This is a genomic window from Aureimonas glaciei, assembly GCF_014643375.1.
In the GTDB taxonomy this organism is placed as follows: Bacteria; Pseudomonadota; Alphaproteobacteria; order Rhizobiales; family Rhizobiaceae; genus Plantimonas; species Plantimonas glaciei.
Genome location: NZ_BMJJ01000009.1, coordinates 223,164 through 269,529 on the forward strand (window position 1 = coordinate 223,164; position 46,366 = coordinate 269,529).

Annotated in this window: 65 protein-coding genes and 1 tRNA gene (1 of these 66 running past the window's edge); 12 read left to right on the top strand and 54 right to left on the bottom strand. The window is 63.3% G+C overall.

The window, feature by feature from the left end; genetic code table 11:
* On the bottom strand, positions 1-1,123 hold the 5' end (the start) of the coding sequence (gene gltB / locus IEX88_RS18400; RefSeq protein WP_244640333.1) for a glutamate synthase large subunit. The gene continues 3,701 nt to the left of window position 1, outside the view; the window shows 1,123 of its 4,824 coding nt (coding positions 1-1,123); it begins with the start codon at positions 1,121-1,123; the stop codon falls past the left edge of the window.
* A gap of 418 nt (positions 1,124-1,541) precedes the next feature.
* On the opposite strand from gltB, the gene IEX88_RS18405 reads away from it, so the two are divergent.
* Positions 1,542-2,591: a threonine aldolase family protein gene (locus tag IEX88_RS18405; protein ID WP_188853475.1), complete on the top strand. Its 1,050-nt coding sequence runs from the start codon at positions 1,542-1,544 to the stop codon at positions 2,589-2,591.
* A gap of 65 nt (positions 2,592-2,656) precedes the next feature.
* On the opposite strand, the gene IEX88_RS18410 is transcribed toward IEX88_RS18405, so the two are convergent.
* A complete protein-coding gene (locus IEX88_RS18410) occupies positions 2,657-3,547 on the bottom strand; it encodes a DMT family transporter (RefSeq protein ID WP_244640335.1) in 891 nt (296 codons plus the stop codon).
* A 125-nt stretch (positions 3,548-3,672) separates the two neighbouring features.
* Here IEX88_RS18410 and IEX88_RS18415 point away from each other — a divergent pair, with 125 nt between their 5' ends.
* Entirely contained in the window at positions 3,673-4,326 is a 654-nt protein-coding gene (locus IEX88_RS18415; RefSeq protein WP_188853478.1) for a glutathione S-transferase family protein, read from the top strand.
* A gap of 156 nt (positions 4,327-4,482) precedes the next feature.
* Here IEX88_RS18415 and IEX88_RS18420 read toward each other — a convergent pair whose 3' ends face one another.
* On the bottom strand, positions 4,483-4,947 hold the full coding sequence (locus IEX88_RS18420) for an Hsp20 family protein (protein WP_188853480.1): 465 nt from the start codon (positions 4,945-4,947) through the stop codon (positions 4,483-4,485).
* Positions 4,948-5,278: 331 nt separating this feature from the next.
* On the opposite strand from IEX88_RS18420, the gene IEX88_RS18425 reads away from it, so the two are divergent.
* A complete protein-coding gene (locus IEX88_RS18425; protein WP_188853482.1) occupies positions 5,279-5,728 on the top strand; it encodes a hypothetical protein in 450 nt (149 codons plus the stop codon).
* 291 nt (positions 5,729-6,019) lie between these two features.
* Entirely contained in the window at positions 6,020-6,979 is a 960-nt protein-coding gene (locus IEX88_RS18430) for an alpha/beta fold hydrolase (RefSeq protein ID WP_188853484.1), read from the top strand.
* Positions 6,980-7,010: 31 nt separating this feature from the next.
* Here the strand turns inward: IEX88_RS18430 and hisN are convergent, their stop codons facing one another.
* Positions 7,011-7,790 (bottom strand): histidinol-phosphatase, encoded by a 780-nt coding sequence (hisN, locus tag IEX88_RS18435; protein WP_188853486.1) that lies wholly within the window; start codon positions 7,788-7,790, stop codon positions 7,011-7,013.
* 267 nt (positions 7,791-8,057) lie between these two features.
* Complete coding sequence (locus IEX88_RS18440; RefSeq protein ID WP_188853488.1) at positions 8,058-8,969, bottom strand: N-formylglutamate amidohydrolase; 912 nt, start codon at positions 8,967-8,969, stop codon at positions 8,058-8,060.
* A 154-nt stretch (positions 8,970-9,123) separates the two neighbouring features.
* On the opposite strand from IEX88_RS18440, the gene cpdR reads away from it, so the two are divergent.
* The 6 genes from cpdR (at position 9,124) to IEX88_RS18470 (ending at position 11,113) form a co-directional block, all read left to right on the top strand.
* Positions 9,124-9,489 carry a cell cycle two-component system response regulator CpdR gene (cpdR, locus tag IEX88_RS18445; RefSeq protein ID WP_188853491.1) on the top strand — a complete coding sequence of 122 codons (366 nt, stop codon included), beginning with the start codon at positions 9,124-9,126 and terminating at the stop codon, positions 9,487-9,489.
* Between the two features lie 96 nt (positions 9,490-9,585).
* Positions 9,586-9,660, top strand: a tRNA-Val gene (locus IEX88_RS18450).
* Positions 9,661-9,686: 26 nt separating this feature from the next.
* The gene (locus tag IEX88_RS27310; RefSeq protein ID WP_188853630.1) at positions 9,687-10,091 is read left to right on the top strand and encodes a DUF2493 domain-containing protein; all 405 of its coding nucleotides are present in this window, start codon (positions 9,687-9,689) and stop codon (positions 10,089-10,091) included.
* Positions 10,092-10,152: 61 nt separating this feature from the next.
* A complete protein-coding gene (locus IEX88_RS18460) occupies positions 10,153-10,326 on the top strand; it encodes a hypothetical protein (RefSeq protein WP_188853493.1) in 174 nt (57 codons plus the stop codon).
* A 392-nt stretch (positions 10,327-10,718) separates the two neighbouring features.
* Positions 10,719-10,889, top strand: coding sequence for a hypothetical protein (locus IEX88_RS18465; RefSeq protein WP_188853495.1), 171 nt, complete (start codon positions 10,719-10,721; stop codon positions 10,887-10,889).
* On the top strand, positions 10,886-11,113 hold the full coding sequence (locus IEX88_RS18470) for a hypothetical protein (protein WP_188853497.1): 228 nt from the start codon (positions 10,886-10,888) through the stop codon (positions 11,111-11,113). Before IEX88_RS18465 ends, IEX88_RS18470 begins: the two co-directional genes overlap by 4 nt.
* 47 nt (positions 11,114-11,160) lie before the next feature.
* Here IEX88_RS18470 and IEX88_RS18475 read toward each other — a convergent pair whose 3' ends face one another.
* From IEX88_RS18475 to IEX88_RS18710, 48 genes are all read right to left on the bottom strand, one after another.
* A complete protein-coding gene (locus tag IEX88_RS18475; protein ID WP_188853499.1) occupies positions 11,161-11,511 on the bottom strand; it encodes a DUF4406 domain-containing protein in 351 nt (116 codons plus the stop codon).
* A gap of 1 nt (position 11,512) precedes the next feature.
* On the bottom strand, positions 11,513-11,953 hold the full coding sequence (locus IEX88_RS18480; RefSeq protein ID WP_188853501.1) for a hypothetical protein: 441 nt from the start codon (positions 11,951-11,953) through the stop codon (positions 11,513-11,515).
* 280 nt (positions 11,954-12,233) lie between these two features.
* Positions 12,234-12,479 carry a hypothetical protein gene (locus IEX88_RS18485; RefSeq protein ID WP_188853504.1) on the bottom strand — a complete coding sequence of 82 codons (246 nt, stop codon included), beginning with the start codon at positions 12,477-12,479 and terminating at the stop codon, positions 12,234-12,236.
* Positions 12,479-13,297: a glycoside hydrolase family 108 protein gene (locus tag IEX88_RS18490; RefSeq protein ID WP_188853506.1), complete on the bottom strand. Its 819-nt coding sequence runs from the start codon at positions 13,295-13,297 to the stop codon at positions 12,479-12,481. Before IEX88_RS18490 ends, IEX88_RS18485 begins: the two co-directional genes overlap by 1 nt.
* A gap of 425 nt (positions 13,298-13,722) precedes the next feature.
* Positions 13,723-16,200: a hypothetical protein gene (locus IEX88_RS18495; protein ID WP_188853508.1), complete on the bottom strand. Its 2,478-nt coding sequence runs from the start codon at positions 16,198-16,200 to the stop codon at positions 13,723-13,725.
* Between the two features lie 75 nt (positions 16,201-16,275).
* On the bottom strand, positions 16,276-17,781 hold the full coding sequence (locus IEX88_RS18500) for a hypothetical protein (RefSeq protein ID WP_188853510.1): 1,506 nt from the start codon (positions 17,779-17,781) through the stop codon (positions 16,276-16,278).
* Positions 17,774-18,430 (bottom strand): hypothetical protein, encoded by a 657-nt coding sequence (locus tag IEX88_RS18505; RefSeq protein WP_188853513.1) that lies wholly within the window; start codon positions 18,428-18,430, stop codon positions 17,774-17,776. Before IEX88_RS18505 ends, IEX88_RS18500 begins: the two co-directional genes overlap by 8 nt.
* On the bottom strand, positions 18,430-18,813 hold the full coding sequence (locus IEX88_RS18510; protein ID WP_188853515.1) for a DUF6950 family protein: 384 nt from the start codon (positions 18,811-18,813) through the stop codon (positions 18,430-18,432). Before IEX88_RS18510 ends, IEX88_RS18505 begins: the two co-directional genes overlap by 1 nt.
* On the bottom strand, positions 18,813-19,400 hold the full coding sequence (locus tag IEX88_RS18515; protein ID WP_188853517.1) for a hypothetical protein: 588 nt from the start codon (positions 19,398-19,400) through the stop codon (positions 18,813-18,815). The genes IEX88_RS18510 and IEX88_RS18515 overlap by 1 nt, the downstream gene beginning before the upstream one ends.
* Positions 19,400-20,074 carry a hypothetical protein gene (locus tag IEX88_RS18520; RefSeq protein ID WP_188853519.1) on the bottom strand — a complete coding sequence of 225 codons (675 nt, stop codon included), beginning with the start codon at positions 20,072-20,074 and terminating at the stop codon, positions 19,400-19,402. The genes IEX88_RS18515 and IEX88_RS18520 overlap by 1 nt, the downstream gene beginning before the upstream one ends.
* Entirely contained in the window at positions 20,071-22,704 is a 2,634-nt protein-coding gene (locus IEX88_RS18525; RefSeq protein ID WP_188853521.1) for a tape measure protein, read from the bottom strand. The genes IEX88_RS18520 and IEX88_RS18525 overlap by 4 nt, the downstream gene beginning before the upstream one ends.
* Before the next feature lie 2 nt (positions 22,705-22,706).
* Positions 22,707-22,856, bottom strand: coding sequence for a hypothetical protein (locus tag IEX88_RS18530; RefSeq protein ID WP_188853523.1), 150 nt, complete (start codon positions 22,854-22,856; stop codon positions 22,707-22,709).
* A gap of 50 nt (positions 22,857-22,906) precedes the next feature.
* Positions 22,907-23,266, bottom strand: a complete 360-nt coding sequence (locus IEX88_RS18535) for a gene transfer agent family protein (protein WP_188853525.1) — start codon at positions 23,264-23,266, stop codon at positions 22,907-22,909.
* Positions 23,266-23,706, bottom strand: coding sequence for a phage tail tube protein (locus IEX88_RS18540; protein ID WP_188853527.1), 441 nt, complete (start codon positions 23,704-23,706; stop codon positions 23,266-23,268). Before IEX88_RS18540 ends, IEX88_RS18535 begins: the two co-directional genes overlap by 1 nt.
* A gap of 72 nt (positions 23,707-23,778) precedes the next feature.
* Positions 23,779-24,171 (bottom strand): DUF3168 domain-containing protein, encoded by a 393-nt coding sequence (locus tag IEX88_RS18545; RefSeq protein ID WP_188853529.1) that lies wholly within the window; start codon positions 24,169-24,171, stop codon positions 23,779-23,781.
* Entirely contained in the window at positions 24,168-24,554 is a 387-nt protein-coding gene (locus IEX88_RS18550) for an HK97-gp10 family putative phage morphogenesis protein (RefSeq protein WP_188853531.1), read from the bottom strand. Before IEX88_RS18550 ends, IEX88_RS18545 begins: the two co-directional genes overlap by 4 nt.
* 32 nt (positions 24,555-24,586) lie before the next feature.
* Positions 24,587-24,928, bottom strand: coding sequence for a head-tail adaptor protein (locus tag IEX88_RS18555; RefSeq protein ID WP_188853533.1), 342 nt, complete (start codon positions 24,926-24,928; stop codon positions 24,587-24,589).
* Positions 24,900-25,112 carry a hypothetical protein gene (locus IEX88_RS18560; RefSeq protein ID WP_188853535.1) on the bottom strand — a complete coding sequence of 71 codons (213 nt, stop codon included), beginning with the start codon at positions 25,110-25,112 and terminating at the stop codon, positions 24,900-24,902. The genes IEX88_RS18555 and IEX88_RS18560 overlap by 29 nt, the downstream gene beginning before the upstream one ends.
* A 21-nt stretch (positions 25,113-25,133) precedes the next feature.
* Positions 25,134-25,703 carry a head-tail connector protein gene (locus IEX88_RS18565; RefSeq protein ID WP_188853536.1) on the bottom strand — a complete coding sequence of 190 codons (570 nt, stop codon included), beginning with the start codon at positions 25,701-25,703 and terminating at the stop codon, positions 25,134-25,136.
* Positions 25,700-26,632 (bottom strand): collagen-like protein, encoded by a 933-nt coding sequence (locus tag IEX88_RS18570; RefSeq protein WP_188853538.1) that lies wholly within the window; start codon positions 26,630-26,632, stop codon positions 25,700-25,702. Before IEX88_RS18570 ends, IEX88_RS18565 begins: the two co-directional genes overlap by 4 nt.
* Complete coding sequence (locus IEX88_RS18575) at positions 26,616-27,986, bottom strand: phage portal protein (RefSeq protein ID WP_188853540.1); 1,371 nt, start codon at positions 27,984-27,986, stop codon at positions 26,616-26,618. Before IEX88_RS18575 ends, IEX88_RS18570 begins: the two co-directional genes overlap by 17 nt.
* Before the next feature lie 2 nt (positions 27,987-27,988).
* Positions 27,989-28,207 (bottom strand): hypothetical protein, encoded by a 219-nt coding sequence (locus tag IEX88_RS18580; RefSeq protein ID WP_188853542.1) that lies wholly within the window; start codon positions 28,205-28,207, stop codon positions 27,989-27,991.
* Between the two features lie 66 nt (positions 28,208-28,273).
* Positions 28,274-30,178, bottom strand: coding sequence for a phage major capsid protein (locus tag IEX88_RS18585; protein WP_188853544.1), 1,905 nt, complete (start codon positions 30,176-30,178; stop codon positions 28,274-28,276).
* A gap of 12 nt (positions 30,179-30,190) precedes the next feature.
* Positions 30,191-31,864, bottom strand: a complete 1,674-nt coding sequence (locus IEX88_RS18590; RefSeq protein WP_188853546.1) for a terminase large subunit — start codon at positions 31,862-31,864, stop codon at positions 30,191-30,193.
* Positions 31,864-32,460 (bottom strand): terminase small subunit, encoded by a 597-nt coding sequence (locus tag IEX88_RS18595; protein WP_188853548.1) that lies wholly within the window; start codon positions 32,458-32,460, stop codon positions 31,864-31,866. Before IEX88_RS18595 ends, IEX88_RS18590 begins: the two co-directional genes overlap by 1 nt.
* Before the next feature lie 325 nt (positions 32,461-32,785).
* Positions 32,786-33,049 (bottom strand): HNH endonuclease signature motif containing protein, encoded by a 264-nt coding sequence (locus IEX88_RS27315; protein WP_188853631.1) that lies wholly within the window; start codon positions 33,047-33,049, stop codon positions 32,786-32,788.
* Positions 33,050-33,664: 615 nt separating this feature from the next.
* Positions 33,665-33,856 carry a hypothetical protein gene (locus IEX88_RS18605; RefSeq protein ID WP_188853550.1) on the bottom strand — a complete coding sequence of 64 codons (192 nt, stop codon included), beginning with the start codon at positions 33,854-33,856 and terminating at the stop codon, positions 33,665-33,667.
* A 141-nt stretch (positions 33,857-33,997) separates the two neighbouring features.
* Positions 33,998-34,159 (bottom strand): hypothetical protein, encoded by a 162-nt coding sequence (locus tag IEX88_RS18610; RefSeq protein ID WP_188853552.1) that lies wholly within the window; start codon positions 34,157-34,159, stop codon positions 33,998-34,000.
* A 562-nt stretch (positions 34,160-34,721) separates the two neighbouring features.
* Positions 34,722-35,243: a transcription termination/antitermination protein NusG gene (gene nusG / locus IEX88_RS18615; protein ID WP_188853554.1), complete on the bottom strand. Its 522-nt coding sequence runs from the start codon at positions 35,241-35,243 to the stop codon at positions 34,722-34,724.
* Positions 35,240-35,785, bottom strand: a complete 546-nt coding sequence (locus tag IEX88_RS18620; protein WP_188853555.1) for a hypothetical protein — start codon at positions 35,783-35,785, stop codon at positions 35,240-35,242. The genes nusG and IEX88_RS18620 overlap by 4 nt, the downstream gene beginning before the upstream one ends.
* A gap of 208 nt (positions 35,786-35,993) precedes the next feature.
* Positions 35,994-36,215, bottom strand: coding sequence for a hypothetical protein (locus tag IEX88_RS18625; protein WP_188853557.1), 222 nt, complete (start codon positions 36,213-36,215; stop codon positions 35,994-35,996).
* Positions 36,216-36,504: 289 nt separating this feature from the next.
* Positions 36,505-36,909: a helix-turn-helix domain-containing protein gene (locus tag IEX88_RS18630; RefSeq protein ID WP_188853558.1), complete on the bottom strand. Its 405-nt coding sequence runs from the start codon at positions 36,907-36,909 to the stop codon at positions 36,505-36,507.
* Complete coding sequence (gene ssb, locus IEX88_RS18635; protein ID WP_188853560.1) at positions 36,909-37,382, bottom strand: single-stranded DNA-binding protein; 474 nt, start codon at positions 37,380-37,382, stop codon at positions 36,909-36,911. Before ssb ends, IEX88_RS18630 begins: the two co-directional genes overlap by 1 nt.
* Positions 37,382-37,630 carry a hypothetical protein gene (locus IEX88_RS18640; protein ID WP_188853562.1) on the bottom strand — a complete coding sequence of 83 codons (249 nt, stop codon included), beginning with the start codon at positions 37,628-37,630 and terminating at the stop codon, positions 37,382-37,384. The genes ssb and IEX88_RS18640 overlap by 1 nt, the downstream gene beginning before the upstream one ends.
* A complete protein-coding gene (locus tag IEX88_RS18645; protein WP_188853635.1) occupies positions 37,627-38,040 on the bottom strand; it encodes a hypothetical protein in 414 nt (137 codons plus the stop codon). Before IEX88_RS18645 ends, IEX88_RS18640 begins: the two co-directional genes overlap by 4 nt.
* The gene (locus IEX88_RS18650) at positions 38,037-38,276 is read right to left on the bottom strand and encodes a hypothetical protein (RefSeq protein ID WP_188853565.1); all 240 of its coding nucleotides are present in this window, start codon (positions 38,274-38,276) and stop codon (positions 38,037-38,039) included. Before IEX88_RS18650 ends, IEX88_RS18645 begins: the two co-directional genes overlap by 4 nt.
* On the bottom strand, positions 38,273-38,551 hold the full coding sequence (locus IEX88_RS18655) for a GapR family DNA-binding domain-containing protein (RefSeq protein ID WP_188853567.1): 279 nt from the start codon (positions 38,549-38,551) through the stop codon (positions 38,273-38,275). The genes IEX88_RS18650 and IEX88_RS18655 overlap by 4 nt, the downstream gene beginning before the upstream one ends.
* Positions 38,544-38,858, bottom strand: a complete 315-nt coding sequence (locus IEX88_RS18660; RefSeq protein ID WP_188853569.1) for a hypothetical protein — start codon at positions 38,856-38,858, stop codon at positions 38,544-38,546. The genes IEX88_RS18655 and IEX88_RS18660 overlap by 8 nt, the downstream gene beginning before the upstream one ends.
* Before the next feature lie 11 nt (positions 38,859-38,869).
* Positions 38,870-39,277, bottom strand: coding sequence for a VRR-NUC domain-containing protein (locus IEX88_RS18665; protein WP_188853571.1), 408 nt, complete (start codon positions 39,275-39,277; stop codon positions 38,870-38,872).
* 139 nt (positions 39,278-39,416) lie between these two features.
* The gene (locus IEX88_RS27320; RefSeq protein ID WP_188853572.1) at positions 39,417-39,671 is read right to left on the bottom strand and encodes a DUF551 domain-containing protein; all 255 of its coding nucleotides are present in this window, start codon (positions 39,669-39,671) and stop codon (positions 39,417-39,419) included.
* On the bottom strand, positions 39,668-40,054 hold the full coding sequence (locus IEX88_RS18675; RefSeq protein WP_188853574.1) for a hypothetical protein: 387 nt from the start codon (positions 40,052-40,054) through the stop codon (positions 39,668-39,670). Before IEX88_RS18675 ends, IEX88_RS27320 begins: the two co-directional genes overlap by 4 nt.
* Entirely contained in the window at positions 40,051-40,422 is a 372-nt protein-coding gene (locus tag IEX88_RS18680) for a helix-turn-helix domain-containing protein (RefSeq protein WP_188853576.1), read from the bottom strand. Before IEX88_RS18680 ends, IEX88_RS18675 begins: the two co-directional genes overlap by 4 nt.
* Positions 40,419-40,682, bottom strand: a complete 264-nt coding sequence (locus IEX88_RS18685) for a hypothetical protein (RefSeq protein WP_188853578.1) — start codon at positions 40,680-40,682, stop codon at positions 40,419-40,421. The genes IEX88_RS18680 and IEX88_RS18685 overlap by 4 nt, the downstream gene beginning before the upstream one ends.
* Positions 40,683-40,753: 71 nt before the next feature.
* Positions 40,754-41,140: a hypothetical protein gene (locus IEX88_RS18690; RefSeq protein ID WP_188853579.1), complete on the bottom strand. Its 387-nt coding sequence runs from the start codon at positions 41,138-41,140 to the stop codon at positions 40,754-40,756.
* 593 nt (positions 41,141-41,733) lie between these two features.
* Entirely contained in the window at positions 41,734-42,240 is a 507-nt protein-coding gene (locus IEX88_RS18695; RefSeq protein ID WP_188853581.1) for a hypothetical protein, read from the bottom strand.
* Positions 42,237-42,455 (bottom strand): hypothetical protein, encoded by a 219-nt coding sequence (locus IEX88_RS18700; protein WP_188853583.1) that lies wholly within the window; start codon positions 42,453-42,455, stop codon positions 42,237-42,239. Before IEX88_RS18700 ends, IEX88_RS18695 begins: the two co-directional genes overlap by 4 nt.
* A gap of 103 nt (positions 42,456-42,558) precedes the next feature.
* A complete protein-coding gene (locus IEX88_RS18705; RefSeq protein WP_188853585.1) occupies positions 42,559-43,239 on the bottom strand; it encodes a hypothetical protein in 681 nt (226 codons plus the stop codon).
* Positions 43,172-43,963: a YdaU family protein gene (locus IEX88_RS18710; protein WP_188853588.1), complete on the bottom strand. Its 792-nt coding sequence runs from the start codon at positions 43,961-43,963 to the stop codon at positions 43,172-43,174. The genes IEX88_RS18705 and IEX88_RS18710 overlap by 68 nt, the downstream gene beginning before the upstream one ends.
* A 309-nt stretch (positions 43,964-44,272) precedes the next feature.
* Between IEX88_RS18710 and IEX88_RS18715 the strand changes: the two genes are divergently transcribed.
* Positions 44,273-44,935, top strand: coding sequence for a LexA family transcriptional regulator (locus IEX88_RS18715; protein ID WP_244640337.1), 663 nt, complete (start codon positions 44,273-44,275; stop codon positions 44,933-44,935).
* 7 nt (positions 44,936-44,942) lie between these two features.
* Here the strand turns inward: IEX88_RS18715 and IEX88_RS18720 are convergent, their stop codons facing one another.
* Positions 44,943-45,185 carry a hypothetical protein gene (locus IEX88_RS18720; protein ID WP_188853590.1) on the bottom strand — a complete coding sequence of 81 codons (243 nt, stop codon included), beginning with the start codon at positions 45,183-45,185 and terminating at the stop codon, positions 44,943-44,945.
* A 387-nt stretch (positions 45,186-45,572) separates the two neighbouring features.
* Between IEX88_RS18720 and IEX88_RS18725 the strand changes: the two genes are divergently transcribed.
* On the top strand, positions 45,573-46,366 hold a 794-nt coding region (locus IEX88_RS18725), incomplete at its 3' end, for a DUF7666 domain-containing protein (protein WP_188853592.1).

The following is a 46,366-nucleotide window of genomic DNA, read 5'->3' on the forward strand; positions in this document are numbered from 1 at the left end:
GATAGCCGCCCTCGGTCAGGAATTCGAGCGCGTTGTCGAAGCAGGCGGTGTCGGACTGGCCCTCGTAGGAGATCGGCCAGAGCTTGGAAATGTCGTTGCCGAACAGCTCGGAATCGACAGAGGCCTGGCGCGCCGCCATCCAGTTGACGTTGCCGCGCAGCGTGTTGATCTCGCCGTTGTGGGCGACCATGCGGTAGGGATGGGCCAGCCGCCATGACGGAAACGTGTTCGTCGAAAAGCGCTGGTGGACGAGGGCCAGCGCGCTCTCGAAGCGCGGATCGGTCAGGTCCTTGTAGTAGGCGCCGAGCTGGTAGGCGAGGAACATGCCCTTGTAGACGACAGTGCGCGCCGACAGCGACACGACGTAGAAGCCGAAATCCTTGCCGTGGCCTTCCGCATAGGCGCGGTTGGAGACGACCTTGCGGATGATGAAGAGCTTGCGCTCGAACTCGTCGTCGCTGGCGAGCGCGGCGGCGCGGCCGATGAAGATCTGCCGGTGCACCGGCTCGGTCGCGGCGATCTCGGGCGCCTTCGACAGCGAATCGTTGTCGACCGGCACGTCGCGCCAGCCGAGGACGGTCTGCCCCTCCTCGACGACGATCGCTTCGAACATCGCCTCCAGATGCGCCCGCAGCTCCGGATCGCGGGGAAAGAAGACATGGCCGACGCCGTAGTGGCCCGCCTCGGGCAGAGTGATCCCGGCAGTGGCGAGCTCGGCGGCGAAGAAGGCGTGCGGGATCTGCACCAGCATGCCGGCGCCGTCGCCCATCAGCGGATCGGCGCCGACGGCGCCGCGATGGGTGAGGTTCGCCAGGATCTGCAGGCCCTTCTCGACGATCGAGTGGGACTTGTGGTTCTTCATATGCGCGATGAAGCCGACGCCGCAGGCATCGTGCTCGTTCCGGGGATCGTAGAGGCCGATCTTTTCGGGCGCGGTGCGCGGTTTGACGGCGGTGGCAACCGTGGACAGCGCTTGGATACGCTGGCCAATGGCCGAGAAAGGCGTTTCGGTCGTCATCGCGTCTTCTCCCTTCAGGACCCTCGCTGCGTCGGCTGAACGCCGACCGGGGTCGCTTCGCTCATGCGACGGCCTGCGGTTGACCCGCGCAGCCGGCTGCATCATGCGTCATTTAGACTTCATCGCCCGCGTTTCTGGCATGGCGAGACTCGGAGCGATAGGTCCGCGCCCCCAGGGGCCCGGCACACACTTACGGCCGCCCATCCTGATCCCTTCGAGAAGGGCGGATATGGCAGCAATACTGTCCTATCCGGTCGAACATGCCAGAAGATGCCGCCCGCTGCAAGATGGCGGCGCCGATCAATTTGCCGCGCCCCGAGGCCCGGCACCGCAGAGGGCGACGCCGCGGCAGATTCGCCCCTGCCGGCGCCGCCCTGCCCCGGCGACGCCGCCGCTATCGCAGGCGGTCCGCGGGGCCGAAAGTTGCGTGCGCCGCATGATCGCGGGTAAGGAAGCCGCTCCTGCCCGAGCGCGCCAACGCCGCGCCTCGTGACAAATGACCATCAACCGACCAAGGCCGATCATGATCTTCGCATCCGACAACTGGTCCGGCGCCCACCCGGCCGTCAACGCCGCTCTGGCCGAGCATGGCACCGGCATGGCCGCCGCCTACGGCTCGAGCGATCTCGACAAGGCCGTGGAGCAGCGCTTCAACGAGATCTTCGAGCGCGAGGTCGCGGTGTTCTTCGTCGGCACCGGCACGGCCGCCAATTCGCTCGCCTTTGCCGCGGTCAACCGGCCGGGCGGCGTCGTCATGTGCCACCGCGAGGCGCATGTGGTCGAGGACGAGTGCGGCGCGCCGGAATTCTTCACCCATGGCGCGCGCATGGCGCCGATCGACGGCGAAGGCGGGCTGATCAACCCGGTCAACCTGAAGCGCGAGCTTATGCGCTTCAACCCCGACTTCGTGCATGCCGGCCAGCCGATGGCCGTCACCGTCAGCCAGCCGGGCGAGGCCGGCACGATCTATCCGGTGGAGACGCTCGACCGGATCGCCGCCATCGCGCACGAGCACAATCTGTCGCTGCACATGGACGGCGCGCGCTTCGCCAATGCGCTGGTGGCGACGGGCATGTCGCCGGCCGAGATGACGTGGAAGCGCGGCGTCGACATCCTCTCCTTCGGCGCGACCAAGAACGGCTGCTGGTGCGCCGAGGCGGTGATCTTCTTCGATCCGGAAAAGGCCAAGCAGTTCCCCTACATCCGCAAGCGCGGGGCGCAGCTGTTTTCCAAGACGCGCTTCGTCGCCGCCCAGTTCCTGGCCTATTTCGAGGGTGACCTCTGGCTCGAGAACGCCGCCCAGGCCAATGCCATGGCCGATCGCCTGCGCGCGGCGCTGGAGACCAGCCCGCACGCCCGCCAGGCCTGGCCGACGCACAGCAACGAGGTGTTCGCCATCTTCGAAAAGGCCACGGCCGCCGCCCTGCGCGACAAGGGCGCGGTGTTCTACGACTGGAACCCGCCGCATTCCTCGCACGATCTCCTCGGCGAGGACGAGATGCTGGCGCGGCTGGTCACCAGCTGGTCGACGACGGAGGAAGATGTCGCCGAGTTCGCCCGCCTGATCGCCTGACACGCCTTTCCGGTGGCGCCACCGCGCCGCCGGAGCGGCCGGCCTGACCGCCGCGGCACGGCCGATCAGGCCGGCACGACGACGGCGCGGTCGCGAAAACTGCTCCACAGGTACCAGCCGACCGAGGCGAGGATCAGCCCGCCGCCGAAAAGCGTCGCCGTTCCCGGATCCTCCCCGAAGGCGAGCCACACCCAGAGCGGGCCGAGCACCACGTCGAGCAAAGCGATGAGGCCGGCCTCGCCCGAGGGAATGTAGCGCCCGCCGACGAGGAAGAGCAGATAGGCGAGCGCCGTGCTGGTGACGCCGAAACCGGCGAGGATCACCAGCTCGACGCCGCTCGGAATTTCCGTCGACATCAGCGGCCAGCAGATCGCCACGCAGGCGAGCGAGGCATAGGCGCTGATTTCCGCCATGCCCATGCCGGGATGCCGGCGCGACATCACGACGAGCGCCGCGAAGCAGACGGTCATCAGAAAGGCCAGGGCGTTGCCGGCGACGTCGTCGGGCGTCAGCGCAAACCCCGCGACGACGAGGACGCCGACGAAGGCGACGGCGCTGGCCGTCAGCACCCGCCGTCCGACCCGCTCGCCGAGCCAGACCAGCGCCAGTCCCGCGGCGACGAAGGGCACGGTGGCATAGATCGCCAGGACATTGGCGACGGTCGTCAGTTTCAGCGCGGCGATGTAGGCGACCATCGACAGCGCCGAGAGGAACACCGCGGCGAACCACATCCTGCCGAAGCGCTTCGGCGTGCCGGTGGAAGGCGTTCGCTGCCGCGCTGAAACGCCGGCCATCGCGATCAAAGCGAGGGCGACGCCGCCGAACACCGAGCGCCAGCCGAGAATGGTCCAGACGTCGAGATCGAGCAGCCGGATGAACAGTCCGGCGGTGCTCCACAGAACGGCGGCAAGGGTTACCAGCGCGATGCCGTAGCCGCGGTCACTCAAGGTCTTCACGGGGTAGGCATCCTCCTTGCCGGAGAAGGAAGGCTATCGCGCCCATTCGGACAAAACAAGAACATTTCGGTGGGATTTCGGGGCAATTCCGGGCATGCTCGCGGCGCGATCAAAGGAGGATGTCGATGTCGCTGCTGCTCTATGCCCACCCGTTCTCGTCCTATTGCCAGAAGGTGCTGATCGCCTTGTGGGAAAACGATACCGGGTTCGACTATCGGCATCTGGAAGTGACGGGGGTGGCCGAGGAGCGCGCAGCGCTCTGGCCTTTCGGACGGTTTCCCGTGCTGGTCGACGACGGCCGGACGGTGGTGGAATCCAGCATCATCATCGAGCATCTCGACCAGCAGCATCGCGGCCCGACGCGTTTCATCCCCGACGACCGCGAGACGGCCCTGGAAGTCCGCTTCATGGACCGGTTCTTCGACCATTATGTCATGACGCCGATGCAGCAGCCGGTGGCCGAGGCGCTCCGCCGGGAGGGCGGCCGGAGGGACATGGCGATGGCCGAAGCCGCACGGGCGCTGCAGACCGCCTATGCCTGGCTCGAACAGCGGCTGAAGGGCCGGACCTTCGCCGCCGGCGAGAGCTTTACCATGGCCGATTGCGCGGCGGCGCCGTCGCTCTTCTACGCGGACTGGGTCCACCCGATCGGGGCCGGCTTCGCACGGGTGCGCGCCTATCGGTCGCGCCTGCTGCGGCGGCCGTCGTTCTCACGGGCCGTAGAAGAGGCCCGTCCCTACCGCTCCTATTTTCCGCTGGGCGCGCCGGATCGCGACTGACGCGCCCGGAGGCGGCCCGCCTCTCCCCCGAGGCGGCGACCACGTTCGGCGGCCTGAACGAAGCGGGCCAGCCCGTCCCCGCCTCGGGCGGACAGGCCCGGAACGCAAACGGCGCCCCGAAGGGCGCCGCCGCTTTGTCTCTCGAGAAGCCGCCGATCAGGCCGCGGTGGCCTCGATCTGCTTGTTCTCGTTGCCGACCACCGCGATGTCGATCTTGCGGGGCTTCAGCGCCTCCGGGATGATGCGGGCGAGATCGACGTGGAGGAGACCGTTCTTGAGGCTCGCGCCCTGCACCTCGACATGGTCGGCGAGCTGGAAGCGGCGCTCGAAGGAGCGGCCGGCAATGCCGCGGTAGAGCACTTCACTCTTCCCGGCATCGGCGTCTTCGGCCTTCTCGCCCTTGACCGTCAGCACGCCCTCGCGCAGCTCGATCTGCAGCTCGCTGTCACTAAAACCCGCGACAGCCAGCGTCACCCGGTAGGCGTTCTCGCCGGTGCGCTCGATGTTGTAGGGAGGATAGGTCTCGGCGGCGCCTGGCTGGGCCAGCGTGTCGAGCTTGGCGAACAGGCGATCGAAGCCGACGGTAGAGCGGTAGAGCGGTGCGAAATCAATGGTACGCATGGGTGAGTTCTCCATAGGAAGCAACTGGTTTGCGATCTGGCGGGAATGGCGGTCCCCTCGCGGCGAACCTTCCGGCCAATGGCCCCTTGCGGCGGCCATGACGAGGAAATGGTACGTCGATTTTGGGCGATCAAGCACCCGCCTGCAGATTTTTTGTCGGGGCATTCGCCAGACTGCGAGCATTGCCGACCGTCGCCTCTCCGGGCATTTCGGCGCCTTGCCAGCAAGGCTGACGAATGAACCACCGATGAACATGCCCTTCCGTGTCCGTTCACACGTCCCAGGGCATTGTGCTCTCACGGTCCTCAACACGGGCCGCCCGGAGAAAGAGATGAAGACCACACTCGCAGCTCTCGCCGTCATGCTGCTCATGGGTACGGCAACCACACAGGCGCAGGAACGCTGGCCCGAGCGCGGCGGCTGGTCCGAGGTTCAGGGCCGCGACCACGGCCGCGACCATCGCCGCTACGACGGCGACCGGCGCGACGATCGCCGCGGCGGCTATGACGATGTGCTGCCGGAGCGCCGGATCATCCGCATGCTGTCGCGCCAGGGATTCGTCTCGGTCGACGACATCAGGCTGCGGCGCGGTCGCTACATCGTCGAGGCCGTGCGCCCCAACGGCGCGCTCGTTCGGCTCGTCGTCGACGCCTATGACGGCGACATCCTGTCTCGCGAGAGAGTCGGCTGGTCGCGCGACCGCGGCTCGCGCCGGCACGGCCGCGGCGACGGCGTGGAATTCGACCTCGGCGGCGCCGCGCTCGGCATCTACCGCCGCTAGTTTAGGGCGGACCGAGGGTCCGCCCACAAAGTTAAGCCCGTTGGACCTGGCCCGTCGAGGCCGCGTCGAGCGGAAGTGTTTCCGGTTCGCCGGAACCAGAAGCGGCTGCAACGTCCCGTCCCTTCCGTTGTGGCCGTGCGGGGCCGGGAGTCTTCCGAAAGGAGGCTCCCGGTCCCTTCCCTTTTCCACTGGCCTTTTCCACTGGCACGCTCAGCGCAGCGCGGTTGACTTCACCCTGCTCCGGCGTGCTTTAGAGAACAAAGGCGCCGACGGTCGCGCCGGGGAAGGCCCATGCAGGACGTCACCACGCCCGCCAGTCTGGTCGAGATCGACGGCAACCCGCTGCCGCCCGGGATCGCCTGCGGCACCCTGTCGACCCCCGACCGGGTGCGCCTGCGCTTTGCCGTGGCCCCGAGCGCGACGGGCAGGACGCGGGGCACGATCCTCTTGCTGCAGGGGCGCAACGAGACGATCGAAAAGTATTTCGAGACGATCACCGACCTGACGCGGCTCGGCTACATGGTGGCGACGTTCGACTGGCGGGGCCAGGGCGCCTCGCAGCGCCAGCGCGGCAGCCGGATGACCGGCCATGTCACCGGCTTCCAGGCCTATCAGATCGATCTCGAGACGATCTTCCGGGACGTGGTGCTGCCGGACTGCCATGGCCCCTACGCCATCCTCGCCCATTCCATGGGCGGCGCGATCGCCATCGCGGCAGCCCCGCGTCTGGTCAACCGGGTCGAGCGCATCGTCGCCAGCACGCCGATGATCGCTTTGCCCGGCGGCCATGGCAGCAGCCTGCACTGGTCGATGACCGCGATCCGGATGATCGGGCTCGGCCGCCTGCCCATGCGCAGCGCCGACCGCAGCCGCTCGTGGACGGCCGAGCGCAATCCCCTGACCAGCGATGCCGGCCGCTTCCAGCGCAACCGCGACCTCAGGGAGGCGGCGCCGCAGCTCTTCGTCGGCGGGCCGACGGCGTCCTGGGTGGCGGCGGCCTCGGCCGCCATGCGCCAGCTCGACGATTCCGATGTCGTCGCCAAACTGCATGTGCCGACCCTCATCGTCACCGCCGGCGCCGATCAGGTGGTCTCCAGCGCCGCCGCCGAGCGCCTGGCCTGGCGCATGCGCTCCGGCCATGCGCTGTCCATCCCCGGCGCCCGGCACGAGCTGCTGCAGGAGGCCGACCGCTACCGCGCGCCCTTCCTGGCCGCCGCAGACAGTTTTATTGGCGGCGCCCTGACGCTCTGACGCCGGTGGCGGCAGCGACGCCGGCCCATGGTCATGCGCGGTTGAGGATCTCCAGCGCCGCCGCGTGCAGCTCCGGTGTCGCCGCCGCGACGATGTCGCCGCCCGATTCGGCGCGCCCCCCGTCATAGGTCGTGATCATGCCGCCGGCCTGCTCGATGATCGGAATCAGCGCGACGATGTCGTAGGGCTTCAGGCCCGCTTCGACGACGATATCGGCGTGGCCGGCGGCCAGCATGGCGAAGGCGTAGCAGTCGGTGCCGAAGCGCGTCAGCCGCGCTCTGGCCTCCAGCGCCTCGAATCCGGCACGACGGTCGCCGGTGAACAGTCGCGGCGATGTCGTGAACAGCGTCGCGCTGTCGATGTCGCGGGTGGGGCGCACGGCCAGCCGGCTCGGGCCGCCCGGCCCGTCATAGAAGGCCGCGTCGCCGTCGGCCCAAAAACGCTCGGTGGTGAAGGGCTGGTGCATGATGCCGATGCGGGCCGTACCGTCGATGGTGAGCCCGATCAGCGTGCCCCAGACCGGCACGCCGGAAATGAAGGCGCGCGTCCCGTCGATCGGATCGATGACCCAGAGATGCCGGCCGCCGCCCGATGTGCCGTATTCCTCGCCGAGCACGCCGTGGTCGGGATAGGACGCCTCGATGAGGCTGCGGATCGCCCGCTCGGCGGCACGGTCGGCCTCGGTGACCGGGTCGAAGGCATCTTGCAGCTTGTTGTCGATCGCTCCCCCCTGGCGAAAGCGCGGCAGGCTCTCGCGGGCGGCGGCCTCGACGAGGGAGAACAGGAAGTCGGGGCTGGGCAGGATGGTCATGAAATTCCGGACTCACGAGGAAGGCGACGCGCGGCTGGCGGCGCGATGGCAGAGATAACTTTCGCGGGCGACGCTTTCATTTCGTTGCAAATGAAATTTTGGTCAGTAACGTTGACTTATTCGATCAGGATTCCTAGCTTCATCCTTGCAGCCTTCGGGCTGCGGCTCAGAAATGGGCGTTTCCTCCCTAGACTCAGACCGCGCTGCTTTCGGGCAGTGCGGTTTTTTTTTGCCGCGGCCGGCCGCCGCCGCGCAGGGAGGGGCTGGCTATTCCGCAGCAGCCGACTGGCTGGTGCCCAGATCGATCTCGGCCGCCAGATCGGTCACAAAGGCGACGAGATCGCCCCGCAGGCGATCGAAATTGGCGTTCGGCACGAAGCGCCGCTCGTCGGCATAGAGACCGCGGTTGATCTCGATCTGCAAGGCATGGATGCCGGTGCCTGGCCGGCCGTAGCGTTCGGTGATGAAGCCGCCGGCATAGGGCTTGTTGCGCATCACGTCGTAGCCGAGGGCGGACAGGCCGTTCGAGACCAGCGCGACGATGCGGTGCGAGGCGCTGGTGCCGAAGCGATCGCCGACGACGATCTCGGGCTGGCGCCCGCCGGGCATGGTGCGCACCGTCGAGGGCATCGAATGGCAATCGATCAGGATGGCGATGCCGAAACGCTCGCGCGTCTCCTGCAGCACGGCCTCGAGACTGGCATGGAAGGGTCGGTAGATGGTCTCGATGCGGTCGAACCCTTCGGCCAGCGACAGCTTGTGGCGATAGATCTCCTCGCGCTCGGCGACGATTCGCGGGATGGTGCCGAGCCCCCCGGCGACGCGGATCGACGCGGCGTTGACGAAGCTCGGCAGGGCCGCATCGAACATCTGCGGGTCGAGCTCGTAGGGCTCGCGGTTCACGTCGAGAAAGGCACGGGGAAAGCGGGCGATGAGAAGCGGCGCGCCGAGCGACGGCACGAAATCGAAGAGCTGGTCGACGAACAGATCCTCCGACCGCCGGATCGCCTCGCTCGACAGCTTCGACGATTCGACGAAGGCCGAGGGGTAGACCCGCCCACTGTGCGGCGAGCAGAACACCAGCGGGGTGCGCTGCGTTGGCGGAAGCAGGAGTTCGAAGGCCGGGCATGGCCCCGCGGCAGTCTGAAGGGTCGGGGGCTGCTGGTCTGACACTGCCATTTGATCCGGTTAATCCTCGTCCCAGAAATATGCCTCTGAAGCGGGATTGCCATCCATTCCATTTGGGGATTCATTCGGCAATCTGTTAAAAGATGCTGGAAATGACAACGAGGCAGTGCGGCGCCATGCTCCGCCGCGGATATGGACAAGCTGAATGGTCAAGATCCTTCTTGCCGAAGACGACAACGACATGCGCCGTTTCCTCGCCAAGGCCTTGGAAAAGGCCGGTTATGAGGTCACGGCCTACGACAATGGCGGCAGCGCCTACGAGCGGCTGCGCGAGGAGCCGTTTTCACTTCTGCTCACCGACATCGTGATGCCGGAGATGGACGGAATCGAACTCGCCCGCCGCGCCACCGAGCTGGATCCTGATCTCAAGGTCATGTTCATCACCGGATTTGCCGCCGTGGCGCTCAATCCGGATTCGAAGGCGCCGAAAAACGCCAAGATCCTGTCGAAGCCTTTTCACCTGCGCGAACTCGTCGACGAGGTCGGCAAGATGCTCCAGGACGCGGCCTGAAAGAGGACGAACGGGCGCTCACAGGGAAAGTCGGGCGGGCTGAAAAGACTCGCTTGACGGCCTGAAGCGCCTGTGGTCTATGCCGCTCTGTCGGATGGGCGTGTAGCTCAGTGGGAGAGCACTTCGTTGACATCGAAGGGGTCACAGGTTCAATCCCTGTCACGCCCACCATCCGACCCCCTGCAAAGCAAGACTTCCTGAGCTCAGCAACGAAGCGCCCTACAGGTTCACCAGAACCTGCCAGCGCTTCAAGCCTTCGCGTACTTGTCTGCGGCGGACGCGACTTTCGCGACCGTGATGCGGTCGCCCGCGAGCTCGACCCTCTCCGAAACAAGATGGCGGCGCTGCTCAGCGGTGGAGCTCCGGGTGCTGATACGCTTGCGTGGGATTGGGGATGGGATCGAAACTTCCACTGCGAGCGCATGTTCGCGGATTGGAAGAAGCACGGCCGCGCGGCAGGACCCATCCGAAACCAACGCATGATTGACGAGTGGAAGCCGACCCTCGTCATCGCCTTCCCCGGCGGTCGCGGCACGGCTGATATGATCCGGCGCGCGGAAGCCGCTGGCATCCCCGTGCGACACGCCTCCGCATCTGCATGAAAGCCAAGGGCGACCGATACGCGGATTGGCCGTGGATCGAGAGAGCTATAGGAGAGACGGGATGAGTGAGAAACAATGGGCGGTGACATTCACCATCACAGGCCGCGCCATCGGCTACGTTACAGCGGCAACTGAAGATGAGGCTATGGACAAGGCCAAGGAGATGGACGTGGAGGAAGGGGACCTGCTGGAATGGGAATTTGACCGCCCGCTGCAAGCGCAGGAAAATCGGTAAGCGCCTACGCCAGACATGACTTCGCCGCCCGCATCCCTCTAAGGACACGGGCGGCTCGGTGTGATAGGATGAACGCTTAGGAGGATGGAATGAGCGCGGATCTGTCCAAGATGGCCCCAGCCGAATTGAAGGCCGCAATGACTGGCGGCACTGACGGCTGGGGAAGCTACGCATCCGCTGCCGAGCATGTTCCGTATTCAAGGCCCGTGGTATCCCGGCGGCGTTGCTTATGCGGCTGCAAGAGCCGAGAGACGCACGCCGGGATGGCGAACGGGATCGCCCTGACGAACGGGTGTGAGCTGTACGTCGCCCGATGGGTTCGGGCGCACCGCTAGACGCCACCTCCCCGCCTATGCTTCATTCCCACCATGACAGACCAAGCAATCGCCCGGATGCAGGCCACGCTCGACTGGCTTCGGGAGCGGGCTCATGCTGCGGGCCTCAGCGACAACTACATCGAGGCACTGAGCGAGCAGGCGCGTGACGAAGCCCTGACGGCCACAGAGAGCGCGTTCGCGATTTACCAGCGCCTCCTTCATGCGGCAATTGAGGATCGCAGATGAGCATCCAACCGCCGCGACTTCCCGAAGGCCATCCCGATCGATCCATCGAATGCCAGTTTCAGATCGAGCCGTTATTCCAAGCCATCGTGCATAAAGCCCTTGCCGCAGGATGGACCGAAGACGACGTCTCGGCCGCCTTGCTCGACCTTGCGCGGAACCACATCAGGGGCATCATCGCAGATCGGAAGACGCAGGCAGACATTGGCGAGGCGCAAGGGGCCTGAAACGACGAAAACCGAGCCACCCGGTGAAGGGCGACGCGGCTCGGCAGTCATAGCGATGTCGGTATACCGATATCGCAGCAAATCCAGCTATTTACATCCTCATACTCCACCACTTCCAGCCTGCATATCTTCGCCAGCGACAGCTCCGCATTGGCTCCCGGTGATTTCTCCCACCCTGGCAGAAGAACGATCGTATCCGCTTCCGTGCAGATGAAGACGGCATAGGATGCGAAGGCTTGGCGGATGGGGAATTCCTCCATGGCGCCGTCGTGCGGAAACTCCGCCGGATTGAAAGCGCGATGTCCGGCAGCCCGGAGCTTTGCGGCTGCAGCGTGGAAGGCCGGGTAGTTCCAGTCTTCGATCCCCCGCATTGGCCCGGAGAGATACACCACCCCCATGCTAGAGCGACATCGACTTGGCGGCGAGTTCCTTGCGGAGCTGGGCGACCTCATCCTGCAAATGGTCCACCTTCCGCGTTAGCTCGATGATGGTCTGCTGAAGGCGCATCTCCCGCTGAGCAGCTTCGGCAAGAGCGGTGCGGAGAGAGATCCCCCGGTCTAGCTCAGCTTCATACAGCTCCCGCATTCGCGAGGCCTCGCGCAGGATGTCGGCATAAAAGACCTCGCGCGACGTCCGCATGTCGGCCATCTCGCGTTCGCGGCGCTCGTCGCGGTCCTTCTCGTCATCCTCGCGCCGTTTCTCGGCCGCCTCCTGCAAAGCCTGCGATTTCCGGTCGCTGCGATCGAGCAGGTATTTGAACGCCCCCCCTACGGCGATGAAGAACGGGATGAGGATCACCAGGAGATTGGCGATACGGTTCCAGTCCAGTACCCAATCCATCAGGCGCCGCAATCGTGGGAGTTCATGTGCATGTCATTAACCGCCGTGCCTCATTGTGGAAGCAGCCGACGCCCTCTCTCTAGGGTGAAGGTCAGGGCCATCAGGAGCCGGCAAGCTCCGGGTGGTCCGCTATCGCTCGACTGCGTTGTGCCGCGCACATTCCTGGGGCTTCCACAGGCCGATCTTGCAGCCTCCGGCGATCGTATCGTCGAGATTGTCCTGATCGCGCTGTGTGGCGCCCCTGGTGCCCGGCAGGGCCGTCCCGAGCGCGCGTCGAAGGTCAGGGATTGCGCTGACACCTGCCGGTGACGAAGTCCCAACGCAGCCCGCCACCGACACAAGTGCGGCGCTCAATGCGAGCGTTTTCGCCAGCGTTGCCGGCCTTGGCGTTCTCAGTCCGAACCGTGTCGATCGCATCCTGTGCGCCCTTGTCCTTGATGTTGGTGTAGAGGAAGGCGAGCACCGCGATGGCGCCTGCAGCCATTGCGGCGTAGATCGCTAGGCGGATTGTCGAGAGCCCGAACATCAGGTCACGCTACCGACAGCCGCCTTCGCCTTGGCAGCCTTCGCCTTTGCATAGAGCCCGTAGACCACGCCGCCGACCGCGATAGCCGTGGCCAGGATGGTCAGCCCGACAAGGATCATGTTCACGGTGCTGGTCCCGGCATAGGGTTCGATCTGCTGCCGCGCGGTCTCAAGCGCCACGGCAACCGCGCCAGAGGCCGCGCCGGCAGTTGGCCCGCCGATCGGGGCCGCAGGCGCTGCAACATCGGATGCGCTGGCCTTCGCGCCACTCTCGGTCGAGACAGAAGGAACGGGGGACGTGCCGCCGATCATCCGCTTGGCCCCCGACCGCACCTCAGAAACGCGAGCGGACCAGCCCTTGCCGAACGTCTTCCACGTCTTCAGCGCCTTGAGAAACCGCATGCGCTGTTCGCAGATGTTGTCGATGAGCATTGCGGCCGGGGCCTTAGCCGCGGCGCTGAGGGTGACGTTGCCGATGATGCCGTCTGCGGTCACGCCAAGGGCGCGCTGCAGCCACTTCACGGACTGCGCCGGCCCGGAGTTCGCGGCACCATCGAACACGACATAGTCGATGCCGGTGGGCAGCTTGTCGAACGCGATCTTGTCGGCGTACTGCGTCCGGTAGATCGCAGCTATTTCAGCCGCAGAGATCCCGCGGACAGCCTTCCGCTCCATGCCGTGGCGATCCCGATAAGCGTCATAGACGCGCTGGGTGACGCCCTTCATCGTGGCGCCGCCGGGATCGGCCGGGTGGTTCGCATAGCCGCCCTCGTGCGCCAGAACGCGCTTCAGGGCTGCATCGTAATTCGATGCCGTCATGGGGGTCTCCTGTGGCGGACGTAAAAAAGGCCCGCCGAAGCGAGCCTGATGGGGCTTGGCTTACACGCGCGGGTTGGGCATAGTGGCCCTCCGCTCAAGCGCTTGGAGGGAGCATGCTCAAACATGTGTTGGCGGTGTCGCCCGAGTGGCGCGCGGTTCTGCGAAAGCTTCGGGGTGCGTCTTGGCTTTGGGTCGCGGTGCTCGACGCGCTCCGCCCGTCGAAAGTTCAAAGCGTGAGGGCCTGCCCAGCTATTCCAGAATTTTATTGGAATGACTGCGGTCCTATGCCCTGGGCCATACTAAAAGATTACCGCGGCAAATGGCACGTCCTGCCCAACTATGTGCAGTCAGCCATTTACCGCGGCGAGATGTTCTATCGGGTCCGAGAAGAAACCGCAGAAGAATGGTGCGACCGTCAGTGGTAGCTAAGGCGTGAAGAACTGTGCAATCACCTCGCCCATCAGCCGCGCCTCTCGCGGCCCGGGGTGGTTATAGTAGTTCGCCCGGCACAGAGCGTTGACCGGCATCCCGAGGAACCCATGCCCACCCGGCCCGAAATAGTGGTCGACGGGCGCATACCCGACCGTCCCCACGGCGATCGCCGCGTCGCGCGTCTGTGAGTGGATTTCCATCCATCCTTCATCCGTAAACCGCGAAGTGGCGCCGGTGCTCTCGTAGTTGGTGCGATAATGCCCCGCCACGAAGACATCGATGTCTTGCGCCCTCAGGGCAGCGAGAATGTTTTTCACCTCCACCATATAGTTGTTGTTCGGCGTCCCGTTCATGCCGGGGTGGAACAACACCAGATCCGGCTTGTTGAACCCATAGTCCCCCGGATCAATGAGAACGGCGAGACGGGCCGGGTCGCCCATGTTGCCGGCGGTGGTGGCGGTTGTCGTCCCGCCGATGCCGAAGTTCAGCAACGTTACCTGTCGGCCGACCGGGTTCACGTCGGCCACAAAGCTGTAACCCCATGACCGTTCCAGCTCGCGAACGACATACCAATGAGGCGCGAGCTTGCGTCGCACTGCACCGTTCATGGTGACGGTCCCAGCCGATGCGGCGATCAGCGCGTTAAAGTCCGCCTCGCTGGTCTGATCATAAAACGGCCCCCCTGAATTGACGGCGACATCGGTCGCCCCAAATGCATTGGACCTATTCGGCTCAAATGAGTCCGGGTCAACGTAGGCACCGCCGCCCCACTGGGTGGTGCTGTCACCATACACTGCGATGATGATGGGCTCGCCCCGCATCAGCTTGCCGCGGAATCGCGCCATAATCCGGCGATTATAGTCGCGCCACCATTGCACATTCTCGTCATTGTAGACGGAGCTAAGCCCCACCCAATCCGAAACCGGGATGACGTCCGCAATCGCGTCGCCGATCACGCGCACAATGTAGAGGGGGCGCTGCTGATTTATGGCGACGGGCCGATATGGGTCTTCATGCGCCGTGTGCGCGCGCTGTGTGCCTTTGATAACCGCCGCGGCAGATATCTCCGGGATTTCAACGACCAGGTCATAGCGCTCGTTTTTCCACGTATAGTTGACGGTGACATTGAAGGTCGGACCGTCCACAACCATGCCGTAGATGCCGCCACTCGGACTCCATCGGTAGTCAATATTAGGCGTTAGAACTGCGCCGTTGGATTCTCGGACGACGCTGGTTACCGTGACATTGGAATGCGGCAGCCCGGTCTGGACGGAATACGGCACCAGGGGGAACCCTGTCTGGGAGGCCGCCCCGGTGGACGCTGCATCGAAGCTCAGCAGGCCGTCAGCGGAAAAGACCGGCCGGGTGCCACCGGCATCACGCCGCATAACGTCGGACAAATCCAAGGTAAGGCCGCCCCAAGACGGCAACCCAGTGTACTGTGGTCGAGACTTCGGGAAGACCGCCTTGGGCTGACGACGGTACACATATCCAGCCGCCGCGATCACCCCGCCAAGGGCCAGCAGAGCCCCGGCGGAATTGTATGCAAACCCGACAGCCCATGCGGGCAACCCGGTGACATTGGACACCCCACGTCCGATCTGAACATAGCCGTTGCCGGCCGACCTGGCGCGGATCATGAATGCGTACTTCACGCCAGCAGTCATGTTCATGCGTCGGGAAAAGTGCACGTCGATCTTCGACAGTTCCTTTTCAAGCCGGGAGGCTGCGGCTCCGGTAGCCATCGTATTGCGAACGGTAGTGACCGGATCGAGGCCGGCAATAATGACGTCATTCGCGCCAGCACCGGGGACCGCGCTGCTGTTGTCCCCGCCCGGACGCTCTACGACGAGCACATCGAAATGATCCACGTCTCGGACATCATCGGAATAGATCGCGAAGCCGTCAGCCCACGTCGATGCGGTTGGCTGGTCGAAAATTCCCCAGCCAGAGAACCCAGTCGTTTCCGCTGGTGAGACATTGAGAATGGTGCGGGTCGCAACCGCCTCGATTGCGCCTTCGCCGAGATTGACTGCAAGGCGCTGGTCTGTGGAAACCGCCTCAGTAGCGCTCGCCTTCAGGGACACGGCGTCGATGATATCCCCGTGCCGGTACCACCCATACCCGACGATCCAGTAGTAAGCCCCCTTGTCCTGCACGGTGAGGCCAGACGAACTCTCGACATGCGTGCCGCCGCCGATCGTGACCTGGCCCGGTCGCCCGGTCGTGCCTCCGTCGATTGCCTGAAGCTGGGGCCATGTTCCCTGCTGGATCAGCCCGAGAGCCGCGCCTTCAATGCTGGATTCAAGCGCGGCAACTTCCGTGTCGATCCGCTCGTCTACCGCAACGAAAGCACTGTCGACCGAACCCATCAGTTCGTCCGTGATCCTGCGTTTGTCCGGCCGGACCGCGGCGCCAGGGTTGTCGACTCCATAGATATTGCGCGCAAGATTGCGGAGTTCGTTCGCCATGCTTCACCTCATACGGGAACACCGCCGCGCGTCGGCGGCTTCAACTAGGATGGTTTTGCGGGATGTGGGTGGGGGTTAGCCGGAGATGCGCCGCAGACTGACATTGTCGATCGACATTGTTCCGCTCGTGCCAAACCCGACAATTGTGGTTCCGGCTGGGGCGACAAGATATGCCGTATAGGAGCCCGCCGCGGAAACAGTAGGCGCGCTAGCGACTGTAGATCCCGCAATATATGAACTCAAAGATCCAGAAGAATACGACGATACCGTGAACGTCAAACAATAAGTCTGGCCAGGAACCACAGTGACTGACTGAGAAATGTTGCTACCAGTCCCACTGTGGCTTGCGACACCGGAGCCTATGGTCCACCCTGCTTGCTTGTCCCATGCCGTGTCGGTGCTAAACGCCCCATTCACGACCAATTCTGGACCGAAGATGCTCGTCAGGTTGACCGCGCTGGTCGGCGTGCCGCGACGGCCTGTTGCGGAGACAATCACGGCTCTTATGGAATAGGTCACGCCGTCTTGCATCGGCCCGTATTCGGCCTCCACCGCATCCCGCTCTTTGGTGACGGGGCTGTACGACGTGCCTCCATTGGTCGATATCTCGAAAACGATCGTGTCGCCGCCGAAGTCTGGGGCGTTGGCAGTCATGCGGATGAAGGCTAAGGAAACGCCGGAGACGACGCGGTTGACGCGGGAGACCGTGAACCCAGTTGGCACAGGAATATCGCGCTCTTCCGGCTCGATCTCTTCGGGCACCAACGGCGCGGTCCCCTCCTCCGTCGCCGGGTTCCATGCGTAGGCAGCCGCGCTCATTGACGCGACCTCGATCTGGATGCCCTTGACGACGCTTCCTTCGGCCATGACGAAAGCGGGTTGTCCTTGGATCTCAAAGGTCTCGTCAATCCCATAGTCGGCGAGGCTGACGCGGATAAATCGATGCCCCATGGCGGCAAGGCCACGGAGATTGCAGACCAGCGTGCCGCGCCAGTTCGGGTTCAGCCGGTGATAGGCGATCTTCTGCAGGCGCCGGGCCTGCGAATGCGATGGGCACGCGAACAGCGAGAGGTCTGGCCCATCCTCGCCGGCAACCGAAGCCGCCTCATCATCGACCCACGGGTCGGCGTCCTGCTCCACATACTTGTGCGGACGCGACGTGTAGCGGGCTCGAACGGTCGTGGCCCTCGTCAGCACGTCGCCGCCTCTGGTGAGCCCGGAGAACGCCACGACCGCGTCTTCGTCCAGCGTTACGGTCGGCTCCTCCCACTGCCCTACCTTGAGCGCGAGCCCCTGGTTAGGTGTGGCAAAGATGGCGCCGTCACAGGCGTCCAGCATGCGCTGCAGCACGTCCACCGGCCGCTCAGCCATGTTGTAGGACATGCCGAGCCGCCAGCGCGCTTCAGTGCCGCCGGCCTTCAGCGCGACAGCTTGGTCGCTGATGTTTGCCGCGGTGATCCAGTCCGGCAGGGCGTTCTCAACCCACGACCGATCAAGCCGAAACCCCCATGGGCTCGTCATAAAATCAAGGATGATGAGTGCCGCGTTCTCGGAAAATTTTCGGGTGGCGGTCTCAGTCATCGTATGCTCCCAGACGAGGATCCCAGACGATCGACGACTGGTAGATGAGGCTGATCGTCGTATTAGCCCCGGACGGAAACTGCTTGCTAAAATCCTCCGGCTTGCCCGCGTTCATTATCATGAGCGCCGACGTGACATTGTCGCCTCGGTGATCAGTTGTCCATTTGCTGGGGAACGCAGCGACAAGCTCTGAATATGCCGTCTCCGTGGGCAGACCCAGGCGTGTTTTCACGATCAGGCGATCGGCGGCATTCGCGCCCCTCTCCTTCCACTCGTTCACCTGGCCGGAACCATCGAGTGTCACGGCGATATCGTCGATGTAGATGCCGACGATGGCCTTGACCTCGTCCGTGCCCGTGATGACCATCTTGTGCAGCTTGCCGTTACTCGGCTCGATGATTGCAATGACACCACCGGCCCGCACTTGCCCGTAGTGCCTGACGCGAGGCGCGGTCGGCTCGGCAATGTTCGTCTTGCCGTCGCTCGGCTTGGGTGCCTCTGGCTTCGGGGCGAGAAGGCTGGCGACATAGGAGAGGCCGATGCCGATGGCGGCATTGACCAGAGTTGCGCCAAACCCGATCGCGACAGCATTTACCACGCCGATGGGCGCGCCGATCGTGAAGAGGAGAAGGCCTAGAGCTTGCGGCATCAGGGAACGCTCCAGGCGGCAACGGTGATCGTCAGGGCGTCGTCCACGATCGAGACCCCATGTTCGTCGAAGAACACCCAGCCCCGCGCGCCGCGGATAGCGCAACGGTGCCTGCCGGCGCACTCAATGACACCGACGTCGCCAGCGACGGGCTCATTGATCCTGACCAGTCCGGCAGAGCGGGCGCCGCGCGCGAAGGCGGCGAGCATCCGGCGGCGGGCGATGAGATCCTGCGACTTCCACCCTGGCAGCCCGTCGAAGATCGCCAGCGGGTCGCGCCCGGTGCGCAGGAGCACCCATTCGGCGGGGAAGCGAGCGCAGTTGTACCCCCCGAGGCTGAAGGTCTTGCCTGCCGTCCCGCGAATGTGCTCGGCGAGCGTCATCAGTCGAAGTCCGGCCAGAGCACGACCTTCCCGCGATTTTCGCTCATGCGGTCAAAGATGCGATCGCCTGGATGACGGGCCTGCTGGTCCCGATCCGTGTACCGGCCGCGGGGCGGTTTGGATCGGCCGACGAACAGCCCTTCGCACGGCAGCGAGATCGTGCAGACCGCGCCCTCGTCGTCGGTAGCCTCGCTCCGGTCGATAGATGGCGACTGCATCAGCCCGAAGTAGATCGGGACCAGCGCGCCGACCGGCTGCATCCCTCCGTCGAGGAACTGCCAGTAGACCACGATCAGCCGGTCCACGACCTCTTCCGGCTCGCCGATCGCCTTGGGCAGCGTCGCCTCGTCAACGCCCGAAAGCGTGATCGTGACCGTGTTCGCCTGTGTCGTCCGCATGTCGCCGAGGCCGTCGATCGAGATCAGCCCGCCGAGCCCGCGCCACTCATGCCCGCCGAAGTCACGGATGCCCGCCCCGGCGAACAACCGCATGGTCTCGGACACGAAGGAAAGTTCAGCGAGCGTGGCAACGCGAACCGTCGACGCGCTGAGCACTTCGATCTGCTCGTCAGTGAAGAACCCGGCCATCAGGACAGATCCTCGACAAATTCCACGGTGGGAGACGCGAACTTGCTGAAGCTTTTATCGACGGCCATCCCGTCATCCTGCTTGAGGCGCATTTTGCACCGCGGCTGATCGAACTCGACATAAGCGCCAGAAGCCGCAGCCTCGCGAGCCGGCGGCCAGAACTTGACGGTGTATGTGGAGCCCGCAATCTCGGTGACATCATCGATCCGATAGAGCCTATCGCCGATTGAGAAATAGTCTCTTGGCCTCAACTGCCGGCCATAGGAGACAGTGATTGCGCCGGTCGTCGCGCCACGCGAAATTGCAGATGCCAAGCTCGCGATAATGACTGACCCATAGAAGCCAGACCCATCCGAAAAGTATGCGCCGTCACTGAAAGGTATCGACCCACTGGACCCGGATTGCGCCAGTGGAAATGGCTGACGGCTTCCTTCCATGAGCGGGATAAGGATCGGGTTGAGCCGACCCTGAAGGCGGATCTCGATCGTCTCCCAGAGGATGACGTGAGCCGCGTTACGCAATGACACCTCGATCAGCTTTGCCTGCCAGATCCCAGCCGATGATGCGATGGTCTGAGACGCACCACTGAGGGAAACCGACCCCGACGTATTGCGGAACGTCGGGATGAAGCTGACCGAATTCGGCGTCAATGTGCAGATCGGGAACATTATCATAGGGTGCGCGCCTGACTCTTGGACAGCTTCCCGCCGATGGTGCGGTCTAGGGTCTTGTCGTACTGGCCGATGCCCGCCGCCACGCCCTGGCGCACCAGATCCTCGATCTGCCTGTCGCCGTTGGCCCCGGTGACATCGACAGCGATGCTCATTGACTGCGGCCCAGCGGCTCTCTGCTTGGACATGGATTGCGCAGACGGCGCACGAAGCGATACGCCGCCGACCAGCCCGCCTTCTGCGTAGCCGCCCATGAGACGCTGGATGTTGCGAACGCCGACCTTGTCGACCACGCCCTTAGGGACGACGTACTCGCCCTTGTGAACGATGCCGGCAGGCTGGTATTTGCCACCGGCGCCTGTATAGCCGCCTGAGGCAAAGCCGAAGATTTTCCCAATACCGCCGAGGAGGCCGCCAAGGCCGCCGCCACCTCCGGCGCCGGCAAACGCCTTCTCGAACAGCCCGTCGATCGCCATGTCGATCAACTTGTCGCCGATCTTTTGGAGCACTCCGGCGAAGGCTTCGCCTGCGGACTTGCCGGCGATCAGGTCCGAGACCAGACCCTTGACCGCGTCCTTCCCGAAATCCTTGAATTCCTCCAACTGCTCCGCAGAAAGCTGCTGGGCATCGGCGAGGTTGTTGGCCGCGACTTCGGCCTGCGCCATACCGGTCGCAAGCTGCGAGATCTGCTCCTTGAGTTGGGGCGTGATCTCCAGGCCGGCCGCCGACGCCTCATTGAGAAGCTGCTGCTCATAGCGGAGCTTCGCCGCCTGCAAGGCAGTTTTGCCGACCGCCGCGGCCTCAGCCTCCTGCGCTGCGATGAACTCTACGGAGCCCGCGACAAGATCCTGATAGTCCTTAACGCGGTCCTTTGCCGCCTCTTCCGCAGGAGTAAGGTTGCCGGCCGCAACCCGAGTGTTGCCAGCGCGCTTCTCTGCATAAGCCCGCGCATCGTCCACGGTGCGTCCGCCACCAAGGATGGTCGGATTGGCCTTGATGGACGCAGCACTTATGAGGCCCGCCAGAGGGGTTCCGGGCGCTGCGGACAGCACCTTTTTTGCGTCCCCTGCGCCGAGGAAGTGCGAGAGGTGCAGCGCAGCTTCATTAACGGCGATGCCTGCGCCGCGAAGCACATTGGCATTCTCTTCCGCGTATGCCTGAATTAGCGACTTGCTGATTTCGGCGTCCCTGCGAAGGGCAAGAATGGCACCGTCGGCCATCCCTTTAGCGCGGTCTGGAAAGTTCTCCTTAAAGAGGCGAAGCCATGTGGACTCAATGAACTGCCCGGCGCCGCTCGCAGTGGAGTCAGGGTTCTTGTAAACCTTTCCGTTTCCGTACTCGGCCTGCACTACGTCGTTGACGTAGTTGCTGATGGCTCCGCCAGTGGGAAAGCTGTTCTTGTCTTTGGCGCCGTCTGCCGCGACGGCAAAATCGTCAAGGCTGACTGTCGCTTGATCGGCACTGGCAGCCAAATCCTTGCTGCCGTCGGCCGCGGCGACGAGATCGCTGCCGATGCCGCCGGTGGTGCTGCCGGCTGGGGTCGAGCTAGAAGAGCCCGGTGCAGGCACTCCAGCGGCGCCAAGGAGGGAACTGCCATATGGAACTGTGTTTTTTGGCTGATATGGGATGCCGACGGCCGCTGCGGCGGCGCGCGGGTCGATCTTCAGGAAGTCGTTTAGCTTCGTGAAAACATCGCTATTGCCCAGCTTGTTCAGGTACTGCTCAAGGCTGTCCAGCCCGGCGACAGCGGCGTCAATATAGCCTGGCAGGCCTTCAATCACCTTGGCAACGCGGTCGAGGCCAGCGGCTGCGTTATCCGACGCGCCATAGGTGTCGTCCAGATGGCCGATCAGAAGCGTCAGCGCCGTGCCGATGCGGCTGAAGGACTGCGAGACCGTGGCGTCCGTCTTGCCGGCCTGCTCGCGCAATCCAGCCGAACCGGCAAGGAATGCCCGGAAGAATGCCTCCGAGGACACGGCGCCATCAAGCACCAGCGCCCTTAGCTTTGAGACCGAACCGCCGGCCTCCTTCAGTCCCGCGGCAACCGCCTGCAGGATCGGGCGCGCGCCCTCATTGATCGAATTGAACTCTTCCGCACGAACGATGCCGCCGCCGAGAGCCTGGCTGAGCTGCAGAAGGGCGCCCTGCGCCTGCGTCGCCGATGTGCCCGCAACACGAAGGGCCGTAGCGATGCCATCCGAAAACTGGATAAGCTCGCCTTGCGTCGCGTTCAGTTCCTTTGACGCCTGCGAAGCGCGGGAATAGAGCGTGACAAGCGCATCAAGCGGCGCGCCCTGATCGAGCGCGATGCGGGAAAGCTGGCCAAAGACCTCCTTGAGGCCGGCGCCTTCCAAGCCTGTGACCTTCAGGGCGTTCTGTAGATCACGATAAGCCGACGCATAGTTGGCGATGTCGCGCACGCCCTGCACGCCGAGCGTCACCGCGGCGAAAGCACCGATCGAGCGGCCAATGCCAACGCCGAAACCCTTGATGCGGTCCTGCGCCTGTTGCGCGCGGCGCTCAATAGCGCGGAACTGTCTGTCCGAGATGCCAGCGGCCGAACGCATGTCGCGCTCAAACCGCTTGAAGTCGGCCGACAGGTTGATGATCAGCCGTTCGGCATCAATCGCCATGCTTACGATCCAATCATTTCGGAAAGCTCGTCGACGTCATCAGGCGTAAGCTCGCGCGCACGCTCTTCTTCGGTCATGTTCGCCCGGCGATAACCATCGGCCGCGCTCTGGAACTGCCAGATAGAGCAAGCGTCGATGTCGTTCGGCGACATGCCCATCACGAGGCCGGCGCCATAGAAGGCGGCGAAGCGGATCTTGCCCCTCAGGAGGGGCTTGGGTCCGTCGCCGCCTGCGATTCCCCCAGGCGCTCTTCCGGCGCCCCCATGACCGCAGCCAAGATCACAGACTGAGCGTTCAGGACGTTGTCGATTAGGGGGACGCGGTCGACATGCTGCTCAATCAGCCGACGCGCATCCTCCTGCGCAACCCCTGCCCCGATAAGACCAAGGCGCAGGGTTTCGCGGATATCGCCGACCATCCAAGTGCCGTCGCCAAGGCGTCGAGCGACGTGATAGGGGCCGGCATCGCACTTCTCTTGGAGCGTAATCAGCTCGCCGATGCGGAGACGGAAATTATGCTCCCCGTCCCAGCAGGCCAGCGTGATGTCGGCGCGACGGCTCATCAGGCGGTGACTTCGGTGTAAGCGCCGTCGCTTTCCATGGAGACGGAGATCTGGACGCGGTCGCCGAGGTCCGCACTGATCTCGAAGGACGAGAGGTGAAAGCGCTGGGTGATGGTCGTGGTGTCCGGCGTGCCCCAGTCGAAGACGACCTTGCAGTTGACGCTCTCGGAAGACTCGTAGGCATCTTTCCAGATCGGATAGGCGGACTTCGCGAGGACGCCGGAGCCGGAAATCGTTGCCGACAGAGAACGAGCGTCGCGCGCCGTGTGAGCCATCGCGTCAGGATCATCACAGTCCGGGACGACGACCTCGTTGAGTTCTTTCGACCGGCTGAAGCTCTTCTGGGTGAAGCCGCAGGGGGCCGCGAAGACCTCTGGTTCAGCGCCGTCGCCGAGAAGAACCTGCATTTTGCCAAAGCGAAGGGTGACTGGCTGGGCCATTCTGATTTCTCCATAGAAAAAGGCGCCTCAGAGGGCGCCCGTGGGGTTCACAGTAGGGAGGGGCGAACCCCGTTATTCGGTCTCGATGATAGCCCGAACTTCGATGACGACATGGGTGGTCTTGCCGTCTGGATCACGGAAAAGGCGAACGCTGCGAACCTCGATCTCTGCGATCGTGGCCGCCGTAATGGGGATGTCCTGACGATGGATTAAGCGGCGGATCTGCCCCGCGATCAGCATCGCCTCGGCATTGCTGCCCGATCTGGACCAGACGTCGATCTGCTGCGTTGCCTCGACACCGTCGATGCACTCGGCATCGTCTTCCGTCGCGTCTGCCGGCCCCATGCTGACATAGGGAAAGGTCGATGCCGCGTTCGGCAGGACGTAAATGCGATCTCCAGCAATGTCATTGCCCTTGAGGAGGGCAACGATCGCGCTTTGGAGGGCGAGGGAATGGTCTGTCATTTGCCGACCGCCCGCTTTGCTGCGTTCTTCACACCGCGCCTCACACGGGCCTTGGCTCGCTTCTTGTTCGCCCGGTAGCCGGGGAAGAAAAAGCTCTGAGCCTCGCTCTCAGCGGTGCCAAATTCCACGCCGAGCGCGTAATCGTATGTCGCGCTCTGCCCTTCACGAACCGGCTTTGTCGTAGCCGCGCCGCCTGCCATGATGCGGACTGAAATCCCGCTCTCATCGCTACCTGTCTCCGACCGGATGGTATTTCGGAGCGTCCCGTCATCGACCGGCGCGAAGCTCTTCTGCGTTGCGACGATCTGGGCTGCGGCAGCCTGGAGAGCCTTTCGGATCTCGGCCTTTGATTCAGCCGGGACCCGCATAAGCTGCTGTTTCAACCTTGCCAAACTGAGGCGAGCGCGACCGTCCTTCAAATCGCCACCCCGGCTTCAGCCAGAATATCGAACCCCGAGCGGTCCTCGCTTGGCTCGATCGACCGAATGTTGAAGACCTCGCCCGTGCGAGCGTCCCGAGCCCGCCACTGCGTCGTGATGGCTTCTGTCTGGCTGGATCGGCGAACCGTCAGAATAACGGGCTGCTTGCCCTGCAAGCGGGCGGCCTGGACCGCTTCGCCGCCCCTCAGGTACTGGCGACGCGCCGCGACGGAGAACTGCTCTCCAAAGCCCGCAACGACGCCACCATAGCCGTCATCGACTTCGGTCGGGCCGTCGAAGGCGAAGCGCTCACGAAGCTGGCCGGCTGAGATCGGCATTCGCCGGCTCCTTCGCTGCCGCCTTGGCTGGCGCGGATTCGATGGCGCCGGCTTCGGTCGCCGCGTCGAGATGAGCCTGAGGGATGCTGAGGCTCATGCCCTTCTTGTAGGCGACGATCGAACCCGAAGCCGAGTTGGGCTTCACGCGATAGTCGAAATCCTTGGTGAACTTTGCCTGGGGCATGGGTTTCCCTTCCGTGCTGCGTCAGATTGAAATTCTGCGGTTGCGATCGACGATGTCGCGGTATTGCTGGCGAAGGGCCTTGAAGCGCTCGCCTTCCGGCCGGTCATAGGCCATCTCGACGTCGAGCATGATGGCGAGGCGGATGTCGGACGGGACGTCTGCCGGAGCGCCATAGCCGGCGACGAAGGTCACGGTGACGACGCTGTCGGTGGAGGTGATCGTTGGCCAGTATGACCCGGTCAGGGGGCGCAGCACCCACCCCATGCCGTCAGACAGAAGCTGGTAGTCGATGGTATCGACCGTTACAGGGTCGCCCGCGTCATCGTAGGTGATGACGACGCTCTGGATCGGGGCCAAGGGAAGGCGGATGTGCGGACCGCAGAAGCTGCTCTGCATCTGCCAGGTCTGCGTGACCAGAGCACGGCCGAGCGCGCCGGAATAGCCGTCTAGGGCCTGCGTTGCCGCGGCTATCTTCTCCTGCAACTCGGCATCGTCCTCGGTGACGGACGCCTCGATGCGGAGGTGCTGCTTCACGGCCTCCAGCGTGACCGGAAGCTCTTCCGGCGCCGTGATGAGAACGGGGTGCCTCATTTTGTCACCTGCAAAAGCGCGTCGTACAAATCGCAGGTGACAGTCGAGCCATCGGCATTCGTGATCGTGAGGATGGTATCCTCCAGCGTCAGAGCTACGACAGGAAGCCCCGGAGCGCCGCGTTCACCACGCTCACCCACCGGCCCCCGTTCGCCGCGGTCGCCGCGCTTCCCCTGAGATGCGATGAGCTGCCAGCCGCCGCCAGGGCAAGGACCGGGATTGTCGGTCTTCGCGGCGAACGACGCCCCATTTAGCGTGACAACGTCGAGCGCGCGGTACTCATTGATCTCAAGCCATGTGCCTCGGACAACGAAGGATTTGCCGTCGCTCCCGTCACGTCCGTCCGCCCCGCGATCGGCGAGACAGATCCAGTCCGCGTCGGTTGGAGCCTTGCCCGTGTCGCAGAGCGCCTGAAATGTCCGCCCGTCAAAAGTGACGACATCGCCCTCGTAGAAAACAGCGTCATGCCATTCCCGAACGATTGGGAGCTTGCCGGCGGGACCTTGCGGCCCACGCTCTCCGTCGCGCCCGTCGATACCGTCGCGCCCGTTAGCTCCCGGTGCACCATCTCGCCCGTTTTCTCCGGGCAATCCACGTTCGCCGACTTCGCCTCGGGCTCCGGGCTCGCCATCGACACCATCGCGCCCGTCTTGACCGGGCAGGCCGCGTTCGCCTGGGCTGCCGCGCTCGCCGTCAAGACCGGGCAGACCACGCTCCCCCATTGGGCCACGCTCGCCGTCCACCAACGATGCGATGCGCATCTCGGCTTTACGCTCAATCTCAGCGAGCCGGCTTTCTGCTTCGGCAACGCGAGCCGCAGACGTCGCCACGATCGCCTCGGACTGCCGCTGGAGGACCAGCAGCTCACCATGGGCTTTCGCAACGATCCCGCCGAGCGCGCGCTCTAGGGCGTCAGTGTAGGGCTGCATGGCTATAAACCCGCTGGAGGATTTCCTCGGGGGAAGAGCGTTCTGCATCCGCGTCATCTTCCTCGGGTTCTTCCACTTGTGGAGACACAGGAGCCGGCTGTGTAGGCTTCATGTCGAAGCCAAAGCTGAGAGGGACAACCTGCTGCTGGACGCGCGGCTCGGCGCCGACGCCGCCTGGCACAGAAGGAAGATCCTCGCTGGCACGAGCTTCATCGGGGCTGTAAATGCCACTGATAACGCCACGCGCGAGCCCTTCGATGCGCTCTCGGAAAGCGCTCCGCATCAGGGCGTTTGTGTCCAGCTCAAGGTACTCGTCTGGAACACCCTTCAGCCCGAACAGGAGCCCGAAAGCTTCCTCGATGTGGTTGAGGCAGAAGCCCAGGCCCGACGCCTTCCACGAGGACATCAGGGCTTCCGTAGAAGCAAATGGCGTGCCGCCGATGCCGAGGATCTGGAGAGGAATGCGAAACGCCAATGCGACGTTCTGCTCTGTCATCTTCAACATCTCGGCAATCTGGCCGTCCTGCGCCGACGCAGTCACCGCCTTGGCCTTCAGGCCCCATGTAAGAATAGGCGTACCGCCGGCATTCTCGCCTTGCGTCTGCGCATTCCACAGCTCACGAAGCTCCATAGTCTGCGGCGCTGTCAGCTTCTCGTCGGTCTCCAGCATGAAGGACGGACGGGCTTGGTTGAGGTAGAACGAGATCTGCTGGTTCAGGACGGCGCCAGACGCAGCCAAGTCCAAAGCCGTCGCCAAGATCGGGCTCTCACCCTTCAGCGGGTGCCGCGGCGTATGAAGGCGGACATGCAGGACATCACGCGCCGGGACAGGGGCGGAGAGGTTGAAACGCAACGTCGCGATCTCGTTCCCGCTCAGGGAGTAGAAGATTGAGCCGTCCTCCCCCAGCAGAGGCTTACCATGGCGCATGAGGTGGATTTCGGTGACTTCCCGGCGGTCGTTGCGGATGCAAAGGCCGAAAGCCTCGCCTTCCGTGTAAAGCCGGCGAGTCAAATTCAGCATGAAGTCAGAGATCGACTGATAGTCGTTTGGCCGCTTCATGATCCGGGAGAGCGCGGAATTCGTAACTCGCTCTCGGCCTCCGTTCGGAAGCTTACGCCAGTGGTCGCCGGGGCACATCGCAGCCGTCTGCGAATAGGCGGAGACGCAAGCCTCTACCATCGCACTCGGCTCGCCGTATGCGCTTGGGGAAAGGCCGGTCTGCCACCAATTCCAGATTTTGCTAGCGCTCGCTGGTAGCCACCCGTTCGAGACAAGATAAGGCCCAGGGCGATACTGCCCTTCGGCAGCCTTCACTGCCGAAGGGCGGAACATTCGCGTGAGCCAGTTTGCCATCGTCAGCGGGTCTTATAGCTGTTGCGGGCGCTATCGGGGCGGGTCTCGCGCTCGCGCTTCGCCTTTGGCTTCGGGTTCTTGATCTCGTCGAGATCCGCCTGGGACGGATACGGCTGATCGACGGACGAAGCCTGGTCGCCCGACTTCGCTGCAGGCTTGTCTGCAGTTTCAGTGGCAGCGACGGGCGGCTTCTCATCGTCTTTTGGCTTGATGTCGGCCATTCTCGTGATCCTCATTGTTGATCGGGGTGGAACCGGCGGGACGATAAAGCCCCGCCGGGAATGTCTTTAGTTCGGAGCCCAATCGACCGCAGCGATGTGCTGCACCATGCCGGTGCGACGCATGGCCCAGGTGATGTCGAGGATCATGCGCAGAGCGATCTGCGCAGTCTGGAACATCGACTGTGCAGGAGCGGCGACCGTGTTCGGTGTGCCAACGGCGCTGATCTGCAGGGGCGTGGTGTCTTCCATGTGGAGGACCGCCTGCTCGCTGGTTTCGAACTCAGGCGCGTCGCCAGCCGCCGTCGCGAAGTCCGCGGCGTCGATCATGTAGACGTGCCCAGCCGGAACGGTCGTCGAGACAATCCGCTCGAACTCGCCGAGGAACTGGTCCGCCCAGCCGAACTGGCCGTCCGGGCCGGGAGCCATCGCCACCATGCGGGCTTCGGCCGGGTTCATCAGCAGGACGAGACGACGCCCGCTGTTGGCCGTGTCGAACGGAGCCGCCAGAGCCGCGATGTCAGCGAGGATGGCACCGTAGCCGCCCGCTGCAGACGCGGTGATGCCCGTCACGCCGTTGACCAGACCGGCCGGGCGCGTTGCCGAGCCAGCGACTGCGTCGAGCAGGAGGGTATCGATCGTCAGCGCCGTGTCCGCAGTGATTTCCTGCCGAAGCAGGCCCTCGATCTGTGGATTAGAATAGCGCGCCAGTTCCCGGCTGAAGACCGAGATGACGCCCATCTTGTGCGGGCTGAGGGTGATCGACGTCAGGCCGAGGCGGCGCACGGGGATCGGGGCGCCTTCGGCAACGAACGAGCCGCTGATCGAAGGCGTTGCCGCTCGCGACGGGAGCTTGATCGAAGCGCTGTTCGGCCCGAACGTCAGCGAAGTGCCGAGCGATGCAAGCCGCGGATAGACCGAGATCGGGCGCAGGGTTTCCATGAAGGCACCCATGGCCGTATCGACGAGTTCCGCCGCCCAGCCCGTGGTCGTGGTCTTGGCGCCGTCGACAGCCGCACGAGTGACGACGTGGGTCGCCTCGTGGTCGGGATAGCGCTCTTCGAGGATGCGCTCCGGCTCGCGGCCAGTGACGTGGGAGAGGATCTTCACGACCGCAGCGCGGATGATGAGATCCTCTGGCTTCGGCTCGCGCATCTGGACGCCGAGCGGGCGACGGACGGCGACGGTGGTCTTCTGACCGACCGGCTGCAGAGGAGCCGCCCTGGTCGCCAGCGCCTTCTCAGCACGCTCCAGCGAGGTCAGGCGCTGCTCGCGAACGTCGATTTCGGAAGCCAGAGCCTCCGTCTGATCGGCATCGGCGTTTTCATCATTGATGTGAGCCGTCAGGGCGTCACGGGCGGAGTTGAGTTCGTGCTGCGCATGCTCGATGCGCTTGGTCAGGGAGTCCATCTTGGGACCTTTCAAAACAGGGTGAAGGGAAGCGGCGTTCTCGCCAGTAGGCACATCTCGCCGCCCCGCTTCGGCATGCTCGCCAAAGGCCAGTGAGATGGTTTCGTCGGAAATACCGAGGGAGCGCGCCTTGGACAGGGCGTTCGTGTTCGATGGGATCGAAACCAGCGAAACCTCGTGCAATTCCATTTTCTCGTAATCGTATTCGCCGCCGCGCTTGCCCTCTTCCAAGACCGTGAAGCCAACGGAAACGGCGCGAAGGATGCCCTGCTCTGCGAGGCTGCGAAGCTCGTCAATGCGTGCGCTTGTGCCCTGCGCCGCGAAAACCAGCTTACCGAGCAACTTGCCGCCGGCAATTCGCACGTCAGACCATGTCCCGATCGGGATAGTCCCGTGGGTGGCGTCACGACCATGCGCAAAGAGAGCGACTGGATTTCGAAGGAAGTTGGCCAGATCCCAGCCGCCAGGATTGAGGCGCGTACCGTGGCGGTCTCGGCTGCCATCGGAGATGACAAATTCAGTCCCCGCGCCGGCTGAAACCGTCGTTCGAAATTCGGTTGTCATGGGTATTCTCCGTCAGGCGATCATAGCCATTACGTCGACAACAGCCGCCGATGTCGGGTTTCGGCTCATGAGCTGCACCGCGTTGAGCAAGGCGATGACAGGGTCGATCTTCGCCTTGCCTGCAGCCTGCTTGGTCATCATCACAGCCGAGCCACGCAGCTCGATCTTCACATTGCCGATGCACCACGACATCAGATCGCTACCGTCATGCCAGAAAGTGCCGTCTTTCAGCTTCCGCTCTGCCCCGAGGATCGCCCCGTTGAGGCGGAACCCCTGTGCAATCGCAGCAATCCTGTCGCCCTCGACACCGATCCCGGCGAGCGCGTCGACCATCGTCGGGATTCCGACCTGATCAAGCCCGATCGCCCATTTGTCAGCGAGGATGCCTGCCTCATCGAGGCGCCGGATGATGGCAATCAGTTCCTCGATGTCCTGGGTCGGGTTGCTGCAGATGGTGAGGGTCTTTTCCTTCTCGAAATCCCTCAGGCGCGGCACGATCTCCTTGCGCCGCTCCAGAACGTCGTCCTGTGCCCACGCTCGGCACCACGCCAGCCAGTCCCGCGTTGCCTTGCACCGCCCGATGACGCAGAAGCCAAGAAGATCGTCCAGGCCGCCGCCGTCCACGCCGACCACCGCGACGTCGCAGCGCTCAATCAGGCTGTCGAGAGTGATGGACTTGTCCGCAGCGTCCGGCCAGTACGTGGCGCCGACCCAGCCGTCAGTTTTGAAGCGAAGGCCAATCTCGACATTTAGATGCTGCGAAGCGAACAGCGCCAGAGCTTCAGGCCCGTCCTCTTCCGCGGCGATGAGCTGGTTTTTCAGGAACGTTTCGTCAACGGACCGGCCCAGGTTGGGGTTGACGAGGGGCCACATGGCCTCGTCTTTCCAGCCGTTGTCATCCGCATCTTCGTCTGGAAGCTCGTAGAGGATTGGCAGAATGGGAAGGATCATCTTCCCGTCTCTGACCTTCCGTGCCCTCGATAATTCGGCCTTGAAGACGCCGGCTGGCGGGTCTTTCGACTGCGTCGTGACCTGAATGAGGAAGCCATCAGGCCGCGCTGCGAGAGAGCCGCGAATTTCTACAAAAACATCCGCTGCGTTCGATCGCTTGGCGAACACATGGGTTTCATCAATGAGGATGCCGGCAGACTTGGAACCCGTAATCGTGTCGGTGTCGGCCGCCTTGATCTGCAACTGGGCGCCTGTGCGCCGATGGGTGATCGTCCGCTGGTGATACTGAGGATGGAAGAGCTTGGCGAGTTCGTCGTCGGCCTTCACCGTGTTCCACGCCTGCTTGAAAGCGATGTTGGCGATTTCCTTGGTCGGTGCGACGAGGAGGAATTCTGCGTTCGGGCGCCGGTTGACGATCATCGCGACCAGCATCAAAGCGGCGGAATAGCTCGACTTCCCGTTTTTCTTCGGGATCAGTAGGAAGAATTCTTGGATCATCCGGCGGTTTGCATCGGGGTCGAACGACCCGAACAACGCCGCCACAATGTCGCGAAACCAATCGGCTCCCGCATCCTTCATCAAAGGCTGCCCGACGACGTCCGGCACACGAAGCCGATCGAAAATCCGCAACGCCCTGGCCGCTTCCTCCTTGAACAAGGGAAGATCCGGGACCAGCCCCTCCCCCGCGAGGATCTTGGCCTGCCATCCGGGGCAAGCCGTGCTCCACTTGTCCATCAATTCGGACGCGCGCTCGGCATATTCAGGTCGTCGCCCCAGACGGTGCCGGCGCCCGCGGTGTCAGCGTCCTTCTGCGCCTTATCCTTCTTGCCAACTTCCTCCGCAGTGAGCGGCCGGAACATGCCAAGATGCTGCCCGATCTTCACAAGAGGCCCGACCTTGTCGTGCATCTTCACCTTGAGCGCGCCGTCCTTGGTCTGAGAGACCTCCAGAACAGCCGCCGCGGCTTCGTCAGAGAGAGAGGCGCTGTCGGAGATCGTGACCTCGTTCGTCGTCCGCAGCACTGGCTCGCCGGTCTCGTCGTATTCCTCCATCGACAAGACGCTGGTGCGCCATTGAACGATCTGGCGGATGTCAGAGAACCCGAGCTTTGCCAGTTCCGAAAGAACCCGCTCCGGGGTGATGCCGGTCTTCATCTCCAGCACTTTTCGGCGCCCGGAAAGCTCCGCAGCTACCTTAGCGTTGTTTAGCAGCCGGCTAGCCTCTACCGCAGCCGACTTCGGGCTGTAGCCGGCAGCGATTGCGGCCTGTGTGCCATTGGGATCAAGGAGATAGGCATCGACAAAACGCCGCTGTTTCGGTGTGAGCGACATTAGCAAAGTCCCGTTGGCACGTTTTGAGGGGAAAAATTCTGCGCGTGAGAGAGACGCCGGTGCTGAGGGCCTTAGCCGTCCAGACTTTCGACCCGCCCCCCTGGGGTTCAGCCGTAGATGATCTCGTCCTCAGTGCCGATGACGTACCGGCCGCGCCGTCCATCTATGATGTCGCCATCACGCAGCCACCCGCGATCGATCGGGGACCAGAGACCAAGCGTGCGAAGTGACGCCATGCGCTGGCCTGTGACAGCATTCTCGCTATAGAGCCACACAGGGGTCGACCTGACAGCATGCCAAGCGAAGAGAGACTTCCACCAACGGATCATGACCTAACCCTCGCTCGCTTGGCCTTGGCCGTCTTCACGTTATGACATGGGAGGCAGAGCAGCATGACGTTAGCCTGATCAAGCTTAGCGCCGCCGTCCTTGATCTCTCTGATGTGGTCGCCTAGCACCCTGCCCTTGGCGCCACACTTCTCGCACTGGCTGCCACGCGCTCGCTTGATGCTGGCCATGAGGCCGCGCCATTCGGGGCTTAGGTAGAAGCTGTCTGCGATCTTGGGTGGTGTGCCGATGCGGTTAGGCATGCGGCCTATGGCGTAGGGTAGCTGAGACAGCTTGCTCACTGTGCTTCTGCCTCTCTGCTATGCGTCGGCCCTAGCAATCCCTCTAGCGACTGCCCATTGCCGCAGGAGCACGATAAGGACAGCACGGCTGGAAGCCTGGCGATGCCCAGCCCGCACCAGTAGGGCAGGGGTTGATACCCGCCTCTCGTAGGTAGTGGCGCTAGCGATCATCTCTGCCTCTGGTGAGCGGGAGTAGCGGGTGGTGGTCACGCCTAGCAGCGCTGCCGCATGCGCTGCATCTCTGAAGGTAAGGCGGCCTGAACCCCAGCTCTCACCATGCGGTGGAGTTGAGCCAGTGGGATCGTCTGCTCTGACGGGACCTCGCCCATAACGTGGACGACGTGGGGCAACGCGCCACCTGTCGCCCATGTCTCCGGGCTGTAGAGGTGCAGGAAGCCATCGGCGACGGGATCACGCTTCATCGTACTGCCTCGCAACGAATGAACCGGGTCGCCCATGCTGCTGCCCTGTCATGGCTCATGAGGCCGTAGATGCTGGCGAGAGAGGCGAACGGATAGATGATCATCGGAACGTACCATGGCACGACGAGGCGAAGGCGGAGTTCACACCGGGCCATCATGCGTCTTCCCCATGCCCAGCACACACGATGCGCCGGATCTCATAAGCCGGGTGCTGGCTAGACCAGAGGGCCGCGGTGACCATGGCCTGAGCCTGGCAGGCGTGGATGGTTTCGCCTTGGCCTGCGGTGTAGTGGCGGCACTGGTCGGGAGCGGAGATCAAGCATGCGAGAATGATGAGGTCGATCATGCGAGCCTCGCCCAAGCTGTGAACCCGACGCCTGCGATTAGAAGCGGCAGGGCCGCCCAAGAGCCGACCGCAAACATGGCGGCGAAGATGAGCACTAGAGCCGTCAGGAGTTTCTGGTGCTTCGTCATGCTCTGCCTCTTGTCAGTTGCGGCCGAGAACGTCGTACAGGCCCTTGCGGGGCTTCGGAGGGGCCTGCTTGCGGGCGATCTCGTCCATCTCGGCAAAGAGCGGGGCGAACTCACCGGAGAGCTTCAGCGCCTCTACCAGACTCTTAGCGAGCCGATCGAACACCGCTTTGGTCATGGTCTCTCGCCCCAAGCACAGGCCTCGCGGAAAGCCCACTGCATCACCGGCAGGCCGATCGCAAACCATGCGAGCACGACGATGATACGGGTGAGGAGATCGTCCATGGCCTTGCTCGCTGGTGGGGATGGGAGGTCAGGACGGGCGCCCATACGGTGCGCCTTTGGCTATCCACCGGGTGAGCCCTGTGGCGTCCTGATGAGTGGCGGCGGCACCGGATTTGAACCGGACCCGACAGGTGGGGTGGAACCCGCCTGACCTGCCCATGCAGCCTTCCGCCGAAATTGTAGAGCGCTGCCGACTATGGATCACGGCGCATGCGGTATCTTGCGCTCCAGCACGAAGCCCGGCCGTTTCACCACCACGAGGAATGGAACGGGATGCGTGCTGTTTTGGGGGGATTCAGCAGAAAGGCCGGGTGCATTCATAGCACTCCGACCCTCATAGAAAACTAGCCTGCGCCGAGATAGCTCGGCTGGGTTGCCCCGGCGAGTGGCGTGTAATGCCCCGCTCAGAACAAGCAATCGTCCTGTAACGCATAATGCACCCTCGCGCGCGAATGTCAAGCCGCCCTGACCTGTTTTTCTTCTAGCGACACCGCCGTCTCACGCCCGAAGATCTGGATCATGACTTCAATGGCGCGCTTCCCCTTCAGCGACGTTACATTCGCGTGGAAGCCAGCGAAGGGGCCGCTCTCGATATAGATCAGGTCGCCAGCAGCATGTGGCCGCTTCACAGACGAGCGGCGAAGGTCATCGAACTCGCCAGTCGCCTGAGCGTCGATCACCTGCTGAATCTCATGCGCCGACACACGCAGAGGCGTGCCGTTGATGTTCACGGCGCTCTCGACGCCATCGCACTTCCGCACCTGCCCCCAATGCTCCCGCCCAGGCTCAAGACCGAGGAAGAGGTATCGAGAGAAGAGCGGGTATTCCTTAATCAGCCATTCCTTGGTGCGCTTATGCCGGCGCTCCCGGCGGTACTTCGGGATGAACGAGACAAACCCCGCTGCTTCCAGCGAGGCTTGTGCGCGATCTTCGCAGTTGGGGTTGGATCTCAGGACGTACCAACGGAGGTCGCTCATGACTTATCCCACTTCCTGACAGCCCCGACGATTTTCCCGTGGTATTCCGTCATCAGGTTTTCGTAGACGGCCTCAATCTGCGCCCGATTCATGTTGAACCACTCGCCCTTCAGGCGCCCGATGCCGAGCTGCCGGCATTGGTTGTGCGCGAAAAGCTCGGCAAAATGCATCGTCGTCTCATCGATAAAGCTGACGAATGCCGCGAACTCTAGCTGCAGCGGCGAGCTGACCTGTAGCTGCAGACATCGGGTCAATCCGTTCCAGGCTTTCCCTACCTTGATGGCGTCGGTGGTGCCCATGCGGATGAAGTAGACGCAGTTCAGCGGCCCCTTTTGCCGCGCGGCCGACGCCAGAAACCTACGGTACATTTCCGGGTCTTCGGCATGCAGGTCAGCGAGGTAATTGGCATCGAACCCGTTGGTAAGGTCCTGTGTCAGCTCTGCCCTGCGCTTGGTGCTGAGCCTGTTACCCTCGGAATAATCATATGGGTCGATGGGCCGCCCAACGCGCTTGGCCGCCTGTTTCGCGCTGCGGGTCCTCATGGTTTCGTCCTTCGCGGGATCACGCCGATAATCTTGTCATCTGACCCATCTCGAAGCGCGTCAGACATCCGGCCCGGAATACCCGAGTACCAATGAGCGCAGTCGCCGCCAAAGGTCAGCCCAAGCCGAAACACCCCGACAAATGCGATTGCGGCGTAAGCCGGCATTGCCAGCCCGTCGAGAAACCCCCGCCAGAATGGTGTAAGCTTCATGCCTTTGGCTCCATGCCCAGCAGCTCGCATGCTGCCTCCTCTTCCACCCGCTCGCACAGGTATTCCGGGATGCTGTCCGGGTTGCGCCAGACCTTGAAGCCGGCGTCGATCAGCGTCTGCGGGATGTTCACCCAGCACAGGCAATCGGTGCCCGGCAGGTGCGAGCCGTCCGCCCCCTGCCAGGTGATGTCCGACGTGATGGCGCGAATGTCGTCCATGCCGTCAATGCGCCGGTCAGTGCCGACGTCGTATGCGCTCTGACACATTATGCTTCCGCCCCTTCAGCCCAATTGATAGCCCATGCCTCGATGATCGAGCGCCGCCGAGCGATAGGCCGGCGAATGTGCGACCCAGCCTTCTTGCCGAGATGAAAGCCGTGACAGCCTGGGCAGCGGTATGGCTTCACCGACGAGATGCAGCGAAGGTGGCGGGAGTGCCGGGCTTCCGTCCACGTGTCAAAGCGGGCCTTGCCGCGGCAGATCCCGTCTGAAGAGGCGATGGTCGCGCTCATGAGATGTCCCCCACATGCCGGCCCATCTTCAGCCGCTTCTTAGGGTAGCGGCGGATGGACTGTAGGGCACTGGTGTGGTCGCGATTGCCGACGAGTGTGCCTAGGAGCGGCAGGCTGGCACCCGTGCGGCGGCGCATCCAATAGATCGCCGCGTCCCGCACCAGACAGACACGATCGCTCTTCGGCCTGCCAACGATGTCGCTGAACGAAACGCCGTAGACCCCGGCGAAGCGCCGCAGGATCTTGCGGCAGCGCTCTTCCATGGCCTGCGAGTTCGTGAGGAGCCGGCGGGGCTTGCTCATGGCCCCGTGCTTGCTTTCAAAGCGAAGCGCACGGAGCATGCGGTCGGCGAGCGCATTGGCTTCCGCCACGTAGGTGGATGGTGCCTGATGAACGCCCATCAGAATGGGATCTCGTCATCGAGGTCACGCCCGACCACATTGGCGCCTGCACCGGTGGACGAGGTATAGCCGCCGCCCCTCTGACGCTCCGGCTCAGCCTGTCGCTCCTGCCGATCGCCGGGGGGGCTGCCGAGCATCGTCAGGGTGCCGCCGAAGCGCTGAAGCACGATCTCGGTGGTGTATTTCTTCTGCCCGCCCTGGTCCTCCCAGGAGCGCGTCTGGAGTTGACCTTCGATGTAGACCGTCGAGCCCTTGCGCAGGTACTGCTCAGCCACCTTGCAGATGTTCTCGTCGAAAATCACTACGTTGTGCCACTGTGTGTTTTCCTTGCGCTCGCCAGAGGACTTGTCGCGCCAGCTCTCGGACGTGGCGAGGCGCATGTTGACGACGGCGCTGCCATTGTTCAGCCGGCGCGTTTCAGGATCGGCTCCGAGATTGCCGACGAGGATGACTTTGTTGACTGAACCGGCCATCAGTGAGAGCCCCCATAGTATCCGCCCAGGATCTGGGCCGTGATAAAATCGTGTTTCTCGTCGTCGGCACTGCCTATCGGGCTCTTGCCGATCAGCGCCTCGATCTCGTCAGCTTGTGATGCCGGTTGAAGTTGATAAACGCGATCGTTCGGAACACGGTCGTCAATGACGTAGACAGTGACGCCCTCGCCCGACTGGTAGATCCGGAACTCGCCGTCTTCGTCGAAATGGATTGCGACCTTCATCATTGCATGCTCCTATGGATGCCCATCCGCTTCAGTGCCGCGGCGGCGAACTCTCTCTGCTCAGGCGTCAGCGGGACCTCGGGGGACTTCTCCTCCTCCTTGAACCGGCCTCGCTCCATCCCCTTGCGCTGGCTGTTTGTGAGAAGGCCGGTGGGGGCCGCGAAGCGCTGCTGATAGCGTTGCTCGCGCGCGGCGGCCTCTTTGGCCTTGTCGCCCTCCTTGCGAGCCCAGAGACGCCATGTGGCTGCCCAGTCCATCTTGGTGGCGTCCTTGCCGGATTTGGCCGACCAGAAGTCGCGGAAGTCCTCCAGCATGCGGTCCACGTTGGCGACGCCTTGGTCGCGGGCGTACTGCATCAGGGCCGGGGATGGGGCGAAGTCTTCGGGGATGCGGGTAGCGGTGGCGCGGCTCATTGTGCTGCCTCCGCTTTGTCCAAGGCGGCCCGTCCCTTGGCCGTCAGCCGAATCTGATAGCATTCTGGTTCTGCATCTTCTGCCAACTCGATATGGCCGGCGCGTGCGGCAGCGCGAAGATCAGTGAGCTTGTACATCGGGTCCCAATCGTCTCTCTGGAACCACCTCTCTTCCGGCGGCGGGTTCTCAAAAACCAACCCCTGGAGAATGTCCCTGCGGGCCGCGTTAATCTTCATGACGCACCCCCGAAATCCAGCGACACCTGCATCCCGACGTCGGCCATGTAGAGGTTGAGCTTCGCGGCTTCCTCGGCGAACTTCTCCGGGTCCTTGCGGATCTTCAGGAGCTTGCGGAAGATCGGCCCCTCGAAGCCGGACGACGTCACTTCCGCAATCAGTTCCTTCTGATCGTCGGCGATCGTCTGCTTCTCGGCTTCTAGGTGTTCGTACCGCTCCAGAAGCGCCAGCAATTGCCCATTGGTGCCGCCCACGTTGTTGATGCCTTCAATCATGGGAATACCTCTTGACCGAGGCGCGGGCCGTCGCTTCACGTTCTGCCGTTTCGGGACGAAGGGGAGCCGTCTGATGGATTGGGCGAGCGTTCATCCACTTGGCGAAACTGAACTCGTCCGCCCAGTCTGGCTCTCTTATCCAGTACCAGACGGCCTCGCGGTCGGCGTGCATCTTAGAGACCAGCGCCTCAAGAGCTTCAACTCGCTCTCTCATCGCGTCGCGCTCCCTAATCGCGCCTACGGCATCGTCCGCCCAATAAGCGTCCTCGGCTTCGCTCCCGCCATGTGCCATTGTCTCTTCAGCCATCTTGCTTCCTCCTACGGGGTTTGACGGTCAGACGCGGTCGGCGCTGTAACGCTGGCCGCGTCGCTGGGAACTTCTCTGCCGACGAGGCGCCAGCGCTTCAGCGCCTCCCGTGCCTCATCGATCGAATGGACCAGAGCCCACGGAACGGCATGGCGCTCGCAGTGGTTTCGGAAGGCGTTCTGGTCAGCGGAGAGGACGCCCTTCGGCCCCTTCACTTCCATGAAATAGACTAGGCCCATGGGGCGCATGATGATGAGGTCTGGGACGCCGGGGAGAACTCCGAGCCACTTCAGCTTTGCCGCCTCGCGCTTGTCGCGCCGCCCTCCGTTAGGGGTATGCCAGACCAGGCAGTCGGGATGGCAGAGCCGGATGTACTGGACGATGCCGGCATGGATGGCGTCCTCGCGTGCCGCGCTCAAAGCCGCCGCTCCGGCACAGACATGCTCTCGGCCACGCGCAGCAGGGCGTGCATTTGCACAAGAGCGGCGGAAGGGTCGTTCGCCTTCATGCTGGCTGCCGCGGCTTGGGCATGGGAGAGGACGGTGGCTGTTGGGCAGGTCATGACTGCACCGGAGGGGCCGGGAGCGGCATCCAGTGGGTGAACCCGTCAAGGAAGGTCGTCTGATTATAGGCGCTATCGACCCAACCCTCTGGCGTGTCGTGCCAGTCACTGTCGCAATAGCGCCCAGCCTCGCCGCACTCATGCTGTGGGACGCCCCAATAGCAGTTAGCATTGCGGCCAAATTCATCGTGCCACAAATCGACGATGGTCCCGTCCTTCGGAGCCGTCTCGATTGGCTGCCACTTGCTCATGCCGCCTGCCCCTCTCGCTCTGCCCGCTCAATCGTCGTGCTAATCGGTTCGCTCACAAGGGCGGGGATAGGGGTCGCAGGGGCGTCAGGGAGAGGCATCCATAGGGTTGGCGGCTCTTCCTTGGTGAAACCGCCGTCTGTCGACATCCAGCCGGCAGGGGAGCCGCCATGCATGCAGCACCAGAAAGGATCTTCGGGCTCGCCATACTCAGGGCAGCGGCACTCGCCACCGCAATCGCCAATGATCGGCGGCTCGGGCTCGCACCAGAACCCGGCCGTCACCCGGCAGGTCGAAAGGCCCTCGTTGTTCTCGAGATATCGGCCGAAAAGGATGATCTCTGTGCCGTCCTTCGGAGCCGTCTCGATTGGCTGCCACTCGCTCATGCCCGCCACTCCACGCCAGCCGACAGCGACACAGGCACCTGCCCCGTCACGAAGCCGTCCACAGTGCTCTGATTGACCTGGACGACCTTCTTGCGAATGATGAAGCCGTCGAACTCGACGAAATCCTTCGGGGCCTTCGGCTCCTGCTCGGGAGCCTCCGCAGCCACCTGCCGAACAGACACGCCATCCATGAGTAGATGCTGCCGGACGGTGCTTGGGTTGAAACCCATCGCATGGGCAATGCCGTCGACCGACAAGCCCTTCTCGCGAAGCTCCGCAGCACGCTTGCTGTCTTCCGCGCTCCAGAATTGGTTGCCGCTGGGGATGCCGAGAAACCGCCGCCTACGAGCTAAGACGGGAACGGTCACGCCAACGCCTTCGCCTGGTCGCACACCTTCACCCGCGACTTGACCATCTGGTGAATCTGCGCGTCCTGTTCTGGCGACCAGACCGTCGCATCGGGACGGATGCCAGGGTTGCGAAGCCGGTCACGACGCCGGGCAACGCTGTTCTTGTGGATGCCGCCGAGGCGCTCTCCAACTTTGGGCAAGGACAATCCTTCGCCGAGATAGCGCTGGAGATCGGCGTCCATCTGATGGGTCCATTTGATCGGGAGTTTGGCGTTCATGTCAGATCTCCTCGGCCGGGTATTCGACTGGTTCGTAAGCGGCCATCTCTGGAGCCCAGAGGAACGCCCGGTCAGCGAGAACGCGACTGCTGGCCAACAGCCGCTTCGCCCGCCACATGCGAAACCAGTGCGGAAAGCATTGCCTCCATCCGGTCGAGACGCTTGGTGAGTTCCCAATGTTCATTCGCCATTTCCTCAAGGTTCTTGTTGGTCTTGGCCTCGCGCTTCATGCGCTCCTCTAGGAGGCGCACTGTCTCGCTTCCGTCGATCCGGCGGGCCGCGCCGTACCAAAGGTCCCTCGTCCGGCTGTAGGACCAGCGGAGGGAGACGTGAGCGGCGCGGATGCGCTCGCTGACGCTGCCGATGGCTTGAGGCCAAAGGTCCCTCATCAGCTCGCTGGCACCTGACACAGTCGAGGCATCAGACATTTCGGAGTTCTCCGACAACTTGTTGGACAAGTGACAATCTCCATCCCTTACGGTTACGGGTATGGAGAGCACGACGAAACGAACGGCAGATCTCTTTGAAGACCGAGCCCTTGGCGGGGCCGGCACTAGCAACGCGGAGGACTGCAATCCCCCCGTTGACGATGCGAACGGCTGCAACCGTGGCGCATCCTTGATTGAGTACTGGGAGGGTCGCAGGCTCGCGAATAGGATCGCTGAGCAGCGCCGCCTCAAGAGAAAGACCGGCGAGGCCATTGGGAGGACTAGCCTCGCCGGCGTTTACCGCGGCCGGGAGGCAACCGCGGATTGGAATGGGGAGTTGGCCAATTGTCACCGTGGCACCAACTTAACTCGGTCGATCCCCTTGCGGGTCGGATGCCTAGCACGCCCCTCGCACACGGCGAGGCCACTGCATTTGAGGATCTGAAGCGCCTGAGAAGTGGGCCATCCTGCCGGAATGCGAGCCTTTTGCGCGAGAACCGCGTTAGTTCGCGCCCCTGGCTCCGAAACGCTTTTGATTAGGGCGACAAGGATATGATCCGCAGCACTGCTCGGAGGGTTCCCGTTGACGAGCGCTTCCAAATCTGCGGCTGTTTTGGGAGCGTTCATGACGCCCCCTTTTGGGCAATGAGAGCGCTCAGAACGGCCGCAACAATGGAGCTGGCGGCAGTACCGCAGACCAATAGAGCTTCGCCGCTTGATAGGCCGTCCGTCATATCATTCTCGTTCACATCATCCGGGAATATCGCCGCGCTGAAGATTGGGCCAGGGAGCCCCGCACGAGCCCACAATGGGGACTGTTGCGTGACGTACACCCACCCCGGAAAGAACCTCTCCATGAGGCCGACTGCCGCATCGACTGAGCTGGTGAGCGGCGAAACCTTATCGGTCCACTCGACATGAACGCCGCACCAATCGTCGGCGTCCACGTCTTCCATCTCGAAATCAAGGTAGCCCTCATCTTTCGACTTACGCAGACCGAAGATCTGACCAAATGGGGCATGCGGGACATGGTTGAGAGCGATGCACAGATCAGCATCTATGCGCGGGTCTGCACCCATGGCCTCTTCCACTCTCTCCAGAAGCGAGCGTAGTGTTTCAACGTCGCTCATGCCTCAGCCCCCGAATGTTTGATGATCTCGGACAATGATTTGCCCATCCACTTGAACGTACGGACCCAGAGGCTGCCGAAGGCGAAAATGCACATGGTCGCGAGGGTGAAGTCAGTTGAGGCAAAAGCTCCCCAAGCCTTGATCCCGCACCAGCCGGTGAACATCATCGCGAACAAAGCCGCGAACAAATTGAGGAACATCGCTGCAGACTTCATGCCCGTCCCTTCCTGTGGTGATGCCTATTCGCCGCGGCGATCAGCCCGGAGATGCCGATGAACGCGCCTGTGAAGGCTGCGAGGACGTGGCTGAGGATCGCGCTCATGCGGCACCCTTGGAGAAAGGCGCGAACGATGGAACAGGGATGCGCTGAGGGCCGCGCTTCGGAGCGTCCGGCACATGCGCGACGTCTTCGGGCGTGAGCGGCCGAGAGCGCTGCGCCATGGCAGACGGCGAGCGAAATTTTGCGAACTGGTCGGTGCTCTCGCGCTCTGGAATGCGCTGCGCTTCGGCGGCGGCCTTGAGCCTCGCAATGCCAGCCGCTACGATGGCTCGCGTTTCGTCTGACAGCTTCTGCGGCTGGTCTGGCGACGCGAGCGCCTTGGCGTCGGCCTCAAGCCTTTTTGCCCGGCCAAGCCTTTCGCGGAATGGGTCGGTCTTCTTGCGAAGCTCAATGCCGAACTCTGCCGAGGATGGGCAAAAGCCCTTGCCGAGACGGCCAATGAGGAATGCGGCCACGACTTCACGGACCGCCCAAAGGGGCTCGCCCTCAGACGCCATCCTCATCGCGCCGAGGACCCCGGCATCACCCGCACCGTTCGACATCGGCAATGTGAAGAGCTGGGCCACGATTGGCTTGGCAATGGTCCACGACGCTGGCTCAAGCTTCGACTGCGCGATGGCCGTCTCCCGAAGGACTAGGGCCGTTTCGCCGTCAATGCGCGCCGCTGCGACGTGTGAACTCGCCGTCGAATACTCGCTGATCTGCTTGTTCTGGCTCATCGTCGTTCCTCATCATTGCTTGGTAGAGGCGTTCGTTCTGGCGAAGGGGTCTGGGAGGCGGCTCTCTGACCGCTGCGCACATCCACGCCACAGGGTCGATCACTCGGTCGGCTTCGGCCTGTCGGATCTTGGAGAGGACCATCCGGCAATCGTCCTTGCCGTCCCTCAAGAGCTTCCCGATGACGGACTTCGCTCCTGCTATGGTCTTCCCGGTCTGGCGGACGATGGAGGCTGTCCCCTCTCGCCAAAGCTCATCTCGAATGTCGATTGGCGACGCCTTGGCGTCAGAGGCGTTAGCCTCTGTTCTTCTTTCTGGGTCTGGCTTCTGGTTAGCATTGCCCTGGCATTGCTTTGGCATTGCGTCCGCATTGGCCGCACGTTGTTTTTGCTGAGGTTTCTGCCACCGCTTTTCAGCGGCCTGTTTTCCTACCTGCGATTTTTCCGAACGGTAGACTTGCTCTTTTTCGACGCGGCCATTCCAAAGACCGCCATCGACCCGAAGGATATTGCCGTCCCGAACGAGGCTTTCCAGAGCCTTCTGAAACTGCGAATTCGACGCCCCGCAGAGGCGGGAAAGCCTGCTGTGTTCCTCGACCAGAGGCTCGCCGCGCTCGTACATCATCGCGATCAGGCTGATGTAGACGCCCGTCTCGGCTGCGCTCATGCCCCGCGAACCGGCAAGCCAGTCCGAAGGGAAGAACCGCACCCAGGGCAACGCGCTCACGCAGCCATCTCGCTGCGCTGGGACGCGAGCCATTCAAAGCTCACGCCTTGGATGTCACGCTTTTTGCATGCGCTCACGACGCGATACCAATGCTCCGGGGCAATGCTGCCTCGGCGCCTCATCTGGCGTGCTGCCTCGTATCCGCAGCCGACATCTACCGAGAACTGGGCGATGGTGGGCCACCGGGCGATCAGGTCAGGAATGGAAGTGGGCGTACTTTTCTGCATCCACTACACGTACTTTAGGTACGGCATGTTGTGCAAGCGAAATCGTACATCACGCACGGAAAGAGTTTTCTAGAATGCGCGAATGGTAGAGCCGAAGGTGAGACTGCGGGAATTGCGCGAGAAGGCGGGGCTATCCGGCCCGGCTGAAGCGGCTCGTCGGTTCAAGTTCAACGAGAACACCTACACGTCGCACGAAAACGGCAACCGCCCGATTTCGAAGAAGGCAGCTCAGAAGTACGCCGAGGCGTACGGCGCGACTGCCGGATGGATCTTGTTCGGCAATGACAATCAATCGCCAAGGCCGGCGGACATTCTGCCCCAAGTTCCTATTCCGGCCTCGGAGCTGGTAGGCCCAACCGATTTCCCGGTCTATGCAGCGGCGCAGGGCGGCAACGGGCACCTGATCGTATCCTTTGATGCGATCGATTGGGTGAAGCGCCCGGCGCCCCTCGCACGGGTCAAGGGCGGCTACGGCCTCCTGATAGACGGCGAGTCGATGACACCGGCATTCCGCCCCGGCGACACCGCGCTTGTGCACCCTCACCTACCGCCAGAACGCGGAACCGACGTGATCCTGTACCACACTCCGCCGGATGGCGAGGCAGAGGCAATCATCAAGCACCTGATCGGCTTCAGCGATCGGGAATGGACGCTTGAGCAATATCGGCCGCCGGAAGAGTTCAAGGAGTTCCGACAGGAATGGCCGATCTGCCATCGGGTCGTAGGGAAATACAGCCGCAGATGAGCCCAGCTTAGGCCGCCTCAGCCATCTCGGCGGGGACCTGGCCGTGGATATACAGGATCTTCGCGTCATCGAAGTCGCCCGTTTCCGGGTCGCCCGTTCGTGAGAACGCCACGACACCGGCCTTCTTCAGAGCAAGCCGCTCCGCTGTCCGAGTAGCCTGACCGGCACTCTGCATTTGGACCGCCGGGTCTGCGATAAGCATCCCGCGCTTCCCGATCTCAAATGTCTGCACCACAAAATACGTAAGCATGTCACGCGCTCCACTCGCTGTTGATGCCCTAACGTGACTCCAAAATGAGAACAGAACAAGAACCTTTTTGAACCTGTGGATTGGTGTGGACAATGATTCGCCCCAGCCGCACGGCATGAACTGCGTCCGCACATTTTGAACGGAAAATCGGCTGCGCCGTACGAAAAGTACTTGACCCTCATCCGTACGTAAAGTACGTTGGGTTTATCGGCAAACGCAACACGCCAGCGACCGCCAACCCAGGAGGCTCCCATGACCCCGCCGGCTAAACCCGGCACCCCCCCTCGAACCTGACCGTTCGGTTTCCGGCGCCCTCCCCGCCGGTTTCCCAACCGCCAGCACCCCGCAGAACACGGCAACCCCGCCGCAGATGGAGCCCCGCAGACCATGACCAAGCGCAAGACGGCTGCGGCCGATGCAAAACCCGACGCCGTTGCCGAGACGCCCGCCGTGCGTGAGGTCGTCATCGCCTACAAGGGCTTCAACGCCGACCTGACCTGCCGCGATTTCCAGTACGAGATCGGCAAGACATATACCCACGAAGGCAAGGTCGAAGCCTGCGAGGCCGGGTTCCATGCCTGCGAACATCCGCTTCATGTCCTGCGCTACTACCGCCCCGGCACCAGCCGTTTCGCCGTGGTCGAAGTCGAAGGCAAGCTTTCCCGCCATGGCGACGACAGCAAAGTCGCCGCCGCCGAGATCACGATCAAGGCCGAACTGACGCTGCCTGCGTTGATCCAGAGCGCCATCGAATATGTGACGGCGAAGTGCGGCCCCGCGAAGGTTCAGCACGCGACCGGAAAGAATGACGCGGCCACCGCCTCGGGCAACTCCGGCGCGGCCACCGCCTCGGGCGACTCCGGCGCGGCCACCGCCTCGGGCGACTCCGGCGCGGCCACCGCCTCGGGCTACTACGGCGCGGCCACCGCCTCGGGCTACTACGGCGCGGCCACCGCCTCGGGCTACTACGGCGCGGCCACCGCCTCGGGCAACTACGGCGCGGCCACCGCCTCGGGCTACTCCGGCGCGGCCACCGCCTCGGGCGACTCCGGCGCGGCCACCGCCTCGGGCTACTACGGCGCGGCCACCGCCTCGGGCAACTCCGGCGCGGCCACCGCCTCGGGCAACTCCGGCGCGGCCACCGCCTCGGGCAACTCCGGCGCGGCCACCGCCTCGGGCAA

Excerpts from the sequence above, each read along its gene's own strand:
- IEX88_RS18405 (WP_188853475.1), top strand. The coding sequence starts at position 1,542 with ATGATCTTCGCATCCGACAACTGGTCCGGCGCCCACCCGGCCGTCAAC.
- IEX88_RS18415 (WP_188853478.1), top strand. The coding sequence starts at position 3,673 with ATGTCGCTGCTGCTCTATGCCCACCCGTTCTCGTCCTATTGCCAGAAG.
- IEX88_RS18420 (WP_188853480.1), bottom strand. The coding sequence starts at position 4,947 with ATGCGTACCATTGATTTCGCACCGCTCTACCGCTCTACCGTCGGCTTC.
- IEX88_RS18425 (WP_188853482.1), top strand. The coding sequence starts at position 5,279 with ATGAAGACCACACTCGCAGCTCTCGCCGTCATGCTGCTCATGGGTACG.
- IEX88_RS18430 (WP_188853484.1), top strand. The coding sequence starts at position 6,020 with ATGCAGGACGTCACCACGCCCGCCAGTCTGGTCGAGATCGACGGCAAC.
- hisN (WP_188853486.1), bottom strand. The coding sequence starts at position 7,790 with ATGACCATCCTGCCCAGCCCCGACTTCCTGTTCTCCCTCGTCGAGGCC.
- IEX88_RS18440 (WP_188853488.1), bottom strand. The coding sequence starts at position 8,969 with ATGGCAGTGTCAGACCAGCAGCCCCCGACCCTTCAGACTGCCGCGGGG.
- cpdR (WP_188853491.1), top strand. The coding sequence starts at position 9,124 with ATGGTCAAGATCCTTCTTGCCGAAGACGACAACGACATGCGCCGTTTC.
- IEX88_RS18460 (WP_188853493.1), top strand. The coding sequence starts at position 10,153 with ATGAGTGAGAAACAATGGGCGGTGACATTCACCATCACAGGCCGCGCC.
- IEX88_RS18465 (WP_188853495.1), top strand. The coding sequence starts at position 10,719 with ATGCAGGCCACGCTCGACTGGCTTCGGGAGCGGGCTCATGCTGCGGGC.
- IEX88_RS18470 (WP_188853497.1), top strand. The coding sequence starts at position 10,886 with ATGAGCATCCAACCGCCGCGACTTCCCGAAGGCCATCCCGATCGATCC.
- IEX88_RS18475 (WP_188853499.1), bottom strand. The coding sequence starts at position 11,511 with ATGGGGGTGGTGTATCTCTCCGGGCCAATGCGGGGGATCGAAGACTGG.
- IEX88_RS18480 (WP_188853501.1), bottom strand. The coding sequence starts at position 11,953 with ATGGATTGGGTACTGGACTGGAACCGTATCGCCAATCTCCTGGTGATC.
- IEX88_RS18485 (WP_188853504.1), bottom strand. The coding sequence starts at position 12,479 with ATGTTCGGGCTCTCGACAATCCGCCTAGCGATCTACGCCGCAATGGCT.
- IEX88_RS18490 (WP_188853506.1), bottom strand. The coding sequence starts at position 13,297 with ATGACGGCATCGAATTACGATGCAGCCCTGAAGCGCGTTCTGGCGCAC.
- IEX88_RS18495 (WP_188853508.1), bottom strand. The coding sequence starts at position 16,200 with ATGGCGAACGAACTCCGCAATCTTGCGCGCAATATCTATGGAGTCGAC.
- IEX88_RS18500 (WP_188853510.1), bottom strand. The coding sequence starts at position 17,781 with ATGACTGAGACCGCCACCCGAAAATTTTCCGAGAACGCGGCACTCATC.
- IEX88_RS18505 (WP_188853513.1), bottom strand. The coding sequence starts at position 18,430 with ATGCCGCAAGCTCTAGGCCTTCTCCTCTTCACGATCGGCGCGCCCATC.
- IEX88_RS18510 (WP_188853515.1), bottom strand. The coding sequence starts at position 18,813 with ATGACGCTCGCCGAGCACATTCGCGGGACGGCAGGCAAGACCTTCAGC.
- IEX88_RS18515 (WP_188853517.1), bottom strand. The coding sequence starts at position 19,400 with ATGGCCGGGTTCTTCACTGACGAGCAGATCGAAGTGCTCAGCGCGTCG.
- IEX88_RS18520 (WP_188853519.1), bottom strand. The coding sequence starts at position 20,074 with ATGATAATGTTCCCGATCTGCACATTGACGCCGAATTCGGTCAGCTTC.
- IEX88_RS18525 (WP_188853521.1), bottom strand. The coding sequence starts at position 22,704 with ATGGCGATTGATGCCGAACGGCTGATCATCAACCTGTCGGCCGACTTC.
- IEX88_RS18530 (WP_188853523.1), bottom strand. The coding sequence starts at position 22,856 with ATGTCGCCGAACGACATCGACGCTTGCTCTATCTGGCAGTTCCAGAGC.
- IEX88_RS18535 (WP_188853525.1), bottom strand. The coding sequence starts at position 23,266 with ATGAGCCGTCGCGCCGACATCACGCTGGCCTGCTGGGACGGGGAGCAT.
- IEX88_RS18540 (WP_188853527.1), bottom strand. The coding sequence starts at position 23,706 with ATGGCCCAGCCAGTCACCCTTCGCTTTGGCAAAATGCAGGTTCTTCTC.
- IEX88_RS18545 (WP_188853529.1), bottom strand. The coding sequence starts at position 24,171 with ATGACAGACCATTCCCTCGCCCTCCAAAGCGCGATCGTTGCCCTCCTC.
- IEX88_RS18555 (WP_188853533.1), bottom strand. The coding sequence starts at position 24,928 with ATGCCGATCTCAGCCGGCCAGCTTCGTGAGCGCTTCGCCTTCGACGGC.
- IEX88_RS18560 (WP_188853535.1), bottom strand. The coding sequence starts at position 25,112 with ATGCCCCAGGCAAAGTTCACCAAGGATTTCGACTATCGCGTGAAGCCC.
- IEX88_RS18565 (WP_188853536.1), bottom strand. The coding sequence starts at position 25,703 with ATGAGGCACCCCGTTCTCATCACGGCGCCGGAAGAGCTTCCGGTCACG.
- IEX88_RS18570 (WP_188853538.1), bottom strand. The coding sequence starts at position 26,632 with ATGCAGCCCTACACTGACGCCCTAGAGCGCGCGCTCGGCGGGATCGTT.
- IEX88_RS18575 (WP_188853540.1), bottom strand. The coding sequence starts at position 27,986 with ATGGCAAACTGGCTCACGCGAATGTTCCGCCCTTCGGCAGTGAAGGCT.
- IEX88_RS18580 (WP_188853542.1), bottom strand. The coding sequence starts at position 28,207 with ATGGCCGACATCAAGCCAAAAGACGATGAGAAGCCGCCCGTCGCTGCC.
- IEX88_RS18585 (WP_188853544.1), bottom strand. The coding sequence starts at position 30,178 with ATGACAACCGAATTTCGAACGACGGTTTCAGCCGGCGCGGGGACTGAA.
- IEX88_RS18590 (WP_188853546.1), bottom strand. The coding sequence starts at position 31,864 with ATGGACAAGTGGAGCACGGCTTGCCCCGGATGGCAGGCCAAGATCCTC.
- IEX88_RS18595 (WP_188853548.1), bottom strand. The coding sequence starts at position 32,460 with ATGTCGCTCACACCGAAACAGCGGCGTTTTGTCGATGCCTATCTCCTT.
- IEX88_RS27315 (WP_188853631.1), bottom strand. The coding sequence starts at position 33,049 with ATGCCTAACCGCATCGGCACACCACCCAAGATCGCAGACAGCTTCTAC.
- IEX88_RS18605 (WP_188853550.1), bottom strand. The coding sequence starts at position 33,856 with ATGATCGACCTCATCATTCTCGCATGCTTGATCTCCGCTCCCGACCAG.
- IEX88_RS18610 (WP_188853552.1), bottom strand. The coding sequence starts at position 34,159 with ATGACCAAAGCGGTGTTCGATCGGCTCGCTAAGAGTCTGGTAGAGGCG.
- nusG (WP_188853554.1), bottom strand. The coding sequence starts at position 35,243 with ATGAGCGACCTCCGTTGGTACGTCCTGAGATCCAACCCCAACTGCGAA.
- IEX88_RS18620 (WP_188853555.1), bottom strand. The coding sequence starts at position 35,785 with ATGAGGACCCGCAGCGCGAAACAGGCGGCCAAGCGCGTTGGGCGGCCC.
- IEX88_RS18625 (WP_188853557.1), bottom strand. The coding sequence starts at position 36,215 with ATGGACGACATTCGCGCCATCACGTCGGACATCACCTGGCAGGGGGCG.
- IEX88_RS18630 (WP_188853558.1), bottom strand. The coding sequence starts at position 36,909 with ATGGGCGTTCATCAGGCACCATCCACCTACGTGGCGGAAGCCAATGCG.
- ssb (WP_188853560.1), bottom strand. The coding sequence starts at position 37,382 with ATGGCCGGTTCAGTCAACAAAGTCATCCTCGTCGGCAATCTCGGAGCC.
- IEX88_RS18640 (WP_188853562.1), bottom strand. The coding sequence starts at position 37,630 with ATGATGAAGGTCGCAATCCATTTCGACGAAGACGGCGAGTTCCGGATC.
- IEX88_RS18645 (WP_188853635.1), bottom strand. The coding sequence starts at position 38,040 with ATGAGCCGCGCCACCGCTACCCGCATCCCCGAAGACTTCGCCCCATCC.
- IEX88_RS18650 (WP_188853565.1), bottom strand. The coding sequence starts at position 38,276 with ATGAAGATTAACGCGGCCCGCAGGGACATTCTCCAGGGGTTGGTTTTT.
- IEX88_RS18655 (WP_188853567.1), bottom strand. The coding sequence starts at position 38,551 with ATGATTGAAGGCATCAACAACGTGGGCGGCACCAATGGGCAATTGCTG.
- IEX88_RS18660 (WP_188853569.1), bottom strand. The coding sequence starts at position 38,858 with ATGGCTGAAGAGACAATGGCACATGGCGGGAGCGAAGCCGAGGACGCT.
- IEX88_RS27320 (WP_188853572.1), bottom strand. The coding sequence starts at position 39,671 with ATGAGCAAGTGGCAGCCAATCGAGACGGCTCCGAAGGACGGGACCATC.
- IEX88_RS18675 (WP_188853574.1), bottom strand. The coding sequence starts at position 40,054 with ATGAGCGAGTGGCAGCCAATCGAGACGGCTCCGAAGGACGGCACAGAG.
- IEX88_RS18685 (WP_188853578.1), bottom strand. The coding sequence starts at position 40,682 with ATGAACGCCAAACTCCCGATCAAATGGACCCATCAGATGGACGCCGAT.
- IEX88_RS18695 (WP_188853581.1), bottom strand. The coding sequence starts at position 42,240 with ATGAGCGACGTTGAAACACTACGCTCGCTTCTGGAGAGAGTGGAAGAG.
- IEX88_RS18700 (WP_188853583.1), bottom strand. The coding sequence starts at position 42,455 with ATGAAGTCTGCAGCGATGTTCCTCAATTTGTTCGCGGCTTTGTTCGCG.
- IEX88_RS18705 (WP_188853585.1), bottom strand. The coding sequence starts at position 43,239 with ATGAGCCAGAACAAGCAGATCAGCGAGTATTCGACGGCGAGTTCACAC.
- IEX88_RS18715 (WP_244640337.1), top strand. The coding sequence starts at position 44,273 with ATGGTAGAGCCGAAGGTGAGACTGCGGGAATTGCGCGAGAAGGCGGGG.
- IEX88_RS18720 (WP_188853590.1), bottom strand. The coding sequence starts at position 45,185 with ATGCTTACGTATTTTGTGGTGCAGACATTTGAGATCGGGAAGCGCGGG.